The organism is Corynebacterium sp. H128 (assembly GCF_037482625.1).
Taxonomy (GTDB): domain Bacteria; phylum Actinomycetota; class Actinomycetes; order Mycobacteriales; family Mycobacteriaceae; genus Corynebacterium.
Window position 1 is genome coordinate 1 of record NZ_JBBHKW010000014.1, and the last position, 44,090, is coordinate 44,090.

At 55.3% G+C, this 44,090-nt stretch carries 41 protein-coding genes; 22 read left to right on the top strand and 19 right to left on the bottom strand.

Annotation, left to right across the window (positions count from 1 at the left end; all coding sequences use genetic code 11):
* Positions 1–329 precede the first annotated feature (329 nt).
* The 5 genes from WG915_RS10915 to WG915_RS10935 all read left to right on the top strand — a co-directional run bounded on the left by WG915_RS10915 (position 330) and on the right by WG915_RS10935 (position 4,601).
* Complete coding sequence (locus tag WG915_RS10915; protein ID WP_339565412.1) at positions 330–1,439, top strand: sensor histidine kinase; 1,110 nt, start codon at positions 330–332, stop codon at positions 1,437–1,439.
* A complete protein-coding gene (locus tag WG915_RS10920) occupies positions 1,436–2,107 on the top strand; it encodes a response regulator transcription factor (protein ID WP_339565413.1) in 672 nt (223 codons plus the stop codon). The genes WG915_RS10915 and WG915_RS10920 overlap by 4 nt, the downstream gene beginning before the upstream one ends.
* A gap of 81 nt (positions 2,108–2,188) precedes the next feature.
* The gene (locus WG915_RS10925) at positions 2,189–3,097 is read left to right on the top strand and encodes an ABC transporter ATP-binding protein (RefSeq protein ID WP_339565414.1); all 909 of its coding nucleotides are present in this window, start codon (positions 2,189–2,191) and stop codon (positions 3,095–3,097) included.
* Positions 3,094–3,852 (top strand): ABC transporter permease, encoded by a 759-nt coding sequence (locus WG915_RS10930; RefSeq protein WP_339565415.1) that lies wholly within the window; start codon positions 3,094–3,096, stop codon positions 3,850–3,852. The genes WG915_RS10925 and WG915_RS10930 overlap by 4 nt, the downstream gene beginning before the upstream one ends.
* A 2-nt stretch (positions 3,853–3,854) precedes the next feature.
* Complete coding sequence (locus WG915_RS10935) at positions 3,855–4,601, top strand: ABC transporter permease (RefSeq protein WP_339565416.1); 747 nt, start codon at positions 3,855–3,857, stop codon at positions 4,599–4,601.
* 368 nt (positions 4,602–4,969) lie between these two features.
* Here the strand turns inward: WG915_RS10935 and WG915_RS10940 are convergent, their stop codons facing one another.
* The 3 genes from WG915_RS10940 to WG915_RS10950 form a co-directional block, all read right to left on the bottom strand.
* On the bottom strand, positions 4,970–5,872 hold the full coding sequence (locus WG915_RS10940; protein WP_339565417.1) for a hypothetical protein: 903 nt from the start codon (positions 5,870–5,872) through the stop codon (positions 4,970–4,972).
* Positions 5,873–6,189: 317 nt separating this feature from the next.
* On the bottom strand, positions 6,190–6,828 hold the full coding sequence (locus WG915_RS10945) for a response regulator transcription factor (RefSeq protein ID WP_339565418.1): 639 nt from the start codon (positions 6,826–6,828) through the stop codon (positions 6,190–6,192).
* Complete coding sequence (locus WG915_RS10950) at positions 6,825–7,955, bottom strand: sensor histidine kinase (RefSeq protein WP_339565419.1); 1,131 nt, start codon at positions 7,953–7,955, stop codon at positions 6,825–6,827. The genes WG915_RS10945 and WG915_RS10950 overlap by 4 nt, the downstream gene beginning before the upstream one ends.
* A gap of 157 nt (positions 7,956–8,112) precedes the next feature.
* Here WG915_RS10950 and WG915_RS10955 point away from each other — a divergent pair, with 157 nt between their 5' ends.
* From WG915_RS10955 to WG915_RS10970, 4 genes are all read left to right on the top strand, one after another.
* Positions 8,113–8,997 carry an ABC transporter ATP-binding protein gene (locus WG915_RS10955; protein ID WP_339565420.1) on the top strand — a complete coding sequence of 295 codons (885 nt, stop codon included), beginning with the start codon at positions 8,113–8,115 and terminating at the stop codon, positions 8,995–8,997.
* The gene (locus tag WG915_RS10960; RefSeq protein WP_339565421.1) at positions 8,994–9,731 is read left to right on the top strand and encodes an ABC transporter permease; all 738 of its coding nucleotides are present in this window, start codon (positions 8,994–8,996) and stop codon (positions 9,729–9,731) included. The genes WG915_RS10955 and WG915_RS10960 overlap by 4 nt, the downstream gene beginning before the upstream one ends.
* Before the next feature lie 198 nt (positions 9,732–9,929).
* Positions 9,930–10,715, top strand: coding sequence for a YhfC family intramembrane metalloprotease (locus WG915_RS10965; RefSeq protein ID WP_339565422.1), 786 nt, complete (start codon positions 9,930–9,932; stop codon positions 10,713–10,715).
* Positions 10,716–10,840: 125 nt separating this feature from the next.
* Positions 10,841–11,320 carry an Hsp20/alpha crystallin family protein gene (locus WG915_RS10970; RefSeq protein ID WP_339565423.1) on the top strand — a complete coding sequence of 160 codons (480 nt, stop codon included), beginning with the start codon at positions 10,841–10,843 and terminating at the stop codon, positions 11,318–11,320.
* 66 nt (positions 11,321–11,386) lie between these two features.
* Here the strand turns inward: WG915_RS10970 and WG915_RS10975 are convergent, their stop codons facing one another.
* From WG915_RS10975 to WG915_RS10995, 5 genes are all read right to left on the bottom strand, one after another.
* Positions 11,387–11,791, bottom strand: coding sequence for an META domain-containing protein (locus WG915_RS10975; protein WP_339565424.1), 405 nt, complete (start codon positions 11,789–11,791; stop codon positions 11,387–11,389).
* A 61-nt stretch (positions 11,792–11,852) separates the two neighbouring features.
* Complete coding sequence (locus WG915_RS10980) at positions 11,853–12,320, bottom strand: phosphoesterase (RefSeq protein WP_339565425.1); 468 nt, start codon at positions 12,318–12,320, stop codon at positions 11,853–11,855.
* Positions 12,321–12,482: 162 nt separating this feature from the next.
* On the bottom strand, positions 12,483–12,878 hold the full coding sequence (locus tag WG915_RS10985) for a hypothetical protein (RefSeq protein ID WP_339565426.1): 396 nt from the start codon (positions 12,876–12,878) through the stop codon (positions 12,483–12,485).
* Between the two features lie 114 nt (positions 12,879–12,992).
* Entirely contained in the window at positions 12,993–15,011 is a 2,019-nt protein-coding gene (locus tag WG915_RS10990) for a catalase (protein ID WP_339565427.1), read from the bottom strand.
* A 313-nt stretch (positions 15,012–15,324) separates the two neighbouring features.
* Positions 15,325–15,690, bottom strand: coding sequence for a cytochrome b5 domain-containing protein (locus tag WG915_RS10995; RefSeq protein WP_339565428.1), 366 nt, complete (start codon positions 15,688–15,690; stop codon positions 15,325–15,327).
* 54 nt (positions 15,691–15,744) lie between these two features.
* On the opposite strand from WG915_RS10995, the gene WG915_RS11000 reads away from it, so the two are divergent.
* Entirely contained in the window at positions 15,745–16,572 is an 828-nt protein-coding gene (locus tag WG915_RS11000) for a hypothetical protein (RefSeq protein ID WP_339565429.1), read from the top strand.
* 9 nt (positions 16,573–16,581) lie between these two features.
* On the opposite strand, the gene WG915_RS11005 is transcribed toward WG915_RS11000, so the two are convergent.
* The 3 genes from WG915_RS11005 to WG915_RS11015 are packed head-to-tail and all read right to left on the bottom strand — an operon-like array spanning position 16,582 to position 19,392.
* Positions 16,582–17,388, bottom strand: coding sequence for an ABC transporter ATP-binding protein (locus tag WG915_RS11005; RefSeq protein WP_339565430.1), 807 nt, complete (start codon positions 17,386–17,388; stop codon positions 16,582–16,584).
* Between the two features lie 18 nt (positions 17,389–17,406).
* Positions 17,407–18,387: a FecCD family ABC transporter permease gene (locus WG915_RS11010; protein ID WP_339565431.1), complete on the bottom strand. Its 981-nt coding sequence runs from the start codon at positions 18,385–18,387 to the stop codon at positions 17,407–17,409.
* 3 nt (positions 18,388–18,390) lie between these two features.
* Positions 18,391–19,392, bottom strand: a complete 1,002-nt coding sequence (locus WG915_RS11015) for a FecCD family ABC transporter permease (RefSeq protein WP_339565432.1) — start codon at positions 19,390–19,392, stop codon at positions 18,391–18,393.
* Between the two features lie 46 nt (positions 19,393–19,438).
* Here WG915_RS11015 and WG915_RS11020 point away from each other — a divergent pair, with 46 nt between their 5' ends.
* Positions 19,439–20,476 carry an ABC transporter substrate-binding protein gene (locus tag WG915_RS11020; RefSeq protein WP_339565433.1) on the top strand — a complete coding sequence of 346 codons (1,038 nt, stop codon included), beginning with the start codon at positions 19,439–19,441 and terminating at the stop codon, positions 20,474–20,476.
* A 4-nt stretch (positions 20,477–20,480) separates the two neighbouring features.
* Here the strand turns inward: WG915_RS11020 and WG915_RS11025 are convergent, their stop codons facing one another.
* On the bottom strand, positions 20,481–21,482 hold the full coding sequence (locus WG915_RS11025) for an App1 family protein (RefSeq protein WP_339565434.1): 1,002 nt from the start codon (positions 21,480–21,482) through the stop codon (positions 20,481–20,483).
* Between the two features lie 205 nt (positions 21,483–21,687).
* On the opposite strand from WG915_RS11025, the gene WG915_RS11030 reads away from it, so the two are divergent.
* Positions 21,688–23,001: a cytochrome P450 gene (locus tag WG915_RS11030; RefSeq protein ID WP_339565435.1), complete on the top strand. Its 1,314-nt coding sequence runs from the start codon at positions 21,688–21,690 to the stop codon at positions 22,999–23,001.
* Positions 23,002–23,135: 134 nt separating this feature from the next.
* On the opposite strand, the gene WG915_RS11035 is transcribed toward WG915_RS11030, so the two are convergent.
* Positions 23,136–23,903, bottom strand: coding sequence for a CoA transferase (locus WG915_RS11035; protein ID WP_339565436.1), 768 nt, complete (start codon positions 23,901–23,903; stop codon positions 23,136–23,138).
* A 93-nt stretch (positions 23,904–23,996) separates the two neighbouring features.
* Between WG915_RS11035 and WG915_RS11040 the strand changes: the two genes are divergently transcribed.
* Together WG915_RS11040 and WG915_RS11045 are read left to right on the top strand one after the other, a co-directional pair.
* A complete protein-coding gene (locus tag WG915_RS11040; protein ID WP_339565437.1) occupies positions 23,997–24,599 on the top strand; it encodes a flavin reductase family protein in 603 nt (200 codons plus the stop codon).
* A gap of 70 nt (positions 24,600–24,669) precedes the next feature.
* Positions 24,670–25,419 carry a hypothetical protein gene (locus WG915_RS11045; RefSeq protein WP_339565438.1) on the top strand — a complete coding sequence of 250 codons (750 nt, stop codon included), beginning with the start codon at positions 24,670–24,672 and terminating at the stop codon, positions 25,417–25,419.
* 71 nt (positions 25,420–25,490) lie between these two features.
* Here the strand turns inward: WG915_RS11045 and WG915_RS11050 are convergent, their stop codons facing one another.
* Together WG915_RS11050 and WG915_RS11055 are read right to left on the bottom strand one after the other, a co-directional pair.
* Positions 25,491–25,763 (bottom strand): DUF1540 domain-containing protein, encoded by a 273-nt coding sequence (locus tag WG915_RS11050; RefSeq protein WP_339565439.1) that lies wholly within the window; start codon positions 25,761–25,763, stop codon positions 25,491–25,493.
* Positions 25,764–25,903: 140 nt separating this feature from the next.
* Positions 25,904–26,818: a hypothetical protein gene (locus WG915_RS11055; protein ID WP_339565440.1), complete on the bottom strand. Its 915-nt coding sequence runs from the start codon at positions 26,816–26,818 to the stop codon at positions 25,904–25,906.
* Positions 26,819–26,911: 93 nt separating this feature from the next.
* On the opposite strand from WG915_RS11055, the gene WG915_RS11060 reads away from it, so the two are divergent.
* Entirely contained in the window at positions 26,912–27,361 is a 450-nt protein-coding gene (locus WG915_RS11060; protein WP_339565441.1) for a MauE/DoxX family redox-associated membrane protein, read from the top strand.
* Positions 27,362–27,405: 44 nt separating this feature from the next.
* On the opposite strand, the gene WG915_RS11065 is transcribed toward WG915_RS11060, so the two are convergent.
* The 3 genes from WG915_RS11065 to WG915_RS11075 form a co-directional block, all read right to left on the bottom strand.
* Positions 27,406–28,098 (bottom strand): hypothetical protein, encoded by a 693-nt coding sequence (locus WG915_RS11065; protein WP_339565442.1) that lies wholly within the window; start codon positions 28,096–28,098, stop codon positions 27,406–27,408.
* 451 nt (positions 28,099–28,549) lie between these two features.
* Positions 28,550–29,521, bottom strand: coding sequence for an LLM class flavin-dependent oxidoreductase (locus WG915_RS11070; protein WP_339565443.1), 972 nt, complete (start codon positions 29,519–29,521; stop codon positions 28,550–28,552).
* 328 nt (positions 29,522–29,849) lie between these two features.
* Entirely contained in the window at positions 29,850–30,494 is a 645-nt protein-coding gene (locus tag WG915_RS11075) for a DUF4230 domain-containing protein (RefSeq protein ID WP_339565444.1), read from the bottom strand.
* A 194-nt stretch (positions 30,495–30,688) separates the two neighbouring features.
* On the opposite strand from WG915_RS11075, the gene WG915_RS11080 reads away from it, so the two are divergent.
* The 7 genes from WG915_RS11080 to WG915_RS11110 all read left to right on the top strand — a co-directional run bounded on the left by WG915_RS11080 (position 30,689) and on the right by WG915_RS11110 (position 40,614).
* Complete coding sequence (locus WG915_RS11080; protein ID WP_339565445.1) at positions 30,689–31,375, top strand: ABC transporter ATP-binding protein; 687 nt, start codon at positions 30,689–30,691, stop codon at positions 31,373–31,375.
* Positions 31,372–33,672 carry an ABC transporter permease gene (locus tag WG915_RS11085; RefSeq protein WP_339565446.1) on the top strand — a complete coding sequence of 767 codons (2,301 nt, stop codon included), beginning with the start codon at positions 31,372–31,374 and terminating at the stop codon, positions 33,670–33,672. The genes WG915_RS11080 and WG915_RS11085 overlap by 4 nt, the downstream gene beginning before the upstream one ends.
* Before the next feature lie 243 nt (positions 33,673–33,915).
* Positions 33,916–35,199, top strand: coding sequence for a Vi polysaccharide biosynthesis UDP-N-acetylglucosamine C-6 dehydrogenase TviB (tviB, locus tag WG915_RS11090; RefSeq protein ID WP_339565447.1), 1,284 nt, complete (start codon positions 33,916–33,918; stop codon positions 35,197–35,199).
* A 42-nt stretch (positions 35,200–35,241) separates the two neighbouring features.
* Positions 35,242–36,171: an NAD-dependent epimerase/dehydratase family protein gene (locus WG915_RS11095; protein ID WP_339565448.1), complete on the top strand. Its 930-nt coding sequence runs from the start codon at positions 35,242–35,244 to the stop codon at positions 36,169–36,171.
* A gap of 444 nt (positions 36,172–36,615) precedes the next feature.
* A complete protein-coding gene (locus WG915_RS11100; RefSeq protein ID WP_339565449.1) occupies positions 36,616–37,635 on the top strand; it encodes a lipopolysaccharide biosynthesis protein in 1,020 nt (339 codons plus the stop codon).
* Between the two features lie 379 nt (positions 37,636–38,014).
* Entirely contained in the window at positions 38,015–39,340 is a 1,326-nt protein-coding gene (locus tag WG915_RS11105; RefSeq protein ID WP_339565450.1) for a polysaccharide pyruvyl transferase family protein, read from the top strand.
* A gap of 119 nt (positions 39,341–39,459) precedes the next feature.
* Complete coding sequence (locus WG915_RS11110; protein ID WP_339565451.1) at positions 39,460–40,614, top strand: glycosyltransferase; 1,155 nt, start codon at positions 39,460–39,462, stop codon at positions 40,612–40,614.
* Between the two features lie 725 nt (positions 40,615–41,339).
* Here the strand turns inward: WG915_RS11110 and wzy are convergent.
* On the bottom strand, positions 41,340–42,536 hold the full coding sequence (wzy, locus tag WG915_RS11115; RefSeq protein WP_339565452.1) for an O-antigen polysaccharide polymerase Wzy: 1,197 nt from the start codon (positions 42,534–42,536) through the stop codon (positions 41,340–41,342).
* Positions 42,537–44,090: the final 1,554 nt, after the last annotated feature.

Below are 44,090 nucleotides of genomic sequence, written 5' to 3' on the forward strand. Positions count from 1 at the left end.
GACCACAGTTACCCGTCGGCCGGCAAGCACCGAAGCCACCGCATGGTCCCTTATCTTCTGTGTTGATCGTTGAACCACCACGAACCACCTTTCTGGTTTGTGGTGCATTCACAGCTTGACACCGCCCTTGGGATTTCGAGTTCATGAATTCGCGTTCACCGATTCGAGCGAGTGGATTCGAAAGCGCCGCCCCAACAAGCCACTCTGGGAGCACCAGAATGCCTCGACCGCGTGGAATCCAATCCCTAAACATGGCATATGAAAAAGGCACTGTGAGTCATACTGCAGCATGATGTGATTGCCTTAGCTTGCTGACTAGTGTCGGTGAGGTGAAGAACATTCGGGCGGTTGATGTCATAGCTGCTGGCGTGCTGGTTTCGCTATCATTCTTGGGATCGTCGATTTCCGCTGTGTGGGACTGGGACCTGTGGCTGACGATCACGCTGTTCGTGGTGCCACTGTGCCGGAAGCGTTGGCCTTTGTCGACCGTCATTGTGATGCTGGGGATCCTTGTGGCATGCGCATTGCGTGTCGAGATCACCATCGCATGCATTCTGGTCGCAGGGCTGGCGGCCTACATCGTGCGTCGGGATTTGCCTGAACCGCTGCGGGCAATCGCTACGGTCACTCTGCTTCTCGGGGACATCGTTGGCCTTTTTGTGTTCACTCCAGGTCTCACAGAAGTCGACCTGTTTAAACGGCTTGTCTACGTGACGTGGAGCGTTACAACCCTCATGGCGTGTGGGTTGATGGGTGAGCTGCGCAGACGCACGTTGGAAGCCCAGGAGATCGCGTTACAGAAGTCGCTGGAGACCCAACGTGAGGAATTTGAGAAGCGCGAGATCTCACAACGCAACCATATTGCCCGGGAGATCCATGATCTAGTGACGCATTCGCTGACCGTGATTGTTGCTCAGGCGGATGGCGGGCGCTACGCCGGTAGTGCAGAAGCGAAAGAGGAAGCGCTGGTGGCGATTTCAAAGGTTGGGCGGGAGTCTCTCCGGCAGATGCGATCGGTGGTGGGCCTCCTACGTGAAGGGGAAAGTCATGCGGCGTCGCCAAGCATCGGCTACGTGGACATCGCCAATCTGGTGCAGCAGACGTCGAGTAGCGGGCTCGCCATCTCCTATCGCGTGACCGGTGAGCCGCCAGAGCAGGTACCCGATGGAGTGTCGCTGGCGATGTACCGGATTGCGCAGGAGGCGCTGACAAATGCGAAAAAGCACGGCGTGGGCGGTGCTACTTTGGGCATCGATTGGCGGCCTGAGCAGGCAACTATTCGGGTTCAAAATCCATGTGACAGCCGCACTCCGGGTCTAGGCCACGGCATCACCGGCATGCGTGAACGAGCCGAACTCTGCGGTGGCACCTGTGAGGCGGGCATGCAGTCTGGCCAGTGGCGCGTCCTGGCAACGCTTCCGCTAGGGGCGCACGCATGAACATCGCGCTTGTCGACGACCAACTCCTGTTCCTGCACGGTATCAACCAAATCATCACCTCCCAACCCGACATGACGGTCGCTTGGCAAGCCACCAACGGGCTCGAGGCGTTGGACAAGGCCGCCGCTGACCCCGTCGACGTGGTGGTGATGGACGTACAAATGCCGCTTCTCGACGGCATCGCCGCCACCAAACGCCTCGCTGAGGCGGCCCCCGAAACAAAGACCATCATCCTGACCACCTTCGATGACGAGGAATACGTCCTCGGCGGCTTGGCCGCCGGGGCCAGCGGATTCATCCTCAAGGACGCCGAACCCGAGGTGCTGCTCGAATCGATCCGCACGGTGTATCACGGGGATGCGGTGATCTCTCCGCGGGCCACCAACCGGATTGTCACTCGGCTGCAAGCACCGCACCAGGTGCCGACTTCCGCCGCGGACCAGCGACTACTAGGTGAACTGACCAACCGAGAGCAAGAGATACTGGTGGCCATCGCCAAGGGCTGGACCAATGCTGAAATCTGCGAGCGCCTCTTTATCTCCATGCCCACAGTGAAAACACACGTGGGCAGGGTGATGTCCAAGACGGGGTCGCGGGATCGGGTGCATGTGGCGCTGCTCGCCTATCGCGCCGGGCTGGTGTCCCGAGAAGACCTGCTCGACTCCTAGCGGGCGTCATGCCTGGGTATGAGGTAGAAATCGTGCTCCGCGCCGATGAGTTCAGGGGCCGGCGGCGGCAGCATGATGGGTATGACAACGATCATCGAGACGAAGAATCTCACCAAAACGTATGGGACGGCTACTGTCGTCGATAAGCTGAATTTGGCGGTCACCCAAGGCAGTGTCCACGGGCTGTTGGGGCCGAACGGGTCCGGCAAGTCCACCACCATGAAGATGATGCTCGGGCTGCTCCGGCCCACCGCGGGCGAGATTTTTGTGCTGGGCCAGCCGATGAATCGCCAGACTCGCGGGCAGGTGCTCGCCCAGGTGGGTTCCCTCATCGAACAACCCTCCGCCTACCTGCACCTCACCGGCGCCGAGAACCTGCGCATCGCCGCCCGGCTGCTGCGCGCGGAACCGGCGAACGTTGAGCGCGCGATCGAGTTGGTGCGCCTGGAAAAGCACATGGACAAGCTGGTCAAGGACTACTCGCTGGGCATGAAGCAGCGCCTCGGCATTGCGCTGGCGCTGCTGCGTGACCCGAAGATCCTCATTCTGGACGAGCCCACGAACGGCCTTGACCCGGCTGGTATCGAGGAGATCCGTGAGCTCATCGTCAGCCTGGCGCGGGATGAGGGGCGCACCGTGTTGGTGTCGAGCCACCTGCTCTCCGAGATCGAGAAGATGGCCACGGAGCTGAGCATCATCCACCAAGGTCAGCTGGTATTTCAGGGAACGCAACGGGAGCTGTTTGAAACCAAGCTGCCAGATGTCTTCGTGGAAACCACCGCGGCCGCGGAGGCGGCCCGCGTGCTGCAAGCGCTGCAGCCCGTCCTGGTGCCCGGCGGCGTCGTACTCGGAAACCTCAGCGAGCAGGACGTTTCGGACATGTGCGTCCGCCTGGTCCAGCAGGGCGTGCCCATCACCCAGGTCGTGCGGCAACACCGCAGCCTGGAAGAAGTTTTCATTGGACTGACCGGTAGGGAGGGATTGCAATGATGGAGAATCTTGCCATCGAGGTAGCCAAACTGCGTCGCTCTCGCGTGCTGCTCTTTGGCCTCGGGCTCACGATGAGCATCATCCTGTTCACCAGCATGAACCTGCTACAAACCGGGAAAATCGATTCCTTTGCGGCCGACCCGGACCAGAACTGGTCCGCATATCTGATCAGCTACCTGATGGTGCTGTCCCTGCTGGCTCCGATCCAGCTCGCGCTACTGGCCAGCCGCGCGGTGGACCCCGAACACCTGGCCGGCGGGTGGCGTCTCAATGCCGTTGCCGGCACGTGGCCGGGCGAGCTACTGCGCCGGAAGTTCCTGGTGTTCGCTGCGATTTTGGGTCTGTTGCGCGCAGTCGAACTGGCAGCGATCGTGGGGGCGCCACTGGTGCTGGGGGCTCCCGGACCCGCTACGCAGGTTTGGGATTCCTGGCTGCGCTCCACCTTCGGAGTGCTGGGAACCAGCGCCGCCATGCTCGCCCTGTTCATGTGGCTCGCTGCGCGTTTCGAATCCCAGCTGGTGGTGCTGGGCGTGGGCGTGCTCGGCGGATTCCTCGGTATCTGGGGGATGCTCTCGCCGCCGTGGCTCACCATGATCAACCCCTTCGGCTATTTCGCGGTGCTCACCCCGTACACCTTCACTGATGCGGGCGTGGCGCCGGTGCAGCAGGCGTGGCTGCCGTGGGCGCTGTATGTGCTGCTCACAGCTATCTGCTTCTTCGTCCTCACCCGCCGACTCAACGCAAGGGAATACTAACCATGTTGCTCCGCAATGAACTGCTCAAGTTCCGACGCTCCCACGTGTGGACGGTATTGGTGCTGATCCCGCTAATCTCGGTCGCCTACGGTGCCGGAAACTATTCCGCCAACCGGGAAATGCTCACCGCGGGCTGGTCCAGCTACCTCTCCCAGGTGGTGCTGTTTTACGGCCTGTTCTTCATGACTATCGGTACCGCGATCCTCGCCGCCGCTGCCTGGCGACTCGAGCACCGCGGCTTCAACTGGAACCAGCTCATGACGGTGCCGCGCGGAATCGGCGGGATCATCGCCGCGAAGATCGGCGCGATCGTGGTCCTCGTAGCGATCATGCAGCTCATCGTCCTGGCCCTCAGCCTCGGCGTGGGCCTTGCGCTGCGCATCCCCGGCACCATCCCGTGGGCCAACCTCGCCGGCATCGTGCTCGCGGTGATCCCGGCAGCTGCGGTCGCCGCCTGGCAATCCTTCTTCTCCATGATCATCCGCAACTTCGCCGCCCCCGTCGCCATCGCGCTGGCCGGCACGATCCTCACCTTCGGCGCAATCAGCGCCGGCTTCGAACAGCTCATGTGGATCCTGCCGTCCGCGCTGGTCACCAACACGCTCTCCACCGGCAGCACCGCCGTATCGACGGCCGGAAACCTCGACGCCGCGACGTTGATCTCACTCCTGATCGCATCTGCCCTGTTGACAGCGCTCGGCTGGGCCACATCCGTGGCGTGGCTGCGCCGGGTAGATATTCGGTCTTAGGGAGGGCTCCATTTGGGTGGTGATGAATGGCGCCACAACTCACGGTTCGTTCACCACGCCATTGCTCATCTGATCTATGAGCAACTCCGGGTGCTTGCCTTTTGGAAAGGGGATCAGCTTCATGTCAGTGGGTTGGCTTAAACATGCTCTTTCGTGGGGCGTACTTTTCCGCCGCTACTTCGAGAACTCGAAAACTGCAGGAGAGCGGTGCAGGCGTGATTTGAGCTTGCTTGGGTTTTCGAGTTCATGGATTCGAGGAGAGCTCCCGCTAGCCGGGGGAAGCAAGCGATTCCCGGTGGGGCAAGGTCTCAAGCAGGGTGTCTCTTCCCGCCGCTACTTCGAGAATTCGAAAACTGCAGGAAAGGGCTTCAGGAGCTCTTTGGGACTCTTGGGGTTTTCGAGTTCATGGATTCGAGGAGGCGACGTAGGTCCGGTATGAACGTGCCTTCTTTGAGCGCATTCCAATCAAAATGCGCGACCGGATAGCCCGCGTTTTGGAGTTCTCGGTCGCGTTTGCGTTCGTGGAGGACCGCGACGGACTCGGCTTCTTTGAATTTTGAGTCGCCGTCGATCTCCACGATGATGCCCTCGATGAGGAAATCGACGCGACGGTCGTCGATACGCGCTTGCTGCTCAAAGGGGATCCGCGCCTCGATGAGCTGCGCCTTTGCCCACGATTCGGCGACGCTTTCCGACTTCGAATTCGCCGCCTCCATAACTCTGCGCAGCTTCCTGACGCCCGGAAGCCTGCCAAGATGCTCGAGTTCGCGCATCAGCAGGAATCGATGCCCATCCTGATGCCTCAAGTAGCTTTCCACTGCGACGAGACCTTCAGCAAAATCGCCCCACCTGCACGTATCGGCGACAGAGCGCTCCATTGAGGTGAACCGTATTCCCTTGTGCTCCACGACCTTGTCGGCTGGGACTTTCGCGGATCGGTAGTGAATCCACCTATTTCGGCTCCGCGGCGGCGTCTTCGATCCAGGCAGGCACACAACCACGGGTTTCTCGTAGCCCAGAATCTGAATCCCCCATAAGCGCGCCGCCGAACGACCACAAATCACCCCGCTACGAGTGCGCGTTCCCACCGCAAGGATGCGAGCCCAATCCTTGACCCACGGCGGCAGCGCCATCCAGGCATTGATGTCCGCCCACAGTTCCGCATGGATATTGAAGTGGCTACTTTTGTGCCGATCGATCCACTCGACGTACTCGAGGTGCGTCATGCGCCGCGTATCGACGACCTTAATCTTGTCCCCCCAGACATTCATGCATCAAAAGTAGCGCGAATCTAGGGGGCACGCAGGCCCCACGTTGCCACTGCGACTTCAAGAACTCGAAAACCCAAGGAAAGCCCTCGGCACGAGCTGACGCTGTCTAGGGGTTTTCGAGTTCTTGAAGTCGGAGAGGAGAAATCGAGGCACGGAGCGCTCTGGCAAAGCTTGTCGACGGCAACTCGCCGAGGCGCTCTGGCAAAGCGACTCGGGTCAAGCGACCGCGGCATTGACGGCTAGGTGTGCACTTGGGTTTGACTGAGCCACCGCAAGATTTCAGCGGAAAGACCCAGCTCCCTGAGCGATTTGTCTAACTATTGTGCTTGATGAACAAGTGTTGCGATTTGTACTCGGTTCGATAGACCCAGCTTGGTGAGTATGCGAGATACGCAGCCCTTTACATTCCCAACGCTCATGTATCTTTCGGCCGCGATGTCCGCATTGGTGAGTCCATCCGCTATTGCATCGGCAACTTCTTTTTCAAGTGGGGTTAGTTTCGCAAGTGCACGTTTAGCGGCCTGTTGTTCTGCGCTGGTTTTGGTAAATGCTGCGATGAGTCGATCTGTGACTGCAGGAGAAAGAGTCGATTGACCGTGAGAGGTTTGCCGAATCGCGTTTGCGAGTTCTGCGGTGCTGGCATCTTTGAGTAAGAATCCGTCGACGCCGGCGTTCAGCGCATCCCGAAGATGATCATCGGTGTTCCAAGTAGTCAATGCCAAAATCCGAGGCGGATTGGGACCTTGTTTGATTTTGGTAGTAGCAGCGGTGCCGTTCATTACTGGCATTCTTAGATCCATGAGGATGACATCTACTTCGATGGTTCGGAGGCATTCGATAGCCTGCTGTCCATTGGGAGCTGTCGCTACTATACAAAGGTCGGCTTCTTCGGCGAGCATGCTTTTGATCCCTGCAACGACCAGGGCGTCATCATCGACAATCATGACTTTGATCATTGCGATTCCTCCACAGGTACGTTGATGCGAAGTTGGTGCGTGTTGTTGTGAAGACTTCGTGTCAGTTGCCCACCGCATAGGTGGACTCGTTCTAACATGCCTTTGATACCCAAGCCCGGTGGTGTTTCGGGCTCCGTTCCGGTGGGGTTAGTGATTTCTAAAATGCACTCGCTTTGCGAACACTGAAGGTCTACCTGGATGTCACCTGGCACGCCGTACTTACGAGCGTTAGTTACAGCTTCTTGAGCGATGCGGTAAAGGTGTCGTCCAGTGCCTGGAGGTAGGGTTGCGCCACCTAGGTTAACGGTAACTTTGACCGGATGCTGGAGGTCTGCGCCGTCCATGGCAAGACTGGGAAGATCTTCGACATCGGGTTGACGTTCCTGGAGCTGCTCTTCTCGCAGATCGCTAAGGATCGCACGTAGTTCGGACAAGGAAGCCTTTGCGTTAAAACGAATAATTCCGCCTAATGATTGGCGTTCTTCAGAATCCATGGATTCGCGGCATTCTAAAGCGGCGGAGTGCATACTGATAAGACTGATGCGGTGGGCTAAAACATCATGCATTTCACGAGAAAGCGCGAGGCGCTCCTGTGCTAGTGCGAAATTCACGTCAGCTTCTTTACTCAGGATTAGTGCAGTATTTTGTTCTCGCAACGATTGCACCAATCGAGCTTGAGAACCGAAAAATCCACCCCAGGCGATAAAACACTGTGCAGTAACGGACACAAGAATGAGTCCCGACCAATGCCGATGATAGAAGGCTTCAGGTGACCAAGGCAGCTGCCACCGAAGCACTGAAAAAATACAAAATAGCAATCCACTCAGTTGGGCTTTCCATATTTGCCCACTCCAGGAGATTCTTGCAATCTGGGCGAGCGCGGATCCAGTGGCTGAGGATGAAATCAGTGAGGCTAAGAGAACCGCCCGAGGACTCAGCTGCCGAGAAGACAAGACAAGAGCCATAAAACCAATGAGTACGTCGATCATTAGCCATGGCACAGGAATCTCAATCTGATTCCCCATTGCGCTGTCGACTACGCAGGCAATGCCGAAAAGCACAGTCGCGCTTCCTGGTACTGCCGCAAGGTATCGGCTGAATCTCCGTTTCGGACGTTGAATTTCCACCTGAACAGCCTAAATGTGCTGCTGAACCAAAACCAAGTATCTTTCGGCCAGAATCTCTGACAAACGATTAATCCACTCGAGACAAGAGTTGTGTTTTAGGGCTATTTGCCTATAGAAACGTGCGATCCCTTCTCCATATGGTTGTCACAGTCCAGCAGTGATCATCAATAAAGGAGTAGATCGTGGCAGTGGAAAGAATGAGCGAGACGTTGCTAATAGTCAGCATGCTGGCGTTAACGTCAGCCGTACTGGTCGTCGTCTATCAAGTTCTGCAGGGAGGAATGAAAAGAGTAAAAGCTGTGCCTGCTCTTCCTCTCATGGGCATCTATTGCTTCACGTTCGTGGTGTGGTTGGCGCTATGAACCGCGTAATTGAAGTTCAGCAGCTGAAAGTTAACTTTGGACAGACAGAGGTCCTTCGCGGAGTTGATTTGGAGTTTCACCGAGGCCAGATTTACGGCCTGTTAGGGCCGAATGGCGCTGGAAAGACCACTATTTTAAAGGCAATTCTTGGGGCAGTGGACTACACCGGAAGTATCAAAAGCCAGCCCGAACACGTCCGGATCGGACATCTTATCGAATACCCAGCCTTCTACGCTCGCTTAAGTATGTTTGAAAACCTGAAGTTGCATGCAAATTATCACAACGCCCCACATGATGAACTCGATGATTTGCTATCGCTAGTTGGGCTTTCACCCCACCGGGACTTGCCATGTGGGAAAGCTTCTTTGGGGATGAAGCAGCGGTTAGGAATTGCTAGGGCGCTGATCGGGGATCCCCATATCCTGCTGTTGGATGAGCCAACGAACGGACTAGACCCGTTAGGTATCCGAGATTGCCGAGAGCTGCTAATTCGATTGCGAGATGAGCGAAACCTAGCAGTGGTGGCTTCCAGCCATAACCTCACAGAAATCTCTGCAACCGCAAACTATCTGACATTCATCCGATCTGGTGAGATTATCCATTCCCTTCCGCGAAGCGAGATTTCGGAACAGGGCCTCGAAGATCTCTATGTCGAACTTTTCCAAGGAGAAAACAGTTGATCTCACTCATCCGGAATGAATGGATAAAGATCCAGAAAGAAAACTCATTGTGGTTCGCATTTGTATTACATATAGCGCCACTCTTTATGGTGCTTGTAGCAGCGATAATGAAGTCGGTGCGACTGGGGTCTAACCTCTATTTCATCCTCTATAACCAGTCCATGCTCGTCACAGGGTTAGTTGCATGTGTTGTTACAAGCATCGTTTTTCATCTCGAGTTTAATAACCGGACATGGTTCGATTGGCTCACTCAACCACAAGGACCGAGGCGTCTCTTGGTGGCCAAAGTTCTCACGGGTGCGCTGATTTTAGCTTGCTACATTGCTATTTCCGCAGTTCTCATGCTGGTTTTTCTCTACGCCACTGGAGTGCGTGATGATCCGGCTCGTATGCTGTGCTCCTATCTTGTGTTTCAAGTCGGGACAATGGGCGTCATGGTGGCTGTTAGTGCTGCTCTCTGCGTCCTGACGCGCAGTGCAGTAGTGGTCAATGTAGTTGGAGTGATAGTCACTATGGTGACTGTGGTTGTGATGGCTGCTGAATTCTCATGGAGCATCCCCACTGCATGGCCATATCGCACTGGCCTTGCAATCATTGATCCGGAATATGGATTCGGGAGTGTAAAACCATTGTTGGCAGGCGGAGCAATTACAGGAGCTTTTGTAGTGATGTGTTTGTTGATTGCTATTCAATGGGTTAGCAGGCCAAGTGTTATCAACGCGGCGATGCGCTAGTCGGCTACAAAAGTTGATCGCTCTCTTCACTGGCCACCGTTGCCATGGCGTTTCAGCGAGGCGAATGCCGTCGAGAATGCAGCAATCTACCTGCAACGCCTGGCTCGCTTTTCGACGCCGAGACCTTGCGCGCGGGTAGCACACGGAAACAAATCTGTATTACTGTAGTTAGTACAGATTTTGCCGAAGGAAGGTGTCATGGTTTCAACTCCCGCCCTCATATGCATGGCCGTCACGCTGGTGCTGTGCGTGATTATCCCGCTAGCAGGCATCGGGGTGCTCGCGCGTCGAAACAAGCAGGTTCTCAGGGCGTTCGGTGTCGGCGCCTTGGCGTTCTTTGTGTCGCAGATGCTGTTGCGGATCCCGCTGATGTCGCTCGCGACGGCATTTGCTCCGGATACGATCGGCGCGTTCCTGAGCTCAGTCCCGGTCGCGAGCTTCAGCGCCGGTCTGTTTGAAGAGACCGCGCGGCTGGTGTTCATGCTGTTGCTGCTGAAAGGCTTCCACCGGCTTGTCGACGGCCTTGCCTTCGGATTCGGGCACGGCGGAATTGAGGCGATTTTGCTCGTTGGCATGACGATGGTCAATAACCTCGTGATCGCGCTGATGATGAATGCGGGAATGTGGAATTCGATCGCGAAAAGCATGCCGCCCGAAGCTGCTGAGCAGATACAAGCTGTACTCACTGAAACTCCGGCTAGCAGCTATTTGGCTGGCGGTGTGGAGCGCATGTGGGCAATCGGACTGCATATCGCCTGCTCGCTGATCATCATGATGGGGATTCAGCGAGGAAGGAAATTCCTTGCTTGGCTGCTCGCGGTGCTAGTGCATGGTTGCGTAAACCTCGGCGCCCTCTCTGCCTTGCGGCATGGGATTAACACCTGGCTGGTGGAACTGTGTGGAGTACTGGTCATCGCTGCCCTGCTGGCGCTGGTGATCGGGCGGGCTCGAATGGTGCTTCCTACTGCCTTTGAGCAGCGCTGACATGTAAAAGCTGTGAAGTTTTCCGCAGCTCTTGACAAGAGTCGACTCAACTTTTAGTCTATGGTTGCAGGCAAGGGGGCTTGCAACCACAACTAAACAAGGCATCTGTGTAGAGGAGATCTATCATGGCTGATATTTCAACCTGGAATCCATTTGCTGAACTGAATGCACTGCAGAAGGCATTCTTTGGGGACAACGTGAACACCCCGGTCCGTGGAGTGAACATTCCAACTACTGACGTCTACACGCGTGATGGCGCGATTATCGTCGAGGCGCATCTGCCAAACTTCAAGCAGGAAGACATCGACTTGGATGTAGATGGCCGTACCCTCACCATCAGCGCTGCGCGACGTGAGGTGGAGAAGGACGCGGAGAAGAAGTACGTGATCCGTGAGTCGGCATCCAACTTCCAGCGTCGCATCACCTTGCCGGAAGGTACGGACATGGACAAGATCGAGGCCAACCTGAACAACGGAGTCCTCGCTGTCACCATCCCGACCCCCGAGGCGAAAAGCTCTAAGAAGAAGATCGAGATCACCTCGGGTGAGCGCGCGACAGATCAACCGGAGGCGATCGAGGCAACAAACGAAGCTGAGGAGAACTAAGAGTTAAGTCCCGTAGCTAGCCAGGCCTGCCACCCGGGCCTGGCTTTGCCAATTTAGGAGTCGCTCCTAGCGGTGAAAGCTCCAGGCTTGCCCGCTCGCGTCATCCTTGAGGGTTAACGTGCCATCCTTGTGCTGCTCGATCACCCGCACACCCTGCAAAGCTTGATGCACCTTTTCTGGCGTATCGTCTGCGTCCAAACATGCCATCCGCGTGGTGGCGAGCCCATCTCCGAAGTCGATGGTTTGTGGCGTGGTAGTGGAGATGGTCACGTTGCCCATCAAGTGGTTGCAGGAATCGCTACCGCTGAGCTGGGTGCCCTCGATGCGGAAGTTCGCATCGGGGTTATCCGCAAAATGCCAATCGACGCCAGTGACCATCACTTCCTGCGCTCCTCCGGTAGAACACCCCAACAGCAGCCAGGAAGCAGACATCGCGAGGGCACCGAGTAGGGCAGATTTAGGCTGGATCATGACTATTAGTCTAGTTGCTGATAGTGCGGAATGACTGTGATTTTCGCTAAGCCCCACCTGCTTAGAAAGCGCACGCAATCGTTAAGATCGCTAGACCGGCCACCGCACCGCCGAGAATTTCAGGCACCGTGTGATGGCTGATGCGCACTCGGGCCCAGGCAATTAATGGGGTTAGTGCGAATAGTGTCCACCACAGGGGATGGACGACTACTGCCAAATACCCGGTCACGGTGAGCCACAGCCCGACATGTACGGAGATTTTCGTTTTAAGTACCACTGTCACCAGCGCGAACATAAGAATGAACCCGAGGGCGGCGAAAACTGCTGTCCAGATGCGAAGGTCAGCTTCAAGCCAGATTAATACACCTATGAGCACCCCGAGTAACAAGGCGATACCCATGAATATTGGTCCGCGGTGGCTGCGCTGTGTCACATGATGTGAACTCACGCGTCCTCTCTTCTGCAGCAGCAGAATCCACGCCATCGGCAAAATGCTAGTGAAGAGGGCGCAGAGCGCGCCGATGCCCACTTGGCCGCAATGTACGCCTAGTACAACGAAGAGCACAATGTTTGAAATCCAGGGCGCGCAGACTTCACTGAGAATCCGGGCGAGGAGGGTGCTGAGGGTACTGAGGCTACTGTGTGACACAGTTTAGGAAGAATAGCGCATAGGCCACCAAACTAAGGCGACCTATGTCGCGAGGGGATGCCGGTTGCCGTCGACAAGCGCGATGGTGAACGGGCGTTCCTGATAGGCGCAGGTCAGCGCCACCTCCCAATCCTTTCCGCGGCGCCTTAGGGTAGGGCGTTCGCCAAGAGTTATGTGGTCCCACATGCTCTTAAGATCCGGGGTTTCTAAACTAATCGCGCCACAAATTTCCTCCTGAGTGCGAAGCTGGAACTCGGGGCGGCTGAGCAGTCGGAAGTTCATAATTGCAGACATCAAGCTATGGAGATCCGCGTCCTTCGCCGAAGCACACACCGCGAAGGTAAGTGGCCTATTTGCGATTGGTACATGCAAAGGATCGGTGTAAAGGAACGGGTCTATAAATCTAAGCGTGCTAATTTCGGGAATATTCTTAATCACGATTGCATAGATTAGCTAAGTTGTGCGTGGATGTCGCTCGTTGACGTCGCGGGGGTGAGATCGGAATGCAAGCTGTGTCTCACAGGACGGGAACTTCCTCAAGATAGCCGGGGCTTAAGCATCCCACAGGCGATGCTCCGCCAACTTGCTGGTCAGGGTGGACACATCAGCTTCCTGGACAATCGGCTTGAAGTGGCGCTTTGCTTCCGCGAGCAGGATTTCTACCTCCGGCAGGTCAGGAGTATCCAGCACGATCAGCCCGTCGAATTCAATGGAGCGGGTGGTCAAATAGGTGCGTGAGATGTCTACTTCGCCGAGCTTGCCACCGCGCTCTGCCACGACGAGCGGGGTAACGCCGGCGTCGAAAAGCTCGGCCACTAGCTTCTCGACGCCCGCGGGATCCGAATCAGCATTGGTTAAGATGCCCACTTGGCGGCCGTCGATAGGCCAAGTCTTGCCCACCTGACTCAGTGCTGGTGATGGAGTAACCTCAGCTACTTCGACATGCTCTGGAGCTGCCAAGCCGAGCCCCGCAGCAACCGTGGCCGCGAGTTCGCTATCAATGTGCGCGAGCACCGAGACAGCTCGCTCCTTAATGGCCTTCTCATAGCATTTGCCCAGTTCAAAGGTATATGCCTGCGTGATATGGAACTGTTCGACGGGGGAGAGGGAACGGTAGAACAGGGTGGCCTGAGAAAAGTGATCCTCAAACGAAGCTGGCTTTTCCCTGGTGAACGTACCCGCGACTTCCTGAGGGACCTCGATGAGGGTGGCCTCGCCCGCAATGAATGGGCAGCCACCACCTACAGAATTCGGGTTGTATGGGGTGCCGCCGTGCACCGCAGTCTGATGCATGCCATCGCGGAAATTGTCGTTGACCGGCGCATGCGGGCGGTTGATTGGCAGCTGGGAAAAATTCGGTCCACCCAGCCGGGAGAGCTGCGTGTCTAGGTAGGAAAACAGGCGACCCTGCAGCAGCGGATCGTTAGTGAGGTCGATGCCTGGTACGAGATGACCAGGATGGAATGCTACCTGCTCAGTTTCGGCAAAGTAGTTGATCGGATTGGCATTCAGTGTCATGGTGCCGATGACCTGGACCGGGGCCAGTTCTTCGGGCACGAATTTGGTGGGGTCAAGTAGGTCGATGCCCTCGAAGGTTTCCTCCGGAGTATCGGGGAAGACTTGGATGCCTAGGTCCCATTCTGGGTAGGCGCCAGCTTCAATGGCATCTGCGAGATCGCGACGATGGAAATCCGGGTCCATGCCACCGGTGAGCTGAGCTTCCTCCCAGACCATGGAGTGCACCCCGAGTTTCGGCTTCCAGTGGAACTTCACCAGGCACGTCTCTCCTGCCGCGTTGATCAGGCGGAAAGTGTGAATGCCAAAGCCCTCCATCATCCGCAGTGAGCGCGGGATGCCACGATCGGACATGTTCCACAAGGTGTGTGCGGTCGCTTCAGTATGGAGGGTGACAAAATCCCAAAAGGTATCGTGCGCGCTTTGAGCTTGAGGAATCTCCCGGTCCGCATGTGGTTTGCCAGCGTGGATGAGATCTGGGAATTTGATGGCATCCTGGATGAAGAAGATTGGCATGTTGTTGCCGACCAAATCAAACGTGCCTTCCGCGGTGTAGAACTTAGTGGCAAAACCGCGAGTATCGCGTACTGTGTCGGCGGACCCGCGGGATCCTAGCACGGTAGAAAAGCGCACGAAGACATCCGTTTCTACGCCTTTCTGCAGGAATCCAGCGGTAGTGAGCTTCGTGGCGGCACCATTGGCTTTAAACACACCGTGGGCTCCGGCGCCACGGGCGTGCACTGCGCGCTCTGGAATGCGCTCGTGATCAAAGTGGGTGATTTTCTCCCGGAAGTGATGATCCTGCATGAGTAGGGGGCCGCGCTGACCAGCCTTGAGGGAATGATCAGTGTCATTGATGCGCGCACCTTGCTGAGTGGTGTGATACTCGCCTTGCTCGGCCATATCCGCCTGGTGAGCGCTCATTGGGCAACCAGTTGGGGTATGTGGCGCCGGCCCGCGTTGGTCGGGCTTGGGTGGGATAGGTCCGTGCGGTGAGGTTGGCTCCTGCTCCTGTGCCGGAGTGGAAGTAGGTACTCCTGGAATCTGGCGGCTCATGGCGATCCTCTCTAACTGCGGGTGAGATGGGCTGTGCCATCCACACTAGAGAAGCGGGAATCGCTTTCGCAGGAGGGAAGAATTTGCCTTTACTGCAGTTCAACGGGGATTTATGCGGGCGTTGTTGTCAGTGTGTTATGAAAAAGTTGCACTATTGGGGTGATGTCACCAACTGTGCTGGAAGCTTGGGGGACTGTAGCTCGGTGGGGCACAAAGAGGTTGTCGATTCCAGATTTGGAGAGATCTCCATTGGGGAAGCTGATGTCCTGGGATGGCAAGGATACATGATGTGCACTGCGGTTCCTGTATGAGGCTAGCCAGCAAAGTGGCCAACTACCGGCATTTTTTGGAGGATGGCCACTGCGTGGCTGGACTTGAGGAACTTGTCCGTGCCGTCGGTTCCGGCCTTAACTCCATGATGCTGGCCGCGCGCCCAAGCGGGAAAGACGGATAAGTCGTAGACCACGTCGTCTACGAGGATCCAACATGCCGCGCCATCTTCGCAGGTCGCGTTGCTGAGTTGGTCCGAGCTAATCGATGTTGTCTCCAGCTTGGCCTGTTCGGCCACGCTGAATGTGCGTTCCAGCTTTGTTGGGTCATTGACGTTGGGTGGGCTCGGCCATATCAACATGGCGATGACAGCTGCCACAACAACCGAAATGCCAATAATCAACCACATGTGAATCCTCCTTGATACATTGTGTCTCACAATGCTCATGATACACTGTGTCTCATGAATGGCAAGAGGAAAAGCGAGGCAGAAACTCGGGAGCTCATGCTGCAGCGCGCGAGCGAAGATCTCATCTCCGCCGGTCCGAGCGTTGGGTTGGAAGTCGTCCGGATGGAAAAGGTCATCAAAGCGGCGGGAGTGTCCCGCGCCAGCGCTTATCGTATCTGGCCGAATCGCGAAGAATTTTTAGCGGAAACCCTGGTCACGGCGCTGTCTCAGGTGACGCTGCTACCGGAGGGGATGGCGGAGATCGTGGCTCTCTCTGAGCTCATTGGGCACTACCGTCCCGTGTTGGATACCGAACAAGGGCGCCGAAACCTAGTGGTGGAAGGCCTGCGGCTTTCCGTCGATGCGGACGTGCGGCGCATGTTGAACTCCCCGAAATGGCGGCTCTTTCTCGGCATCTCCACCACCTGTCACACATTGGAAGATGAGACACTCCAGGAGGCCGTAGCTGCGGAACTGGCTCGCATCGAGCAGACCTTTGTGATGCGCCGCGCCCAGATTTACCAGCAGCTATGCGCGCTCATCGGCTACCGGCAACGGAAACCATGGCAGGGCGTAGCAGGATTCCAGGCCCTTTCTGAGCTCGCCGGGCTCACCATGCGTGGAATTCTCTCCCGGGGGTTGGCAGATCCAGCTTGGCTGGAACAGCGCGTAGCAATGGAACTATTCGAAGCTGACGCAGCCGACTGGTCGCAAGCGGAAATCGCCATGGTCACCGTGCTGCTCGGCCACCTCGAACCGGATCCAGACATCGAATGGACCGCCGAGCGTATTGCGAAAGCAGAGCAAGTTTATGATGCGATGATAGCGGAGATGCTGGCCTAATTGTGCAGCTCAGTCGAGCATGCTCACATCTGGCGAGGGCAGTGCGGTGGGCACAATGATGAGGTTGTCCTCCACGTGGTGGATGTGCACGCTAAGCCCGAAGACCCGGGAAATTAGGTCAGCAGTCAGAATCTCGATCGGAGCGCCTTCCGCAACGATTTTTCCCTCGTTCATTACCACCAGATGATCCGCGAAGCGGGAGGCCTGCTGCAAATCATGCAGGACCGTAATCACTGTCCGATTTAATTGGGTCACCAACGACCGAGCTAGTTCCAAGAGTTGGTACTGGTGGGAAATATCCAAGTAGGTTGTGGGTTCATCGAGTAGCAGCACTGGGGTATTTTGCGCCAAGACCATTGCTAGCCACACTCGTTGACGCTGTCCGCCCGAGAGCTCATGAACCCGTCGGTCTGCTAACTCTAGGACGCTCGCAGCTGTCAACGCTGCAGTAACTGCCTGAGAATCTGCCTCTGACCATTGCTTGAGCAGGCTCTGGTGCGGGAACCGACCTCTGCGCACCAGCTCTGCGACAGTGATGTCGGGAGGGGTGGTGGTATGTTGCGGCAACAGCGCCAGCTGCTTTGCGACGCTCCTTGTCTGCATACCTGACATCAACTGCTCTCCGAGAAATACTTTCCCTGCTGTCGGCGAAAGGATTCGCGCCAAGGCCTTAAGAAGAGTGGATTTGCCACAGCCATTAGGGCCAATGATCGCGGTGAAAGCGCCAGCAGGCAAAGAAACGTTCAAGTTCTTGCTGATGACGTTCTTTTCCCAGGCAAGAGTGACATCTTCAGTGCGCAGTGCGATGGAATTCATGATGGATCCTATCGGAGGCTAGCGGTTAGTGGTGGAAGAAGAAATGAGATAAAGCAGATAGCCGCCGCCGATGACCACCGTGACTAGGCCTACGGGGAGCTGGACAGGCGCGAAAGCTCGTTGCGCCAGGATATCGGCCACTATGAGCAAGGTGGCGCCGGTGAGGGCACTTACCAATAGCGGGGTTTTCGGTCTCAGCGTGGTCCGTTGCGCGATGTGAGGCGCTGCGAGAGCAATGAAAGCAATCGGGCCTGCGACAGCAGTTGTGGCTGCGATGAGAAGCACCCCAGCCAGTAGTAGAACTAGCTTCAGCAGGTTAACTCGCAGTCCCAGAGCAGTTGCGGTTAAATCCCCCAACGCTAAGGCGTCCAAATAACGTCGCAAAGGCAAGGCAGCTGCAATCGCAATTGCTAACGCCAAGCAGGCTGGGCCGGCCAGCGGCCATCGAATGCCATTGAGGCTGCCGGCGCCCCACGTGGCTGCTGACATCATTGCTTCCAAGTCACCTTGAGTGATGAGCCAACGATTGAGGGCTGACAGCATTGCGGATATGCCTAGTCCGACGAGGATGATGCGCAGGCCGTCGATACGCGTGCGCACTGACAGCGCGACGATGACTAGGGAGGTAGCGATGCCGCCCAGAAGCGCCCCGAGAACTGTGAACCGAAACTCCGTTAAACCCAGCAGCATAGCCACTATGACTCCGGTGTATGCGCCGGTGCTGAATCCGATGACATCTGGGGACCCCAGTGGGTTTCGGGTGACCGCTTGGAAGAAGCTGCCGGCAATGCCGAGTGCAGCGCCGACAAGTAGCGCGGTGAGTATCCGTGGTGCGCGCCATTGCAACACCACGGTCCGGGCCAGCCCCTGCTGGTTGCCGGTGAGCACGGCGAATGCTTTCGCGCTCGACATGCCAGCCCCGGGCATCGCCAGGGCAATGAAAGCAGCGAAGAGGATGGCCAGGAACAAACCAGCGGCGATCAGCGTGTTTCTAGTCATGGATTAGACCCCTCGTTTAGCCGATTGTGCATAAGCAATGAGGAACGGGGCGCCGATGAAAGACACCACAATGCCTGCCGGAAACTCACCCGCAATGATGACGCGTCCGGCGATGTCCGAGAGCAACAACACTAGCGGGCCAAGAAGCATGGATGTGGCCAACAACCGGCCGAAGGATGATCCCACCAGCCAACGCGCCAGATGCGGCACCATCAAGCCGAGGAACACAATCACTCCAGCCGCGGCGGTCGCGCTCGCAGCAAGGATCGCTACTGCCAGGAAAGTGAGCAGCCGTGTCCTGGCGACATTGGCACCCATCGATGTTGCCATTTCCTCACCGAGCGCAAGGGCATCTAAGCCACGGGCTGCCGAAGCAGCGAGCACAGCCCCAACTACCAGGCCCAAAGCGGCAAGCACTAAGGGTTGGTAGGAGCCGGCGTCAACGCTGCCGAGCATCCATCCCTTCAACCGGTCGAAGGCTTGTGGGTTTACTAAAGCAAGCCCATCACCGATGCCTCCCAAGATGGCGCTCAGTGCCACTCCCGCAAGAATCAATCGGAGCGGGTCTACGCCAACTCCCTGGGTGCGGCTAATAACGTAAACACCAGCGCCCGCGAGGAAGGCGCCGGCGAGCGCGAGAACAAAAACGTTCGCTGCGGATCCTTGAATTCCGAAAGCAAGCCCGGTGACGATAGCAAAGGCAGCACCTGCGTTGATGCCGAGCACGCCTGTGTCTGCCAGGGGATTGCTGGTGAGCGCTTGAATGAGCGTGCCGGCCAGGCCAAGTGACATGCCCACTGTAAGTGCAATGAGTGTACGGGGAATGCGACGGTCCCACACCACTGCTGAGACAGTAGGGGAGGAGTATGGATCTATCAGCGACGCTAGTACTTCGGGGAGGGCGATCGCGCGGGCACCGACCGCTAGGCTCAATAGGCTGGCGCTGCACAATGCGGCGAGGAGAATGCCGATTACTAGCGAAAGCGCCAGGGGTTTGGATTGCATTCGGATAGTTTAACTAAATACCAAAAGGTTAGGCTAACCTACTCTCATGAGAATCGTAGAAACACATCGGCGACGCGCCGCCCTCGCCCTGACAGCAGTGGCCACTCTTGCATTTTCCCTAGCTGGCTGCTCGGCCGAATCGGATCCTGGCGCTAACTCGTCTCAAGGTAACAAAGAAGTCGCCGTTGGCGGCGCCCAGTTTGGAACCGCGGATGCTGAGACGGCGAAGCTCGGTAGCGATGCGCAGCCGGGCGCATTCCCGCGCACCGTCACTCATGCGGCTGGCGCCACCGAGATCAAGGAACGCCCGCAGCGTGTTGTTGTGTTGGATACCGGTGAACTGGACGCTGTCCTCTCGCTCGGAATTACCCCGGTTGGCATGGTCACAACGAAGGGTGCGCAACCAGTGCCAAGCTATTTGGCGGATAAGGTCAAAGACGTGCCCAGTGTAGGCACGCTCAATGAGCTGAATGTAGAGGAAATCGCTGCACTGGAGCCAGACCTCATCTTGGGCAGCCAGCTTCGCGCCGATAAGGTCTACCCGCAACTTTCTGAAGTTGCGCCGACCGTGTTTTCCATTCGACCAGGCTTCCCATGGAAAGAAAACTTCCTGCTGGTTGGTGAATCCCTAGGCATGGAAAAAGAAGCCGAAGCGAAGCTCGGCGATTACGCCAACAAGGTGTCGGAATTGAAGAAGAACGTTCCCGCCAACACCACTGTTTCACTGGTGCGCTTTATGCCAGAGAAGCTGCGACTCTATGCCAACAAGTCCCTCATCGGTGTCATCTTGCACGATGCTGGCATCGCGCGCCCCGAAAAGCAGAACATCGATGACCTCGCCGTGGAGATTTCCCCGGAGACCATTGACCAAGCCGCCGGTGACGTGATCTTCTACTCCTCATATGGCAAGCCCGAGGTAACCGGAGAAACCGCAATCACTGAAGGTGCTGCCTGGAAGAATCTCCCGGCAGTGCAGTCCGGTAATGCACATCAGGTAGACGATGATGTGTGGTTCTTGGGTCTCGGCCCGACCGGAGCGATGCAGATTGTCGACGACCTCGGCCACCTACTTCCGAAGAAATAGCACCTTAGTGCTCGACTTCCGGCCACTGTTTCGCTAGCTCGTAGCCATCCGCCCCAGTTACCCATTCCAGCTGGCCCCGGCCATCAGCTGTCTCTATCGGAACGGCAGTACCGTGCGCCAGTAGGTGCTCGCCCGGGGTGAGTTCGCGGATAGCGACGCGCTCAACACGCCCCGGGTGCTCCATAGCCAGGTTCCCGTAGGTGAGCGGGTCATGTTGGCCATCGTCACCCACCAGGATCCAGTGGATATCCGGGAAGTCAATGATCAGATTACGCAGCTGCACCTTCTTGTGCTCCTGGCCAGAGCGAAACAGGCCGGTCTGCGTTGGGCCCCAGTCGGTCAGCAAAAGCGGACCCTTCGGGAAGCCATGTCTTGCTAGGAAGCTGGCCAGCGAGGGAAAAGTGTTCCAGGCGCCGGTAGACAGGTAAAACACCGGCATGTGCTGCCCGTACTTTTCCCGCAGGCAGGCATATAGCTCGGCCATCCCCGGGACTGGCTTTCGAGCATTTGTTTTAAGGAACCAGGAGTTATAGGCCGCGATCATCGCGCGCGGCAGCATAGTCACCATCACGGTGTCGTCCACGTCAGAGACCAGCCCATACTTCACGCCTCGTTCCAGCACGAGGACCTCGGCCTCGGCGGATTCGCCGCCTTCGACGTCGATACGCACGCGTTGCCAGCCGGGTGCCAAACCATGGTTCGAGATTGGCACGTCGATGTAGCCGTCGTGATTAGTCCGAGTGTGCACCGTTTGCTCGCCGGCGTGGATCGTGACGGCGGCATCGCCCACCTGGAGCGTAAAGAATTGACGAAAACCGCGCTGTACCTCGGCTTTCGGCGGCTCCGGATTGTGCATCAGCACCCGTGCAAGCACGCGGATCCGATCGGCATCGCCGTAGCCGTAGTAGCCGGTGACAGCGGGGCGCCACCCGGCCTGCGCAGCGCGCCGCGTGCCGACGCCATTGATGGTGTTATCCAGTTTCCGAACGATATCTGAAAGCGCCATGGGGCCAGATTAGCGGAGCTGGCTGGAGCGGTGGGGCGGTCAGCGAGCTTCGAAATCGGATTGATACTAGGACTTTTCCAGTAACGATCCCATAACTTCCTGACCAGGTGGTTTGGGGAGAAATCGGTGCCTGCTTGGTGGAATTGTTACCACTTTTGGCCAGGACAGCCAGCAGATTTCCAGAAAAGTGCGAACACTAGATGACATGACCACCCCAAATTCAAACCCAGCCAACAACATCCTGAACACCATCCAAAACAACGTCCAGAAGTTCCTAGACCAAGGCAAGTCCGATGCTGCGCCGGCATTCATTCAAGAAGGTTACCTTTTTGCCGCGAAGATGCGTCGCAAGGCAGGACTCGCCCCAGACAGTGACCAGCCCTTCACCTTCAACCTGCTCGGCAAACCCACCGTCCTCGTGCGAGGCGCGGAAGGCATCCGCCTGTTCTATGACACCACGCGGATGAAGCGCCACGGCGCAATGCCGAAGTTCATCTCCGGCCCACTCTTCGGCGCCGGCGCCGTGCATGACCTCGACGGTCAGGAGCACGCCAAGCGCAAGGCCCTCATGGTATCCCTTGCCTACGACGACGCCCGCGTGGAGCAGTTCAAGGGGCTCGTGGCCGAGGAAACTGAAACGATGCTGGACAAGTGGCGTGCACAGGAAGGCAACGTATACGACGATGCCGCAATCGCCTATGGCCGCGCCGCCTTCCGCTGGGCGGGCATCCCCATGACTGACCAGGAAATGGAAGAACGCGCCACCCAATACAGCCGGTTGCTGGACACCTTTGGCAATCCGCTGACCAACGTGGTGTCTTGGCGTGAGCGCAAGCGCCTCGACCAGTGGGCCGAGCAGGTCATCCACCAGGTGCGCGCCGGGGAGCTCGCGGTGGAGCCGGATTCGGTCGTCGCCAAGCTAGCGGAGTCGGACATGGATGACCGCACCGCCGGCATCGAGCTGCAGAACCTCACGCGCCCGACCGTCGCCGTCTCCCGCTTCGCTGCCTTCGCCGCGGCCGCGCTGGTACAGCACCAGGATTGGTTGCAGCGCATCCGCACCGCCGCTAACGGCACGCTTATCGACGTCCCGGAAGCAATCGCCTTCGCCCAGGAAATACGCCGTACCCACCCATTCGTGCCGATGCTCCCAGCCGAAGCAACCCAGGACACCGAGATCTCCGGCTGCCCAGTGCACAAGGGACAACGCGTGCTCATCGACATCCTGAACACCAACACCGGCAGCAGCTGGGAGCGCTCCGGCACCTTCGACCCTTCGCGATTCCTCAATGTGGATGCAGAGGAGATCGAGACGTTCATTCCACAGGGAGGCGGATCCGTGCATGAGGGCCACCGCTGCCCTGGCGAGAAGATCGCGGTGACGGCGCTCTCCGCAACCGTGGCTGCGCTATCTCGCCCCGAAGTGCAGATTTCCGATGACCAGGAAGACACCACCTTCTCTTGGACCAGCATGCTCACTCGCCCGCGTACCGGCGTGCGAGTGAGTGTCAGTAGCTGAGGGTAGGGGAAGGGGCAGGGCGGCAGTGGCGGCCACTGGAAATCTTCCCCCTGAAACAGCGGTTTTTCCTGGTTCTGAGGCTGTTTTTCGCGGTTTGGCGGGGAAGATTTCCCCTTTCCCCTTCCCCTTCCAACTCACTCCACCCGCGAAATCGGCACGTCATTTTCCTGCGCCCAGGCTAGAATCTCGGCAACGGTCTGATTCCCCAGGTCAGCAACGCGCCCGGCCATACGCTCCGCAAAATGTGGCTCTAGTGCAGCCACTGCCACCCAGCCGTCTTTGGCTTGGTAAAGCCCGTAGGTTTCCAGCCCGCCGCCAAGAATTCCACCCGGTGCAGTGATGCCGTGGCGCAGGGGAGTGGCGGCATCTGTGGCGGCTTGTTTGAGTCCGATGCGGATGTGGCCGCCATGGCCGTCGAGAAGCAGGGCGAGGGCTGCAGAGACGGCTTGCTCAGCACCCATAAGGTCTCCCAATAGGATTTTTGGCAGGTGCGGTGGGCTGAGCGTCCCTGCTTCTGCCTGATAGGTGAGGTCGTGGCCGGGGTGTTCGGGGTCGGCGACATCGCCCACGATGTCCACGTGGCACAGGTGCTGAGTCGACGCCGGGCTCAGCCCCATCCGCGCGAGTGCCGACGGCCGGTGCGAGGTAATCAGCACGTCGGCAGATTCCAGCAGCTCCGCGAGCCGCTGCTGCCCCTCGGATGACTTCAGATCCAGCGTGATCGTGTCGTAGTGGGCGGAAAGTTCTGCATGCCAACTAGGTGAAATATGGCGTAGGGGATCGCCGTTGGGTGGTTCGATGCTGAGCACGCGCGCGCCGAGTTGGGCAAGTCGCGCGGCGGCCCAGGGGCCAGGCACGTTGACGGCCAAATTGATGACGGTGGTGTTAGCTAAGGGCTGCATGGCCCCAGCCTAATGTGACCCAAGTCTCTGTTGGATGGTTTCGGGGAATTGGCTGCGGCAACGGTTGCCGACATTCCTGGCACACTGGGAGTTATGTACCACTTTTATGAGCCCACTAAGGACATTGGCCTGCCATACTCGCCGGTCAACGCGATCATCGCGCCCCGCCCCATCGGTTGGATCAGTTCGCTCGGCGCGGACGGCACGGCGAATCTTGCCCCCTACAGCTACTTCAATGTGTTCAATCGACGCCCGCCGATCATTGGTTTTGCCTCCATCGGGTACAAGGATTCCGTCGCCAATATTGAGGCGGCGGGTGAATTCTGCTGGAACCTGGTCGACGAGTCTCTCGCCGAGGCAATGAACGCCACCTCCGCACGGGTTGCGCCCGGTGTTGATGAGTTCGAGCTGGCGGGCCTTGCCAAACGTAGCGGCCGCATCGTTTCTGCCCCGCTTGTCGACGCCGCCCGGGCCGCCTTCGAATGTCGCGTCTCCCAAGTCATCCGCCTGAACACTGCCAGTGGTGATGAATTGGATACCTGGTTGGTGCTCGGGGAGGTTGTCGGTGTTCACATTGACGAGGATCTCCTCGTAGACGGGCTTTTTGATACCGATGCCGCTAGGCCAATCGCCCGGGCTGGCGGGCCCGCGACCTACTACACATTGGGTGAGGCCTTTGAGATGGTGGGGCCTTAGGCACCCAACGCATTGACACCCCCCTCCCGATCGGTTAGGTTAGCCTTACCTGAAGCATAGGAGGGGTACGGTGAATTACGCCATAAAGGGCGCCGAGCGTAAGGTCGCGCGCAGCCAGGCTTGCCGCATTATCAGTGGTGGCGGGGATATGTCATTGACCGCGTATCAGATCAATGCGGGTGAGCAGCTTGACGTAGTGGCCCACGGTTTGGATGACCAAGGGCGGCTGACATTCGTCTGCCGTGCGGAGGATGCGCTGCTCTATGAAGATATGGCCGTGCGCGTTGATGCCGTCCTCAAGGCCCCCGAGTTTCGGGCCGACATCATTTCCGCAAGCCTGCATGGTTTGGGAGTGGTGGAGTGGCAGGAGTTCCATGGCCAATTCCGCTCCGGGATTATCCAAGTTGAGCAGGTATTTGTGCACAATTTTGCGCAGCCGATCCCGTTCCAATTCGGTGAGATTGTTGGCGACGCCATGCATCTGCCGGAAGTGGTGGTCGATGAATTCGCGGCGCGCGAGGCTGTCGGCGAACTGAGCAAACAGCAGTGCAACACGCTTATCGACGCCGTCGTGGCAGAAACCTACCCCGGCGGGGCCGTGACGATGTCAGGCTTTGGCGGCTGCGAGCATCACGCGGATGAGGTCTATGTCGTCGACATCTGCGAACACGGCATCACGTTGATGCAGACGGCAAACGGCCGGATGGCCACGGCGTTAGTGCCATTCGCGAAGGCTGCATACACCATTGAAGACTTGGCAAGGCGCGTCGTCGTGCTTGCCGCTGAAGCCTCGGCGCGGCACGCCTCATCGCGTATCTGATAGCCGTGAACCGAGTGTGGGCGCGGGGCTCCTATTAACAGGGGGTCCCGCACTTCCCACGACCCGACAAGTTAGGCAACTTCGTAGTCAGCGCACTGTGCGGTGTCACCAACGATGGAGATGGACTCGTTGGTACAGAGCAGATCCTTGTTGTGGGTACATTCCAGGCGGTGGCAAGCGCCAACCTTGCCGTCAGGGGTGGCGAGGCCGCCACGAGCGTCCAGGGTGATGAAGGTGCCACAGCTGCCGGTGCCGGCAACGGTGATGGCGACTGCAGTGCAGCCCTCGTGATTGAAAGCGCATGAGGTGGTTGCGCAGGAAGAAACCTTGGTTGCGTTGGACATGATGTGGACTCCTAGAGAATTGGTATGCAGTGAATTGCGTATCTGATACCTCTGATGCTAGGGCGCTTTTGTAGGGGCCGCAAGCAAGGAAAGGCTCCCCTGACCTGCGGAAATAACGCAACGCGAGTGTATTCTAAATGCTATTTGCGCCTAGAAAATCGGCGCACAATGGTCGTGATGATCCCGACGAACACCAGCAAGGCAATGACTCCGGCGATGGCGTAAAGTCCAATCTTCTTGTTGCCCGAATCAGCTGCAACCGTGGCAGGCTGGCTCGGGCTCTTGGCTGCATCAGTAGGGGTGGTCACGGGTTGTGCGGAATCGGTGAGCGTCACCACCGCCACGGAGGCGCCGTCACGCACTGCTTCCATAATGAAGGGATTATCCGGAGTTTTCCCCTCCGGGTAGGTCAGCGTCAGGGTGCGGGATCCCTTATCTATCTCGCGCTTGATGCCCTTGATCTCGGTGCCATTGACATCGAGGTAGCGCAGCTTCATCCCCTCGGTAGAAGTATTGCCAAACTGGTTGTATAGGCTCATCGCCTGGGAAAGGCTCAGTTTGGCGATGATCTGGTTGCCCTCGATCGTCGAATCGAGGTGAATCTGCTCTGCAGCGGAACGATCTACATCACCCGGATTCGCAGCGTCACCGGCGGCGCCTCCAGCTGAAGGAGTTCCCGAGGCAGCCCCGGAGCTAGCCTCTGATTGCAGCTCCTGCAGCTCCTGTGTCGGCACTGCGATAGGTGCTGCGCCTTCCTCCGCAATCAAAGTAATGGAAGCGCTCTGACCGGCCGCAGAGACTGGGACATTAGCAGTGCCGGAGGCAGGAGCGGTCACTGTGACGGCAGAGCCTGCGGATACAACGTTCCAACCGTTGCCGGAATAGCTTGCGGATACCGGGATGCCTAAGTCTACGGTCGTCGTTTCGCCAGCTGGAACCGAGATGGGGCCGCCGATCATGGATTGGGCGTCGATACCCGCGGGCAACTGGGCGCTGGCCGGGGCGGCGAGGCCAAGGGCGGACGCGGTGAGGAGGGTGGCGAGGATGCGACGCACGAGTTAAGTACCTTTCGACGAATACGTTGGTGCCAACTTAGCAGTTTCCTGTGGCGTGCGATTTCGTAGACATGTCTGCAATATACTGCTTCCATGCGAAAATTCCTCGATGTCATCTCCGCCATTGCCCGCTTCTACATGGCATATGTGTGGATACATGCCGGCACCGCAAAGCTCGGCAACCACATGGAGATGACCCAAGCGATCACCGCTTACAAGATCTTCACCCCAGAGTGGTCCGGATACTTAGCGCAGCTGATCGGCCCGCTGGAGCTCGCCGGCGGAGTGCTCCTGCTACTCGGGCTCTTCCTGCGCCAATCCTCCAAGGTCGCTGCGGTGGTGCTGGTGCTGTTCATGGTCGGCATCAGCCAAGCGTGGGCGCGCGGCCTGGCCATCGACTGCGGCTGCTTCAATGTGCAGGGGCTTAACGACGCCCAAACCATGGACTACGTGAAGACACTGGCGCGCGACGTAGGCTACCTATTCCTCACAGGTTGGACAATCTGGCGTCCCTTCCGCCGGTTCGCTATTTACTCTAAGTAGATCTAGGGAAATCTTCCCCCTAGTAACGCGGAAAACTGGGGATTTCAGGCATCTAAATCGTTGCTTGACGGGGAGGATTTCAGGCGCTGCAGCAGGCGCGCGATGCGGTTCCTAAAATGCAGCGGTGTTCGCATCTGATGCCTGGTAATCCGGACGGGGTGCCAGCCCAGCATGATGAGTTCTTGGACAACCTCGGAGTCATAGTCGTGTTGCTGGCGTTGGAGGTGGGGTGCGCCGTCATAGAACAGTGCCAAGCGATGTTCTGCTGCAGCCAGATCGGCGCGCGTAATCAACGATCCATTGCTTCTTCTGAAGGCGTATTGAGTCTGCCAAGTGGCAAGACCCAGTACTGAAAGCCGCAGATATGTTTCTGGCGGCGAATCGACTCCCAATGCGCTGAGTTGCCACAGCTTAAGGAACTCATCTTTATCGAAGCGGTCCGTGCACGCCGCCAACACCTCAGCATGGTGAAATCGGACAAAACGTCGAAAACTATCAATAACCTGCACTGACCGAATTTGCTGAGGAGTCCACTCCGGCAACTCGGGCACCCACCACTCGCAGTAGCCATCACGGACCTCGGTTAAACAATCGACGAGCGCGATGGCCGGGGGCACTAATCGTAGTGGCATGGAGCCACCACTAGCTTCGAAGACGCTAAACCTATGAGTAATGAAACGATGGTGCACCTGCAAATCTGAGTCTTTTGCCAGCGACTTAGAAAAGGAATGGATCATAACGGGAGCATTGTCGTGGAAGTAAGGAAGGCCCCAGAACTGCGCGGCAGCCCAGCTTCCTAAAACTCCAGAAGGGAAACGTAAAAGTGCAGCTTGAGAGCGGATGCTTAGTGGCAGTTCGCCAGCCGGAACCATGGAGTTAGGAAGGTAAATGCCACGTGAAATACGTGTAAAACGCGTGCGAATATGGTGTTCAGTAAGTCCGCATCGGAGGAGTTCGCTTTTAGTCTGAGGTAGAGAGCCCATACTAAGTTAGGCTGCGAACCTCATCGAAATGGTTGCATCACACTTAAGATGTGGGTGCCCCTATGGGGTCCTGGTGTGTCGGCTTCCTTGCTTGCCGGGGCGAAATCTTCCCCGCGGAACTGCGGCAGCTCCCGCAAAACAGCGAGTGTTTTCACGTTTTGGCGGGGAAGATTTGCAAGGGTGCAAGGGGGGGCAAGCCCGCAACTCAGCGTTGCAGGAGTAGTTCGCGTACGCGCGGCACGACTTCCGTGCCAAAGAGCCGGATGCACTCTTCCGCGACGGAATCGGGGTGCAGGCCACAGGTGTAGCGCATGATGAAGCGGTTCAGCCCTAGGTGCTCGACGGTACTAGCGATCTTCGCAGCCACGGTGTCCGGGGAGCCGATGAAGAGCGCGCCTTGCTCGATCTCCTTGCTGAAGGTTTCGGACATGTGCTCAGCTGGGATGCTGTCCCCAACATGATGGGCCCAGGACGGGAAGGAAGCTTCTCGGGCGACGTCATCACTTGCAGCGACGAGCCCCGGTACCAGGATGCCGAGTGGCAGGTCGCGGCGGCCGAAGCGGGAAATAGCTTGGTGGTACATGTCCACGAAGTGCTTCTGCTTCAGCGGATTGCCGGAACTGATTTGCAGCATGATCGGGATGTTGTGGCTTGCGGCCTGCAAAATTACGTCGGACCGGCCGACAACTTCGATCCATGTGGCATCTGCCCGGCACTGCTCAATCATGGCGACCCATTCGGCGAGCTGGGCGTTGAAGGTTTCGCTGGTGCTGGCATCTGCTGTGGGATCCGCGCCGGGTGGGGAGAAGTTGTCCCGCTCCAACACGATTTCCGCGCGCTTGCCGGTGAGCTCGAGGACTTGGTGGAATTCTGCGTGTCGTTGGCTTAGGTTGGTGCTGTTTACGTCACCTATCGACGTGGTCAGTTTGATGCGTGACGTGCGCTGTGCAACCTGCTGGATAAGGCAAAAGGGATCAAGCTCAAGAAGCGTGGTGGAAAAGGAATCGTTCACCCCGAAGACGTCCAAGCCACATTCTTCAGCGAGGATAGCCTGCTGGAGGGTTGCTGCGCGCCGGGTTGTGGCATCGCCGTGCGTTAGGGGCGCGGGATGGCCGGGCACGTGATAGTTGGCAACACCGAATTCGACTGCGAAGGTGTCTGCCTGCGCGATTGGCATCGCGACCTCCAAACCTATAAGTATTTAAATCGGACTTTAGTATATCTGCAGCATTGGCTTTAAATTGCATTTCTACCCGCAAACAATGCCCAAGATCACTGCAAGTCCAGGATGATGTCTATAAAATTCTGAAAAATCTCACGCATCCTGGCGATGGACAGGCTGCATTGGCGGTGCATTTGGCGACAAGACCGCGATATTCCTGATTTATGTAAGCAATATCTAAGAAAAGTGTTAATCTGCGCTAATTCATTCAAATAGTACACCCCCGAGAATGAAAATATGTTCCCCAAATCCCAATACTGGGGGAGATTGTGGGGGATTCCTGTTAGTGGAAACGAACTTCCACCTGATAGTCGGTTTTGCCGGATTGCTCCAAGTAGAGCTTCGCCTGGGCTTCGATCAGATTGGTGAGTTGCTCTTCTGCGCGGGTGAGTAGGCCGCCAGCAATGGCTTTATCGGTGGCGCGAGCTTCCTCGGCCGCGATGAATTTGGCGTAATCGGAGACCTCGTTCGGATTGAAGGGGTTCATTGACTGGTCGTAGACCTGGATCGAGTTCTGGTCGATGTTCGCGGAAAGTACTTCCGGCTTCGGAATGTCAAAGCTCACTTTCCGGGCGGTGTCGTCATATTTCGGCTCGATGGTTGTCGCATCGGGTAGGCCCGCCTTCACCACGCCGTCATAAGTAATAAGGAAGGACTTGCCGGTGAGGGGCACCGTCACATTGAGCAGTCGAAGACCTTCTTCGTCGGACTTTCCCACATTGGTGAAGGAGTATTCCTCCACGGCTAGTTCGGCGATGTGCTCGAAAGATTCGCTCACTGTGGTGGATTGGTGGCTCACCTTGCTCTCGCCTGGTTTCGGCAGGGGCGAGACCCAATAGATGCCGGCGAGAATGGCGAGCACTCCGATAATGGCCAGCAATTTGGTCAGGAGGGGAGTGCGAGCGATTTTCGGGACGGGATGGGACATGTGTGCCACCTTTCATTTCGGGTTATCCCCAAAATTTTAGTTCCTCATCTTCATGACATGACAGCATTGCGGGCTACCGCGTGCTTATCGACGCTCATCGGTGACCATACTGTTAGGTATTTTCTTTCACAGCCCTCAGAGCCGCCAGCTTTCAGCTAGTAAGGTCGATGCGGTATCTAGAAAGGATTTCAGGCATGGCAGAGGCAGTAATCACAGCTCGAAATTTGCGACAGAGGTTCGGGCGCGGTGATGCCCAAGTGCAGGCGCTCGATGACGTGTCGGTCGCCCTACCGCGCGGGAAGTGGACCTCGATCATGGGGCCCTCCGGCTCCGGTAAGACCACCTTGCTGCACACCCTTGCGGGTCTGTCCACGCCAACGAGTGGCAGTGTGGTCCTGGCGTCGACAGGCAAGCACACCGATCTGACAAAGCTCAGCGAGAATAAGCGGGCGGCGTTGCGACGCACCAAGATCGGTCTGATCTTCCAGGATTTCAACCTCGTTCCCGTCCTCAACGTGCAGGACAACATCAAGCTGCCAGTTCGCCTAGCTCATCGCAAGATAGATAAGGCCTTCTATAAAGAGATCACTGATCGCCTCGGCCTCCAAGGACGCCTCAAGCATTTGCCGCATGAGTTGTCTGGCGGTCAGCGTCAGCGCGTCGCCATCGCCCGGGCTTTGCTCGCCCGCCCCGACATCATTTTCGCGGACGAACCTACCGGCAACCTGGACTCGGAGGCCGGCGACAACGTGCTCACTATGTTCCGCCAGCTTGTCGACGACTATGGCCAAACCCTCGCGGTGGTCACCCACGATCCTGCCGCCGCCGAACGCGGTGACTATCTGATTCAAATGCGGGACGGGAAGGTGGTCTCCGCGTGATCCGCCTGGCAATTGCCCAACTGCGACGTCGTGGTTGGCGGTATCTTTCGCTGTTCTTCGCTGTTTTCGCCGCTGTGGCGTTGACGGTAGGAACTGCCGCGATCGTTGAGTCACTGCAAGCCACCGTCAACGGGATGTTTGATAAGCCCTACAAAGGCGTGAACACCGTCGCACAAGTCCGCTCTTCGGATAAAGCAGCAGTTGATGAGGCTCTTGCACAGATCCCAGGCGAGTATGCCTTTGACCAGCAGTTCTCTGTTTCTGTGAAGCAGGAAGGCTCGTTGTACCAGTCCACCTATGTTCGCAGCATCGCCGATGGCTCCTTACAGTGGCGGGATATCGTGGAGGGGCGGCTTCCCGTCGGTCCTGGTGAGATTGCAGTGGTGGACAATACGGCGCTCGGCAGTACGCTCCAGCTCAAAACCCCGGGGTCAGATGAGCTCAAGACGGTGACCGTAGTGGGACGGACCGAACAGTCCGCGCAAGAGCAATTGGGCGGGGCAACGGCGCTTTTTGTGGATGCTACTGTGGCACGAAACTGGGCGGGTAACTCAGTTAGCGGGGAGCTGCGTGCCGCAGAGGCTACGACGCAGCAGCTTAAGACGCTGCCGAAATCAGTGGTGTCAGAGGTCGCGGACGCCCAGGCGCATACTGCGCAGCTGGCGGGCAAATACCTGTCTGGTCGGGACCAGTACTTTCTGCTGCTTACGGCGTTCATGATCATTGTTGCGGTGGTGGCAATGCTGGTAATCTTCTCCAGCTACTCCGTGATTGCAGCAGAGCGTCAACGTGAGTACGCCTTGCTACGGGCGGTAGGCGCCTCGGCCACTCAGTTGCAGAGTTCCGCAATGGTGGAGTCCCTAATACTTGGCGTTGTGGCCGGCGCGGCGGGTATCCCGGCGGGTCTGTGGGCCGCGGGTTGGGCGGGTGTGAACGCCGAGAAGATTGGGGTGAAGGTTCCCCTGGTGGATGTGAGCCTGGCCCCGACCTGGTTGGCGGCGATTTTCGTTGTTGCCTTGGTGGTGTGTGTGGTCTCCGCGGTGCCGGCGGCACGCGGTTCAGCGCGTAGGCCCCTCGTGGATTCGCTTACGGCCAGCGCACCGAAGCAGTCGATCCTGGGCGTGCTGGTGGCGCCCCTGCTCGGCTGCGGGCTTTTGGGCGCGGGCGGCTGGGGGCTCACCAGGGTCTCCGGCTATGCCGGGCGGCGGGCGCTGGTCCTCGCGATCGGTTCTTCCGGCCTGATCGTCCTCGGTACGGCACTGGTACTGGCTGTGGTGCTCCCGTGGCTGATCTTCCAACTATCGCGCTTGTTTGCCTTTGCGCCGACCCTACACCTGGGCATGGCGTTCGTGGGTCGGCAGAGGCTGCGGGCCGGCTCCCTCGTTGCGATAGTGCTCGCCGGCACTGCCCTCGTGGCAGCTGTCTTGAATGGGCAGCAGCAGATCGAGGGTTACTTGCTCGGTAAAGCCACTAACAAGGGTGCGGTGGACGTAATGGTCCGAGCCATGGATGGGACTGCCGAGCAGCCGCTTATCGACGCGCTTGCGGCTACTCCAGGAGTCGTAAGCGCCCTCTCTCCGGTAGCGCTACCTGTCAGTGCAGGCGGTGCTAGTGACAATGTGCTAGCCCTATCTGCAACAGAGGGCGCCTCGGTGCTGCGTGGCCCAGTCACGGGTGCGGGACCCGGTGAACTCGTCCTCGGGGCGAACTCCCCGCTGCGCAACACACTAAGCGACGGCCAACGGGCACAGATCGCGATTCGTGGGCAAACCCACGATCTAAGCGTCCGTTATTCCAGCGGACTAGAGAGTTTCGTCGATCCAGTGGTGACCCCGGAAGTGCCAGCAATAGTGCGTCCAGGAGTAGATACTCGATTGCCTAACCCAGCAGTGCTGATTCGGGTTACTGGCAGTCATGCCCAGCCTGCCGACTCTCCGGTCGTCAGTGAGCTGCGTACTGCAGCTGCAAACGCAGGGGAAGAAGTGACATTTCAGGAAGCCTTCTCAGCTCGACAGGATATTGCGGCGATGGCCGCGCGAGTATTAACACTTTCTACTCTCATGAGCGTTGCTGCAATGCTCATCGCTGGAGTTGGTGCATTGAATACTGTAACTCTAGCAATCCGTGAACGTGCGAAAGACCAAACATTGCTAAGGGCAATTGGATACGGTGTGCTCCGGAAATGGATAACTCAAGCGGTCGAAGTGATAGCCGTTGTAATTCCGGCCCTGTTCGTTGGGTGGGCTTGTGGTAGTGCACTGGGGTTGCAAATTGCGGATGTCTTAACTCACCAATGATTCGATAACTAGAGCTACAACTGCAATTTGAATGATAGTTTTCCGAGATCGTACATTCGCAACATGCCTAGAGTTGGGCAGGGGGTACGTGCCCAGGTTGAAGGGGCCTAATCTAAATTCCAACCGTATCTAAACTAGATCAAGTGGTAATGTCGTTATTTGTAGAAGTGTGACTGAGCTATTGCCAATTCTAAATCTGTGTCGCATTTGTTATTGAGAAACACTCTGAAGGTAAGGACGGCTATGGTCGCGATGAAAGTATCGGATTCGAAAATTGCAGTGATTGGCCTAGGCTACGTTGGCCTGCCACTGGCAGTTGAATTTGGAAAGAAACTGCCAGTAATTGGCTATGATATTAACTTGGCTCGCATCGAAGAGCTCAAGAACGGTGTCGACCGTACTTTGGAAACAACCGCGGATGAGTTGGAATCGGCAACGGAGTTGAGTTTTACTGCTGATTCTGAGGATCTGTGTGAGGCCAATGTGTACATTGTTACTACTCCGACCCCGATCGATGAGTACAAGAAGCCGGATCTTTCGATTATCCTCGCCGCAACGAGGACTTTGGCCTCTACCATCAACCGTGGCGACATTGTCATTTATGAATCAACGGTGTATCCCGGTGTTACTGAAGAAGAATGCGTACCGCTGATCGAAGAGGTTAGTGGGCTGAAGTTCAACAAAGACTTTTATGCTGGATATAGCCCTGAGCGCATCAATCCTGGTGACAAGACTCATCGACTGCCAAGCATTGTGAAGGTAACCTCTGGTTCGACGCCTGAAATCGCAGACTTCGTCGATGAGCTGTATCGTACGATCATTACGGCTGGAACGCATAAAGCACCAAGCATCAAAGTCGCTGAAGCCGCCAAGGTTATCGAAAACACTCAGCGTGATGTCAACATTGCGCTTATAAATGAACTCGCTGTCCTCTTTAACAAGATGGACATTGATACCCAAGCTGTGCTGGATGCTGCGGGAACTAAATGGAACTTCCTTCCATTCCGTCCGGGGCTTGTAGGCGGGCACTGCATTGGCGTTGATCCCTACTACCTGACGCACAAAGCGCAAGCGATGGGACACAATCCTGAAATCATCCTCGCTGGACGTAGGCTCAATGATTCAATGGGACAGTACATTGCAAGCCAGCTCATCAAAGCAATGATGAAGCATTCCGCTAAGGTTGAAAATACAAAGGTACTGCTCCTTGGTTTGACCTTTAAGGAAAACACTCCTGATATTCGAAACACCCGCGTTGTAGACATCGTTGCCGAGCTTGAAGATTATGGGATTGAAGTAGACGTTTACGATCCTTGGGCTGACGCGGAAGAAGTTCAGCACGAATATGGTATTCAGCTAATTCAATCGTTGAAGCCAGGGCACTATGATGCTGTGATTCTTGCAGTTGCGCATAAAGAGTTTGCAGAGATGGGCGCAGAAGAGATTCGTGCGCTCGGAAACGAACAAGCGCTCATCTATGACCTAAAGCATGTTCTACCAAAGGATGCCTCGGACTTGCGACTGTAAACTAGTATTTCGCATCTACCAAACAACGCGTAAGGAACGAACTTGAAAATCTTAGTCACTGGTGGCGCTGGCTTCATTGGGTCAAATCTTGTGAAGCAACTTCAGCGAGATGGAGTCGACCAGGTTGCTGTAATTGATGATTTCTCGACCGGATTCCGGGAAAATTTGAAAGATCTTGATGTCGAACTCTTTGAAGGCTCGATTCTGGATCGAGACCTCCTAGGCGAGGCTGCTGCAGGTGCTCATGCAATCGTTCACCTTGCCGCAAGGCCATCTGTGCCACGTTCCATTCAAGATCCGGTGGCTTCGCACCACGCAAACGCCACCGGAACGCTTTACGTGCTCGAAGCGGCCCGAAAGGAAAACGCGCACGTCACATTGGCATCGTCTTCTTCTGTGTATGGCGCAAATAAGGTGCTTCCAAAGTCTGAAGACCTTAGGCCGATGCCAATTAGCCCGTATGCAGTGAGCAAGTTGGCTACCGAGACCTACGCACTCGCATATAGCGAAGTATATGACCTTCCTGTTCTACCGTTCCGCTTTTTTAACGTTTATGGTCCTGGACAGGCTGCAGGTCACGCTTATGCAGCCGTTGTACCTGCGTTTGTTGATGCAGCACTGCGTGGAGAACCACTTCCGATTAATGGCGACGGGTTGCAGACACGAGACTTTACATTCGTAGAAACGGTCACCCAAACTATTTCAAAGGCAGCCAGGGAGCGTATTCGCTCAAAGGATGCTGTGAATTTGGCTTTCGGAACGCGGTACACTCTACTTGACGTAATTGAGATTATGGAGAGCGAACTAGGGCAGCAGCTACCTAGAGAGTTCAGAGATCCACGTGCTGGTGATGTTCGGGATTCGCAAGCTGATAATGCGGCTTTAATGAAGCTATTCCCCGAAATCGAACCAGTGGGTCTCGAGCAAGGTATCGCGAAGACGATCGAATGGTTCGCAACCCTTCCTCGATAATCCCGTCGCTAAATTTCTGGTGCCGACTGACATAGAGGAGATTGTCGGTCGGCACCGTTTGTAGCTACAGACGGTACCCCGAAGGAGTCGACTCTTCAATTAGTTTATATAGATGCCGAAACAACTAATGGACGGTCGTGAAACCTAGATTCACGACTATCGCGAAGCTGAAATTAAAGAGAAAAGGTAATTTAGCAAGTGCGATCTGCCCGAGTTCTCCAAATTGCGATAATCGCCGGCGGATCAGCCGTGTATTCTTTAGCTCAATGGTTAATGCTTTTGCTTTTCGCCAGAAGTACCTCTTTAACTGAAATGGGTGCGTACTCGTACGCAATGTCGATATCAGCTCCATTTTTCATCTTTTTCTCACTTTCATTAAGGCAAGTTTATGTATCTGACCCTCAACGTGAAAGTTCCTGGCGAAAGTACCTTATTCTCCGCATCGTGGCAACGTTGGTGGCATTAGCTTTCACTTGCGCCTTCGCTGCGTTGAATCATACGTTCAATGGAATCTTTCTCTTCGTTGCACTTATCAAATCCGTCGATCTTATTGGTGATATTTGGCTCGCGCCTGCCCAATCGGCAGGCAGAACTAGATCGCTCGGCTTTTACCAATTCATTAACGGCTTGGCATCACTGATTCTCTTCAGCGGAGGAATCTACTTTGGCATGCCTGGTGTTTATGCGCTGGCAATGTCATTGCTCGGCTCCGTAATTGCTGCTGCATTCGCTTTGATCGTTGGAAGTAAATCCATCTCGAGCGCGCCCGAAATCGAAGGCTTTGACCAAAAGCCTCCGATGCTTCAAGCCTTTCAACTGGCAATCACGGCTGCACCTCTAGGCTTAGCTGGATTCCTTAACTCGGCGACACAGGCAGCACCAGGATATTTTCTAGAGCGGGCCGACGGGTTAGAAAGCGTCGGCATTCTTAGCGCAATGGTGTATCTGCTTCTAGCGGGAAATACTGTAGTCGGCGCGGTAGTACAATTTGAACTTCCTCGATCGGTGTCACAATATCAGAAACATGGTCGAGAAGTGTTGCTGAAGAGAACAAGAAGCCTCACTTGGAAAATGTGCATTTTGAGCGTAATCAGTATCGTAGCTGCGCTGCTATTTGGCGAGACGGTGATGCGCTTGTTGTATGGGCCAGAATATGGAGTTCAATCAGTTCTCGTTCTACTTGCTATCTCGTGGGCAGTAGGAGCGGTTTCGTGGATGTGGGACTTGGCGCTTGTTGTTCAAAGATCTTTCAATGTCCAGTTGGTTGCAGCATCAATCGGACTTGCTAGCTCGGCCTTAGCTTCCATTATACTGATCGGGCCCTTTGGTCTATTTGGAGCGGGCATGGCAACTTTGATCGCAAGAATTGCGGTCGCCTTGGTCCGAATAATCGGATTGACCTTTTATACTGGATATGTGCCGAAGCATCGACTGAAGCCCAGATATGGCCTTGGAACCCGCTAGTCCGCAGTCTATTTACCGGAGACGCATTATTCGCCTATATTGGCATCATTGCGCTGATTTATGTCGACTGTGTTAATTTGGGTCTAAAAATTGAAGCCAATTATAAAATGTTTAGAGTATCTGAGAGATGTAAACAGTCTGTAATGTCATTTGATATGATGCGTGAAACAGTCCCCAATAACTATGGGCTTCGTTGCCCTGCCTGTATACGGGTTGTTTGATGCATGCCGTTAAATATTGTAAACAACCTAAGGTCTCGAACGTACGCGTGCAGGTTAAAGCTGTACGCTCAGCGGAGCGTTGATGACTAGTGTTAGACTTACGAAGTCGATGTATAACCTGGCGACTGGCTAGATTGAATTAGAGACGAGTTATTGCAATGACTAAAACTATCATTTTGCCTTCCTGTGATGACGGGAATCGTGGAGATCAAGCACTTGTTTGGCAGACTAGGCAAGTAGCGAAGGATGCAGGGTTGGCGGATGAGTGCTACATGCTTACTGAGGACTTGTGCTCTGCACCGCAATCTGAGTCTTTAGGGATTGGTCTGTTGGCGCCTGTACTAAGCCATCCCAGTAAGTGGTACGCGCCAAAATCTAACCTGAGTTACGGCAAGATGCTTTATGCGATTTGGGGCATTATTTCGATTGTCGACGGCGTAAGGTGTGCGTTGTTTCTTTTCGAACCTACGAGAAGGATCTTTGGTTTTCTTTTAACCAAGGAAGAACGAAAGACCATTTCTCAGATTAAAACTGCCGACGCATGTTTCGTAAAAGGCGGCGGGTTTATTCACTCGACTAACAGTCTTTCCGATCCCTACAAGTCCTACTTTTTCATGTATCACCTTATGTTAGCGCAGTCGTTAAAAACTCCCGTATTCGTAATGCCAAACTCTTATGGTCCATTTGAGGGCGCGTTTTTTCAATCGATTGTTAAGCGAGTGCTAAATCGATGTGAGTTGGTCACGGCACGCGAATCTGTTTCGAAGGACATGCTGGGGGCTATTGGAGTCGAGTCGACAGTGTTTCCGGATCTTGCTTTTGGTCTAAAATCCGAACGTCCTGCCGAACCATACTTCAAAGCCTTGCGTGAATTGCACCCCGGGAGAGAAGTCGTTGGTATTACCGCGCGCCCGTATCGATTTCCAAATTCTGATAACCCGGTCGAGGCGTATGAAAATTACATTGAAGAGCTCCGAAAATTTTGTCGCGAAATTTTCGAAAAGGGCTACCTGCCAGTCCTGATTGAACATGTGGTTTCGGGCGGAGAGCACGAAAGTGATATTGCAGCCATCGAGCTCCTTGCGAGTAAGTTGGACAAAGGGACCTTCGAGATTTTTCAAGACCGCAGTCTTAACGCTAAGCAGATGAAGGCATTATATGCGGAGTGTGATTATCTTGTCGGTACAAGATTTCACTCCGTAATTTTCGCGATGTCTGAGCTCACTCCGGCTATCGCTATTGGTTATGGTGGCAACAAAAGTCAAGGAATCATGCGTGATGTTGGATGCCCTGGACGCGTGCTCCCAATCGAAGAAATGAATGCTGAAATACTGTTGTCTATGTTCGAAGATCTGATAAAGGACACTGAATCGGAAAAGTTCCTCAATCAATTGGTTGAGTCTTCAGCAATAAAGAACCAAGAATTAATAAAATTGGTTAGGTCGAAATTTTATTCGCGCGGCCGTCGATATTTGTTCTCTTAGGGTAAACGTGATCGGATAACTTCAACTTGAAGCTTCAGGGCCTGGACTCTTGATGTTTTTACGTAGTCTGTTTGGTTTTCCAGCGTTACAATCCAACTAGCTTGATGTAAGAGGTTTGAATGAAGTTCGGATTTTTCCACGACTCGCCAATAATACTCGACAACGGTAAGCACTACTCTCGAACACTGCAGAGCAACATTTGGGATAGATACATTCAAGAATCCGATGAGTTAATTGTTTCAACACGCGTCGTACGAACCGCGCATGGCTCGGCTGGATCCTCAGAGCACGAGCGTGTATCATTCCGTCCGATTGCTTCTTATCAGAGTCCCTTGAGCCTACTTCTTGCTGGTCCAAAAGTCATTAAAGAAATTGGCGCTGCGTTGGCTGATGTCGATGGCGCCATTGTCCGGCTGCCTAGTGTGGTTGGTTGGCTTACCTGTTTCTTAGCGAGGCTGTCGGGAAAGCCGATTCTGATCGAAGTTGTGGGTTGTTCATGGGATGCATATTGGCATCACAGTGGACTAGGGCGGCTAATGGCACCAATTGGCTATTTAGCAACAAGATTTTCAGTTAAGGATGCCCCTTTCGTTGTATATGTGACCAAGAGTTTTCTTCAAAAGCGTTATCCTACTAAGGGTCGGTCGGTTAGCATATCAAATGTTAACATTAAGCCAGATGTTTGTAATCTGAACGAGCGCTTAGCAAAGATTGAGTCTGATAGCCACTACCGGCACGCAAGTATCACTGTCGGTAGCATCGGGAGAATAGATCTGCCTTATAAGGGGCACGCAAGCGCGATTCAAGCGATTTCCTTGCTTCGAGATAGGGGAATTGAGTTAAAGTACGAAATTGTCGGTCCGGGAGATACTACCGCCCTTGAGCAGCTAATCTCGGAATTAGGACTTGATTCACAGATTACTCTTGTAGGCTCGCTTTCTTCTGCTGATCTTCATACGTGGCTGGATTCGGTGGACATCTACCTTCAGCCGAGTCTAACTGAAGGTCTACCAAGATCCGTCGTGGAGGCAATGTCTCATGGCGCTCCGGTAGTACTTTCTGACGTCGGTGGCCATCCAGAACTGGTTTCTGTTGAATACTTGTACAAAGCAGGTGACCCGGAAGAATTGGCAGACAAGATCGAAGAAGTACTCAATACCAATTTGGCTGTGCAAGCAAGCCGTAACTTTGAAGAAAGTAAGCGGTTTGATCGCGATGAATTACAAAATATCCGCAGCAAATTCTTGTCTCGTTTTAAGGAGTCAATTGTTTAGTGTCTCCAATTATGCAATTGTCGACCTCATACATTGAGTACTGCACTGGCCTCGGATACCCGTGGGTATCCAATCCTCAGACTAACCGGTACCAAATACCGGATTTCTAGTATCGAACGCCGACCAGATTCAATATTCGCCTGACATGTGTTGTCGGCACCGCAAGGACGTCGCATGCGCTGAATGTGTTCGTTGTGCGACTACACATGTGGTTTCGTCGATCGCCGTGCGTGTATACACCGGTATTCGGCGACCAGATAGTGTTTCAGCCAAAATCACGTAAAAAGGCTCTTTACGATGTAGAGTGGCATTGATTCTAGATTGCAATCCGCCAGAGTGGATCAGGGGCCGCAGGATGAACCTCTCCAGGTTGTGGATACGCAGTAGGACTCCGCGTAAATGCTCAAGCTGTCCGTTGAGCGTCTCTACTCCCCAAGTCGAAGTACGCCAATCTGCCCGCCTACCGGAGCCACGAAGACCGCTCCATTTGAGCAAGTTCTTCCAGCCTTTGTGGTATTCCGTTCCTGATCGACAAGGGGTTAGGTCCAAAGGATTGATTCGTAGCTTTCATCACGTACCTGGCACGATCCCTAAATGTTGTGCCACCCAAATTATGCCTCGAGGCGAGCTGTTTACTCTAAAACGAGAAGAGCCGTATAGTTGCTGAGTCAAATTGAATAGGCGCAATCAAGGCTCAAACACGCAGCTCCGAGAGCCCCGTTGAGCTAGTTAGCTAAAAGCGTTTCAGAGTCCGATTTCTGAAGTGTTGATTTGTTGTTCGATGCATGCCGACGCGAGCCTATCGCAAAAAAGACCGCCAGTAGAATTGCGCCTGTGCTTCCAGAAACGAAAGAATATAGCTCACCGCGGATTGCATAAAGGAACAGGTAAAGGAAGGCAACGGATAGCCCAAGCCACACCCCAGAAGATTGCGCCATTTTTAGGAGTAGACGGTGGATAGTACCGATAACGCAGAAGAAGGCCAAGATGCCGAAAAATCCTCCGTTCATAAAAGCTTCTGCAGTTATGGAAAAGCCATAAGCGTATTGGGCAATGTTGTCGCCAGTGTAAAGTACTACTAACCATTGAGATAGTGCGCCGTCCACTGTAGGGAGGGTATTGGTTAATGCACTTACCCAAGAGTCGGTGGGATACCAGCTTCCAGATTCAACCCAATCGTAAATAAAGGTATCAATAAATAGGGTTGATCCCTGATTCAAAATAGCAGCAAAAGAGAGTTCCTCTCCGGCACGTTGGACAAACAGGAAGGTGCCCAGCACTGCGGCAAGTGCTCCCATGAGTCCGAACTTTAATACCGATGCTCTAGATTTGCTAAAGACGACGAAGTGAATGCCGAAGGAAAATAAGATAAGAATGAAGTCGCGCTCGGTAGTAATTAGACAGTAAAAAATGAAAGATAGCCACCCTATCGCAGCCAATGTGCGGGAGAGGCCACGCTCATTCCAGTATGAGCCAGTCCAACAAAGGGATAGCGCCATGATCAAAAGGTATTGGTAGTGAAAACCACCAGCGCTCGAAATGGCAGCGCCTTTATTTCCGAAATTTCCTGAGCTGAGAACGGTTAATCCAAAAACTATCCCATATGCAATTCCTGAAACTAAGACAGTGTTAAAGGTCCAGGATGACCATTTTTGAAACGGAATTCGTTCTATGGAACTACTATTCTCGACCTCGTCGGAAAATTTAATTATACGATCTGAGATCCAAAGGCCGGTGATCGCGATTGCGTATCCTAGAGTTGCGGTGGGAATGTGATCTTCGACAGTACCTTCAAAGATTTCTTCTCCTAGTAGGTATGCAATAACGGGTCCAAATGAAAAATATAAGTAGTAAACCGCTATAAAAGCAAGGGAGCTAGGCCCGTTTTTGCGAAGGAACAGGCTTGCCGTAAGGACCGCCATCCACGTGATGCTCGTCCAAAACCCAACCATCTATGTCTTCCACCAATCGACTTGTAGTGCCTCACTGGCCGGCGGCCAACATCCCTTATTTCAATTATACTATGAGCATGGTCGAGAGATTCTCTCTCGGGGGATCATGTTATTAGAACGTGTGGATCTGTCTTCCGGTCACTCCATCGGAGAGCCATGACCAAGTGAACGACATTCTTCAGGTTTCGGAACTTGAGGTCGTTGGTGTTGTTGATCATCAAGCCTGTCGTTTATTGCTTTGACCGGCTTTCCGGTTGTCCTAAGTTCGAAGTAGGCTAGGAGTTTCTGTCCTGATGAACAACTACGTGCTGATCCCAATTGAGTAAAATTCTTAGCATTTCTCGGTGTTCCCTTGCCGACAGATTCTACGTCGGCATGCGGAGGGCTTTCCCGTGTTGGCTTTCGGGTGCTAACGGCTCGAAACCGTCCGTTGATGGACCAGCTACATCGTTCCCTCGAGTACCTATTTTTTAATGGTTGTTCGCCCCAAGTTTCAACGTTGCAGCGATTTCCAGGCACGTAACGTGCATCTGGCGACAAGCGGCTAGATGGTGTTGGGGCGAGGGAGGTAAACTGTTCGAGCTACGAATAGGTGCCTTATGCGTTGTCGACTATGGTGAGCGAATCTCGGTTGCGGGATGCATCAAGAGAAACGGTTTCTCTATTGGCGTCGCAATTTCAGGTTACGGCCAGAGAAGGAGCGACTTTGCCGGGCTACCGTCAATAGCGTATGCCCCTGTCGGAAAGGCGGCACCTTCAATTAAGGCAATGCAGTGGGACACGTCTTCTTTGGACACTTCCACTTGGCTTCCTGCCTCTAAACTGGACACTTCAAAGCCGTCCGGCGCTGAATTTAAGCCTACTAGAATTGAGGGCCAGTGATGACGGCACACCCGACAACTTTGTATGTCCACATATTCTCGGTGCTTCCGAAGATTTAACGCTGTCGAGAAAACTGGCTCTTCCTGTTTTGTAGTGCGTGATGATGGGAGGGCAGGTGCGGAAATTTCAGCGAATCACCACAACACTAGTGTGAAGATGAAAGTTCCTACACAATCTCAAACATGCCAGGGACCGTATCTTGCAGCTAACAGTAAGTCGAGTTCGACAGCACGGTACATGGCGAAAGCGGGCAGGATAACCAGTGGTGCGCAAGGAATAGGGTGGCCAGAAAGTCCATTTGCGCCAATGTATTGTGTTCCAGCTACAACCCCAAATGTTGCATCAATCCCGAAAGGCTCCTCACGATTAACTGCATACTCGCTAATAGCGAAAAATCTAAAGAACCTACTTAAGCTGTTAATGATCTCCGGGAAGCAGTCGGCAACTTGAAACGAGAGAGCGGTTAACATTCGAACTTGGGATCGCATTGGAGATAGAGTGGTCGAACCCTTGACTGAAGTGCCCCAGGTTTTGTTCCGCTTGAGTGGATGGGAAAATCTGGAACATGCCTAAGAAGTTTGACCAGGATGCGAAGGACCGCGTGGTCCGTCTTGTTGAGGATCGCATTCTGGCGGAGAATCT

Excerpts from the sequence above, each read along its gene's own strand:
- WG915_RS10920 (WP_339565413.1), top strand. The coding sequence starts at position 1,436 with ATGAACATCGCGCTTGTCGACGACCAACTCCTGTTCCTGCACGGTATC.
- WG915_RS10925 (WP_339565414.1), top strand. The coding sequence starts at position 2,189 with ATGACAACGATCATCGAGACGAAGAATCTCACCAAAACGTATGGGACG.
- WG915_RS10930 (WP_339565415.1), top strand. The coding sequence starts at position 3,094 with ATGATGGAGAATCTTGCCATCGAGGTAGCCAAACTGCGTCGCTCTCGC.
- WG915_RS10935 (WP_339565416.1), top strand. The coding sequence starts at position 3,855 with ATGTTGCTCCGCAATGAACTGCTCAAGTTCCGACGCTCCCACGTGTGG.
- WG915_RS10940 (WP_339565417.1), bottom strand. The coding sequence starts at position 5,872 with ATGAATGTCTGGGGGGACAAGATTAAGGTCGTCGATACGCGGCGCATG.
- WG915_RS10945 (WP_339565418.1), bottom strand. The coding sequence starts at position 6,828 with ATGATCAAAGTCATGATTGTCGATGATGACGCCCTGGTCGTTGCAGGG.
- WG915_RS10965 (WP_339565422.1), top strand. The coding sequence starts at position 9,930 with ATGGTTTCAACTCCCGCCCTCATATGCATGGCCGTCACGCTGGTGCTG.
- WG915_RS10970 (WP_339565423.1), top strand. The coding sequence starts at position 10,841 with ATGGCTGATATTTCAACCTGGAATCCATTTGCTGAACTGAATGCACTG.
- WG915_RS10975 (WP_339565424.1), bottom strand. The coding sequence starts at position 11,791 with ATGATCCAGCCTAAATCTGCCCTACTCGGTGCCCTCGCGATGTCTGCT.
- WG915_RS10990 (WP_339565427.1), bottom strand. The coding sequence starts at position 15,011 with ATGAGCCGCCAGATTCCAGGAGTACCTACTTCCACTCCGGCACAGGAG.
- WG915_RS10995 (WP_339565428.1), bottom strand. The coding sequence starts at position 15,690 with ATGTGGTTGATTATTGGCATTTCGGTTGTTGTGGCAGCTGTCATCGCC.
- WG915_RS11000 (WP_339565429.1), top strand. The coding sequence starts at position 15,745 with ATGAATGGCAAGAGGAAAAGCGAGGCAGAAACTCGGGAGCTCATGCTG.
- WG915_RS11005 (WP_339565430.1), bottom strand. The coding sequence starts at position 17,388 with ATGAATTCCATCGCACTGCGCACTGAAGATGTCACTCTTGCCTGGGAA.
- WG915_RS11010 (WP_339565431.1), bottom strand. The coding sequence starts at position 18,387 with ATGACTAGAAACACGCTGATCGCCGCTGGTTTGTTCCTGGCCATCCTC.
- WG915_RS11015 (WP_339565432.1), bottom strand. The coding sequence starts at position 19,392 with ATGCAATCCAAACCCCTGGCGCTTTCGCTAGTAATCGGCATTCTCCTC.
- WG915_RS11020 (WP_339565433.1), top strand. The coding sequence starts at position 19,439 with ATGAGAATCGTAGAAACACATCGGCGACGCGCCGCCCTCGCCCTGACA.
- WG915_RS11025 (WP_339565434.1), bottom strand. The coding sequence starts at position 21,482 with ATGGCGCTTTCAGATATCGTTCGGAAACTGGATAACACCATCAATGGC.
- WG915_RS11030 (WP_339565435.1), top strand. The coding sequence starts at position 21,688 with ATGACCACCCCAAATTCAAACCCAGCCAACAACATCCTGAACACCATC.
- WG915_RS11035 (WP_339565436.1), bottom strand. The coding sequence starts at position 23,903 with ATGCAGCCCTTAGCTAACACCACCGTCATCAATTTGGCCGTCAACGTG.
- WG915_RS11040 (WP_339565437.1), top strand. The coding sequence starts at position 23,997 with ATGTACCACTTTTATGAGCCCACTAAGGACATTGGCCTGCCATACTCG.
- WG915_RS11050 (WP_339565439.1), bottom strand. The coding sequence starts at position 25,763 with ATGTCCAACGCAACCAAGGTTTCTTCCTGCGCAACCACCTCATGCGCT.
- WG915_RS11060 (WP_339565441.1), top strand. The coding sequence starts at position 26,912 with ATGCGAAAATTCCTCGATGTCATCTCCGCCATTGCCCGCTTCTACATG.
- WG915_RS11065 (WP_339565442.1), bottom strand. The coding sequence starts at position 28,098 with ATGATCCATTCCTTTTCTAAGTCGCTGGCAAAAGACTCAGATTTGCAG.
- WG915_RS11070 (WP_339565443.1), bottom strand. The coding sequence starts at position 29,521 with ATGCCAATCGCGCAGGCAGACACCTTCGCAGTCGAATTCGGTGTTGCC.
- WG915_RS11075 (WP_339565444.1), bottom strand. The coding sequence starts at position 30,494 with ATGTCCCATCCCGTCCCGAAAATCGCTCGCACTCCCCTCCTGACCAAA.
- WG915_RS11080 (WP_339565445.1), top strand. The coding sequence starts at position 30,689 with ATGGCAGAGGCAGTAATCACAGCTCGAAATTTGCGACAGAGGTTCGGG.
- tviB (WP_339565447.1), top strand. The coding sequence starts at position 33,916 with ATGGTCGCGATGAAAGTATCGGATTCGAAAATTGCAGTGATTGGCCTA.
- WG915_RS11105 (WP_339565450.1), top strand. The coding sequence starts at position 38,015 with ATGACTAAAACTATCATTTTGCCTTCCTGTGATGACGGGAATCGTGGA.
- WG915_RS11110 (WP_339565451.1), top strand. The coding sequence starts at position 39,460 with ATGAAGTTCGGATTTTTCCACGACTCGCCAATAATACTCGACAACGGT.
- wzy (WP_339565452.1), bottom strand. The coding sequence starts at position 42,536 with ATGGCGGTCCTTACGGCAAGCCTGTTCCTTCGCAAAAACGGGCCTAGC.